The sequence below is a fragment of the Rhodocaloribacter sp. genome (assembly GCF_056451265.1).
This window is the reverse complement of the sequence record NZ_JBWOPL010000075.1, coordinates 1-57,671: the sequence shown is the minus strand read 5'-3', so window position 1 is coordinate 57,671 and position 57,671 is coordinate 1. Positions and strand designations below refer to the sequence as shown.

Sequence of the window (57,671 nt, the reverse complement as noted above, 5' to 3'; positions counted from 1 at the left end):
GATGGGGGCTGTCGCGATGGAGCAGGTGGAGGAGGAAGGCGGGGAGGGAGCCCGGCAGCCCCTTGAGTCGGAGCGCTTCCGGCCGTTCGGCTCCGGCGCTCCGGCGCCACGCGAGGACGTGCTCGAAAAAGCCGGACGCGGACAATCGGTGCGTGACGGATCGGAGAGACAAGAGCGTTCGGATTGGTGTGGGTCCATGTGCGAAAGGCCGCAACCCTGTCTCGAGGGTTCCGGCGCGGGTCGTTTGAAACGTTCGTACGGAGCCGTTGTTCTGGTGTGGCGCGTCCCCGGGAGGTCCTCGGGCGCCGCCCCGTCATCCCGTGAAAAACATCCGTTTCAGGCGGAAAAGGGACGTTGGGTGCGGGGATGTTTCACGTGAAACCACCGGGGCGGCCTCTCGGAAAGGGACGAGAGGCTCGGGGGATGTTTCACGTGAAACCACCGGGGCAGCCTCTCGGAAAGGGACGAGAAGCTCGGGGGATGTTTCACGTGAAACCCTCCGTCGTCAGGCGTCGGGCACGTAGGTTTCGCCGGAGAGGGCCGGGCGCACGAAGCCGCTCGCGCGCGTGAGCCGCTCGCGCGCTTCCTCCGCAGAGACGCCGGCGAGGATCATCACGAGCGCCGTCTTGACGTGCCCGTCCACCTCGGCGAGCACCCGGGAGGCCTCGGCGTAATCGACGCCGGTGACGGCCATGACCGTTCGCTTCGAGCGCTCGACGAGCTTGAGACTGGTCATCTGAAGGTCCACCATCATGTTCTCGTACACCTTGCCGAGCCGTATCATAGAGGCCGTCGTGAGCATGTTGAGCACGAGCTTCTGTGCGGTGCCGCTCTTCATCCGGGTCGAGCCCATGACGACTTCGGGGCCGACCACGGGGCAGATCGCCGCGTCCACGTCGAGGGTGAACTCGGAGCGGGGCGTGCACGTGATGAAGAGCGTGCGGCAGCCGAGGGCCCGCGCGTGCTTCACCGCGCCCACCACGTACGGCGTCCGGCGGCTCGCCGCGATGCCGCACACGACGTCCGGCGGCGCAACGCCAAGCGCGTCGAGGTCGCGCGCGCCGTCCTCCTCCCGGTCCTCGGCGCCCTCCTGAGAGCGGAAGACGGCCGCCCGCCCGCCTGCGATGAGCCCCTGCACCATCTCCGGCGGCGCGCCATACGTGGGAGGAATCTCGGTGGCGTCGAGGATGCCGAGCCGTCCGCTCGTGCCCGCGCCCACATAGATCAGCCGCCCGCCCCGGCGAAAGCCGTCCACGATGAGATGCACGGCGCGTTCCACGTAAGGAAGCTCCCGGCGCACCGCGATCGGCACGAGGTGGTCTTCCGTATTGATGATTTCGAGGATCTCACGCACCGGCGCCGTGTCGATCCGAATGGAATGCGGGTTGCGCTGTTCGGTGGCAAGGGTCTTGAGTTCGGCGAAGAGTTTCGATTCTTGCATGAAAGATCACGAGGCGCGGAGGGCGCGGCGGCGAAGGTGAAAAACGGCGAGGAAGCCGAGAACGGCGAGGGAGAGGACGAGAAGCCCCCACCTCAGGTTTTCGGAGAGGACCGTACGCGGCGTCAGCGGGATTGGATCCGGGTTGCCGTAAAGGACGGGGGCGGCCCAGAAGAACGGACTGTCGGCCCCTTGCGGCGCCTCTTCGAGGTACCGGATTTGCGCTTGCTGCAGCGCCGCGTCCTTCGGCAAGCCGCGCTGCAGGTTTCGGTAGAAGCCCTCCATGACGCGCGCCGTCACCGCGTCGTCGGCCAGCCAGAGCGTGGAGAGCGCGCTGGGGACGCCCATCTCGCGGAAGGCGTACTGAAGGCCCGCCATGCCCTCGCCCGGACGCAGACGGCCCCGCGCCGTGCTGCACCCGCTCAGCGTGACGAGTTGCGCCGTGAGCCGCTTCCGCCCGAGTTCATACAGATACACAATGCCGTCGTACTCCGGCTTATCGGGGTCGGGAGAGAGGACGATGGCATTATAAAGCGGCGCATCCGGATTGACGAGCGCATGAGCGGCGATGTGGAGGATCTTGGTGGAAGACGTCTCTTCGAAAAAAGCGGCCTCGGTCGCATCATCGTCGAGAACCGTACGTTCGTTCCGAAACAGGCGGCGGATGCGCTTGAGTTCTTCCGTGACGGCCGGAAGGTTGGGGAGGCTGCCGGCCCGGAGCGGCGGCGCGCGCAGCCACGAGATCTCCCGGCGATTGTTGTACGACGTCTTGCCGTACGCCAGCAGGTCGAGCGTCGCATCATCCGCGGGCGAGGTCTCACGAAGCCGAAGCGTGGCGGCGACGTCGACGGAGACCGGATGCTTCTTAAAGAGATAGGGCGTATCCCGATAAGAGAACGGCCTGGGCGGCTCCTCGACGAGGATGCCGAACGGAAGCATGAAAAGGAGACCGTCGGGGATGACGAGCAACGGAGCGCCGGGCGTGAGGAAACGGGCGGCGGGCGCGACGAGCCGCTCGTAGAGTTCATGCAACGCCGTGTTTCGGAAGTGAACGGCGTTCATGCTCACCGCTTCGGGGCCTCCGGTGAGCAGGGGACTCACCTCATGCATCAGCGTGCGAAGGGTCTCCCCGGTCATGTCCAGGGGGAGGGCTACGAGGGTGTCCTCGGTGATCACGAAGACGGTGGACGCCGGGGCGCGGTCCAACAGGGAGTCGTGGCTTTCGATAAAATACGAGAGGATGACCTGACCTCTGGCGGCCAACCGGGCGCGGAGGGCGTCGAGCGAGGGAGCGTCGTAGGCGGCGACGCTGCCGAGGAGATGGTCCCGCGCCTGCATGAGCGTGGTCTCGCGGTTCATCAGCGTCGCGCGCTCCGCCGAAGAAAGGGCGTCGCGTCGGAGCATCTCCCGCGTGTCGATGAGCAGGGCCGTCAGACTGTCGTAGCGCGCAAGGAGCCGGGGAGCCGCTTCGGAAAGGCGTCGGTTTTGCTGGTGAAGGTCGAGGAGGTGCCGCGCCCGCGTCTGTTCGAGCGTGAGGAACGCGGCCTCCGGGCGCCCCTGAGCCAGGCGGATGCGCACCAGCCCCCGGTAAGGCTCTTGCCAGGCCGTGAACGCCGTGACGGACAGTTCAGAGGTTCCCAGCGCGGCGCGCAGGCCTTCGGTGATCGAAGCGGCGCGCGCATAGGCCCGTTCCGCTGCGTCGAGGTCGCCGAGCGCCTCGTTTGCGAGGCCGAGCAGGTTGAGGCTGTAGTTCTTGAGCGTGGTGGTCGCGTGCGCGTCGGCCAGGGCCAGGGCCTGCTCCAGCGCGCGCCGGGCCGTCGCAGGTTCACCCGCGATCAGGTAGATCAGGCCGCGCTTATGCGCAAGGAAGACGTCGAGGTCCGGGTCGTCGAGGTCGTTGGCGATCCGTGCGGCGCGGGCGAGGAGGCGTCGGCTCGCTTCGAGGTCGCCAAGGTCGCCGTGTGCCTCGGCGAGTTGCGCGTACACCCGCGCGAGGCGTCCCCGGGGGCCCTCCCGGCGGTAGATTTCGGCAGCGGCTTCATACTGCTGCACGGCTCGCCGCAGATCGTCCGGTCCCACCTCGGCGTCGCCATAGGCGAATTGCTTGAGGACGAGGTCGGCGCGGGAGACGTGGAGATGGGCTTTCAGGGAGTGGACGTCCGCGTCGTCTCCGACAGAGGAGAGCGCTTGCATGAGTGAGTCCGCCTGCCGGAAATAATACCGGGCCGTCTCATAGTCGTACACGTAGGTATACAGGATGCCCAGGTCCAGGGTCAGGCGGGCGCGGCGTGTGGACGGCGCCGTGGCGGCGTACGCGACGGCCTCGGTGTAATCGGCGATGGCCGGGCCGTAGCGCTGGAGCAAGACGTACAGGTAGCCCCGCCGGTGGTGCATGGAGCGGAACCACAGCGAGTCGGGGGCCGCCCGGAAACGCTCGAAAAACGCCTCGAAGCGCTGGAGTGCCGTGTCGGGCCGACGCAGTGCGATGAGGGCGTTGATCTCGGCCAGATACAGATACATCACCTTTTCTCGCTCGTTTTCACCAAAACAATCGATGGCTTTTCGAGCCACGATGAGGCGGCTCCGGAGGGAGTCGGGAATATGGCGATACGCGAACAGCGTCTGCGCGCGTGCATGGAGCGCCTCACACGTGGTAGAGGTCTCCTGCGCAAGGAGCGGCGTTGCGCCGGTAGACGAGACGAGAAGAAGGAAGGGCAGGCAACGCAAAATCTTTTTGCTAAAGCACATCGGTATTCCTATTATTTGAACACAGAAGAGAGGAAATGCAGGTAAGACGATACGCAGACGCCACGAAATCATCAACTTATTCCAACCACGGGGAGCGTTATTATGCGACTTACACGGTATTATCTGTCGATGGCCCCTGAAGACGAGCCGCAGGACGAGGACCTCGCGGGCGAGGCCGGCGGCGACGGGCAAAACGGCGGACCTCCCAATCCGCCCTGTGACGAGACGAATCCGGATTACCCGGATTGTTGACCGCATACCGATGCCGGTTCGAGTGGGCACGAAGCCCGTCGTCAGGGATGGCGACGGGCTTTTGTGGTGCAGGCCAGGGCATGGTCCTTCGCCCGAACGATTGGAGGGAAGGGGCGTTTACAAGCGCAACGCGTTTCCGCATGATCTCCGATCCGCCCCGCACGTCTTCATGATCCTGACCGACCTCCGCCTGCACGATTTCCGCGCGCATGCCGAAACGAGCGTCACGTTTGCTCCGAAGGTGAACCTGCTCGTCGGGCCGAACGGGGCGGGGAAGACCAACCTCCTGGAGGCGATTCATTACCTCTGCCTGTCGAAGAGCTTCATTGCCTCGCAGGATGCATACGTGCTTCGGAAGGGGGCGCGGTTCTTTGAGGTGGAGGGGGCCTTCGCGGGAGAGCAACGGCATCACCTCCGGGTGCGTCTGGTCTACGTTCCGGAGGAGGGGAAGCGCATCTTTGTCAACGGCGCGCCGCTGGAACGACTCGCGCAGGTCGTGGGGCTCTTGCCCGTCGTCGTGTTTTCTCCGCTCGATCAGGCCATCACGGCGGGGGGACCGGAGGAGCGGCGGCGCTTTTTGAACAACGTGCTCAGCCAGGCCCGGCCCGTTTACCTCGACGATCTGCTCAAGTACCGGCGGGCGCTCAAACAACGCAACGTCCTGCTTGCCGAATACCGTCGGCGGGGCGAGGAGCCTCCGGCGGCGCTGATGGACTCGTGGGACGCCGAGCTGGTGACGCTCGGCAGCCGGGTCATCGTCCGGCGGTTGCGTTTCATGGAGGCGTTCGGCGGCTTTCTCGAAGACGCCTACCGGCGCATCGAGGCCGTCTCCGAGCGCCCGTCCATCACGTACGTCACGCTCGACGAGTTGCCCTCGGACGCCGATGAGGAGGCCGTCGCCGCCTGCTTCCGTCGCCGGATGGCGCGTGTGGCGCGGGGCGAGCGACGGCGCGGGCGTACACTCGTCGGTCCACACCTCGACGAACTGGTGTTCCGCCTCGACGACTTCGAGGTGCGCCGCTATGCTTCGCACGGACAGCACCGCACCTTCGGCATGGCGCTCAAGCTGGCGCAGTACTTTTACCTCCGCGACCGCCTCGACGAATCGCCCCTGCTTTTGCTCGACGACGTCTTCGATAACCTCGACGAGAAACGCGCCGCCGGTTTTCTGGAACTGCTTCAGTCCGACGCCGTGGGGCAGAGCATCATCACCGCGCCCCGGCCCGATGCGTTTGCCGACGTCGTGCCGTTCGAGCGCGAGGCGCACCGGGCCACGCACGTCGAGGCGGGGCGCGTGCAGCCCGGGCTTACGGTCTGAGGCGCGCCGGAGCCATCCACCATCAACCCCATGCTCGAAGACCCATGTTTCACGTGAAACATCTCTCGCGGCTGTTCCGGGCGGCCCTCATGGCGGCGGTGCTGCCGGCCTTCCTCTTCGGCTGCGTCGCCACGCGTGACGTCAACCCGATTACGGGAAACACGCGCTTTTATGGCTATTCGTGGGAGCAGGAACTCAAGCTCGGGGCAGAGTCCGACCCGCAGATCGTGGCGCAATACGGGGTGTATGACGACGAGGCGCTGGCCGAATACGTGCGGCGCGTGGGAGAGAAGGTGCTCCAACACAGCCACCTCCGGCGCCCGGACGCGGACCCGCGCTTCCGGACGCTCACGTTTACGTTCCGGGTGCTCGACAGTCCGGTGGTCAATGCGTTCGCGTTGCCCGGCGGCTACGTGTACGTGACGCGCGGGCTGCTGGCGCACCTCGAAAACGAAGCGCAGTTGGCCGTCGTGCTCGGCCACGAGATCGGGCACGTGGCCGGACGACATGCCTCGAAACGGGCCGCGTCGCAATCGTTTCTGCAACTGGGGCTGATCACCGGAGCCCTCGTGGGCCAGGGGGTCTTCGGAGGGCATACGGCGGAAAGCGTGCTCAACCTCGGCAGCACCGGACTCCAGCTCCTGTTCCTCAGCTATGGCCGGGGCGACGAGCGCGAGTCCGACGCCGTGGGCGTCGAGTACGCGGCGCTGGCGGGCTATGAGGCCGGGGAGGCCGCCCGCTTCTTCCGAACGCTGAAACGCCTGGGCGAGCGAAGCGGCCAGAGTCTGCCGGGCTTCCTCTCCACGCACCCGGACCCCGGCGAGCGGGAGCAGACCATCTTGCGCCTCGCCTCCGAGTGGAAACAACGAACCGCCATGACGAACGTGGACGAAGACGCGTACCTGGCCCGCATCGACGGCATCGTCCTCGGCGAAAACCCGCGTCAGGGATTCACGAAAGACGGCATGTTCTATCATCCCGACCTGCGCTTCCGGTTCTCCGTGCCGGCTGGATTTCAGGTGGTCAACCAGCCCACACAGGTGACGATGGTCGCCGACCAACAGCAGGCGGTCATCCTCTTTACGCTCGAAGGAGAGGCCGAGACGGCGAAAGAGGCGGCGGCCCGCTTCGGCGCGCAAAAAGGGCTCGCCGTCGTCGAGCAAGGGACCTCACGGGCCGGCGGCAACCCCGCCTCTTTCGTGGTGGCCGACGCGCAGACCTCGGACGGGCAGCCGATCCGCATCCTCGCGTTCTTTATCGACTACGACGGCAACGTGTATACCTTCCTCGGCTATACCCTTGCCTCGGCCTATTCCGCATACGAAGGCGTCTTCTATCGCACGATGCAGAGTTTCTCGGCGCTCGTGGATCCGGCCATGCTCGCGGTGCAACCGATCCGGGTAGCCGTCCGGCCGGCGCAACGGGAAGCGGCGTTCCGCACCTTCGTGCCCGAGACCATGACGCTCCCGAACGGATGGGATGCCGAACGGATGGCCATCCTCAATCAGGTCGAACTCGACGAGGTCATTCCGCAGGGAAAGAAGCTCAAGCTCACGCGCTGAGCCGCCGCGCCCGATCAAAGGGCGCCGTCGTCGCCGGGCGGGATGATGGTGGCTTCGCCGCCGAGCGCCATCTTCTTCCCGAGGTACACAAAGATGCGCATCCGGATGTGACGGTGCTTTTCGAGTTTCTCGGCCACGCGCACTTCCACCGTCACCTCGGAATCGACCGGGACCGGTCGCAGAAAACGACAGGAGATGCTCACCGCCACACTTCCATGACCGGGAAAGTCGCGCCCGAGCACTTTCGAGACGATGCCCATGAGGTAAACGCCGTGCACGATGGGCTTCCCGAAGCGCGTGCCGCGCGCGTATTGCTCGTCCACGTGTATCGGGTTGTCGTCCCCGGAGAGTTGGGCGAAGGCCTGGACCTCATCCGCCGTGATGAGGCGCTGAATCGAGAAAGAATCGCCGACCTGAAGGGAATCGTAGGTGTGGGGCATGATGAAAAGGCTCGGTGGGAGGCTGCTGTGGGGGGAGAGGCAAAGTACGGAAGAGGAACGAATAAACTAAAGCGCGGCGTTTGAGGAAGCCGTCAAATCGCGCACCATCGCTTCGTGGAGGCGGTCGGCGAGGTGATCCCACGTGAAGCCGCCGAGCACCCGCGCGCGCCCCTGCTCGCCGAGTCGCCGCGCGAGGTCGGGGTCGGCGAGCACGCGGATCATGGCGCGGCCGAGCGCTTCGGCGTCGTCCGGCGCGACGAGCAGGCCGGTCTCCCCCTCGGCTATGGCGTCGGGGATGCCGCCGGTGCGCGCGCCGATGACGGGTTTGCCGCACGCATTGGCTTCGAGAAAGACGAGCCCGAAGCCTTCCACCTGGGGCGGATCGAGGCGGGAGGGCATGACGAAGACATCGCTCGCGCGGAAGTGGTCGGGAAGGTCGGCGTCCGGGATCTTCCCGAGGAAGCGGACGCGTTCGGCGACGCCGACCTCTCGGGCGAGCGCTTCGAGGCGAGGGCGGTCCGGCCCGTCGCCGCCGATGAGGTAGAGGACCTCCGGCACGGCCTCGGCCACGCGCGGCAGCGCCCGGAGGACCGTGTCGAGACCTTTCCGGGGGACGAGGCGGCACACGGAAAGCACCACGCGCCGGCCCGCCACACCGAGCCGCTTGCGCATCGCCGAAGCGTCGCCGGGGGAGAAACGGTCGGGGTCGGCGCCGTTCGGGAGCACCGTCATGCGCTCGGGCGCGACGCTGGCGCGTTCGAGCAGGCCGCCGGTGTACCGGCTCACGGGAAAGAGCCGGTCGACGCGGGTGAGGACGCTCCGCCGCAGGCGCTCATACGGCGCACCGAGCGCCGCGGGCAACGGGTTGAAGAGCAACTCCCGCCCGTGCGCGGCCACGAAGATACGCCGGAGCCGCCCGAGCCGCCGCGCCGGAAGGGTGGACAGCGCCGTGGGCCATTGCACGTGAAAAGCCGCATCGAACGACGCATGCGTACGCGCGAGCACGGGGCGAAGCGCCTTCACCGAGAGCGTATCGTACGACGCCCGCACACGCGCGACCTCGAACGGCAAGGCCCGGTCCGCCTCCGCAGCCCCCGGCACGCGCGGCGCGATCACCACGAACGCCTCACACCGCTGCGCCAGCCGCCGCGCCAGCTCGAAGGCATACGTCTGCGTCCCGCCCACGTCCGGCGGGAAATCTTGCGTGAGAAAAAGAAGCCGCATGCGACGACCGGAGGGGTGGGGAAAAGCCTCGCGCGATTTCATCCGGGCGTCTTCGTGTGCCGGCCGCCCGGATGAAATCGTGGTTATTATAAACTATTGTTAAAAAAGAGTTTAATTGCCTTTCGATCGGATGCGTCTCGCAACCTCGATCAGGACTGCCGGAGGGACAGGCGGGTGCGCCGGGTGTGGAGCGAAGCGTCGAGCGACGCCAGACCCTTGTCGAGCCAGAGCCCCCACGGATAGGCGAGCAATATAAGCAGAACGGTGTTCGCCGGAAAATTGATCTTCATCGTGATCAAAACACCGAGGTGCATCAGGATCAGCAACGTCATGATCCACGGGCGCGTGCGGCGGAACCACATCAGGCATGCAAAAAACTCTGTGAGGAGGCCGAACGTCAGGATCATCGTGGCGACGGGCAAGGAGTCGAGCGCGAGGAGTTGAAGCCAGTTGTGTGCGATGACGCCCGAGAGGGAAAACGTATCGACGGTGCGCTCGGCGATCCACATCCAGAGGTGGCGGCCGTCCACCCAGCCCGGGCCGGTGCCGATGAGCTTGGAAGCGGCCGCCAGCACGTAGCCGAGGCCGAGAAAGAAATAGAGGAAGCCGAACGTGAAGCGCCGCGCATGTTTCCGCTCGACGAAGAAAATCATCCCGAGCGCCAGGGCGAGCAACGCCATCCCCATGACGTTCGAGCCATGCGAAATTTCGCCGAGGCTGTACCGGGCCGCGTACTGGAAGTGAAGCAGAAGGAGCGCCGCCAGGTATCCGAAGCGCCAGAGGCGGAAGAAGCCCGCCGCCATCAGCCCGGTGATCGCCGCCGCATTGAGGAGCGAGAGCTTGTGCGCGAACAGGAACGAAATGTCGAGATGGTTCGCGATGCCGAGCGGCAGAACCACGTCGCCGATTTTGAGGATGTAAAAGCCCCAATCCCACGCAAAGGTCAGGATGAAATAGAGCACCACCCCTTCGAAGATCCGAAAGAACAGGCGCTCGCCGAAGGTGTCCTCTCGCTCAAAATCAAACAGGTTTAGTGAAAAAGGCTTCATGGCAGGGTCACCGTTCTCTGGTTGGAAAAGGGAGGGACGGGTTGAAGAGGGTGGTGTCCGGCGTGAGGAGGATGAAGGGCGTATAGGCGACCGTCACCGTTCGGGCGTCGAGGCGCCCCTCGGCTCGGACGATGAGCAGGGAGCGGTCGTGGAGGGTCTCGCCGAAGACCTTGCGCAGGGCGTGTACCCGCCCGGCGTCCCAGGAGTCGGACTTCGAGACGAAGTTGGCGATGTCGTTTTGATTGATGTCGGCCGGGGCGAGCGGATACGGTCGGCCCGGAAGCGCGTCCGGCGAGGTGCGAGGTTGCCACAGCGCATCGCTCGGCTCGCCCGGGGCCTCGCGCACGACGGAACGCACCCACGGGCGCCCGCCCCGCGAAAACATGGGATAAATGCTGAAGGGCCAGAACTCGCCCAGGTGCGTCGCCACGAGGAGGGCATACACCACGAACACGCCGGCCAGGATGCGCAGAGATTTCTGATAGAGCGTAGGCATGACGGAACGCGGAAAGGGGAGGAGCGAGGAACGATCGGGATGCGCAGAGGAGGGGAGGAAACGCCGGACGGCCAGGAGCGTGGACGAGAGGCTTGAAGGAGCCGATCTCTCTGCGCACATCCTGCCCGGGCGCTGCGCAATCAACTTTTAGCCGCGATTGTCGGGAGAACGTTACAGGCGCCTCCAGAGAAAGCGGACCGCCGGAAAAATGACATTTACACGTGACTACTACCTCGTATATTCGGCGAGAAAGTTACACGCCCGGGCCAAAATCTTTGACAAAAAGATATTTTCTTTGATGGAATCGACGTATTTACCGGAGAAGGATCCTGCCGTCACCCGTGGCGGGGTCGGCTTCATTTTCAGAGGATTGCGCTTCGGTGGATGGCAGCCGGTGATAAGCGTGTGAAGTGCTTCTGAACGCACAAAGGAAGTGAGCATAACGTATGATCTCAGGAGGTGCTTCATGAAAAGGTTGTTTCGAAGTCTGTTGATGGGCTTGATGATGATGGGAATCGCCGCGCCGAGCCTCTACGGGCAACGCCTGGACGAAGAGAGCCGGTATGGTCCGGCCATGGCCGCGTTCGACGGGAAAGTGTTCATGGCGTGGACCGGCACGGACGGCCACATCAACCTCATGCGCTCGCGCGACGGGGTGGACTGGGGCGCGAAGATCCGCCTCGACGAAGAAAGCGACACGGAGCCGGCCCTCGCCTCCATGGATGGCTACCTCTATCTGCTCTGGCGAGGAAAGGGGAACAAGAGGCTCAACGTCATGCGCTCCGAGGAAGGCATCGACTGGGGCGACAAGGTGCGGCTCGAAGACACCTCGCAAGATCGACCGGCCCTCGCCGCGCACAACGGGCGGCTCTTTATCGCCTGGACCGGCGTGGGCAACGGGAAGATCAACCTCATGCGCTCGCGCGACGGGGTGGACTGGGGCGCGAAGATCCGCCTCGACGAAGAAAGTGAGGACGGTCCGACCCTGTGCTCGTTCCGGGATCGCCTCTTCCTCGTATGGGTCGGCAAGGGCAACCGCAACCTCAACGTGATGCGCTCCGAGGACGGCATCGACTGGGGCGCGAAGATCCGTCTCGACGAGACGTCGAGCAAGTCGCCTGCGCTGACAACCCTCGGCGACGAGATGATCCTGGCCTGGATCGGCGAGCGCGACCGGAAAATCAACGTGACGCGCTCGGACGACGGCATCGAATTCTAAGGCGAACCCCTTCCCCGGGTCCTCCTCCAGGCTGTGCTCGGCGCCCGGGCACAGCCTGCTTTATGAGAGGCGCCGGCGTGAGGAGCCGGACCGCGTGCATTTTTGGTATATTCCTCCGCTTTTCGAATCTTTAAGTAACCGTTCCGGTAGGAGGGGCACTAAAATCGGACGTGGAAGGACCGGTCATGCGCCGTATAAATATGCCGATAGTCATGTCTTTATTTTTTGAAAACATAACCGTTTGATGCTGGCGATCGTTTCATACTGGCAACGGTTCTCGGAATCGGAACGCGGGCGTCTGGCGCTCCGGGCGCTTCGGATCTTTTTACTCCTGGGTATTCTGGGATATCTGGGCTACAAGCTGGTCGACATCGGGTGGGAGGCGATCTGGCAGGCAATGCCCACGCGCCCCCTGTTCTATGTGCTGTTTCTGTCGCTCTACTTTCTGTTGCCCTTCACCGAGGTGCTGATCTATCGGGTCACGTGGCCCTTCAACGTCTGGCGAAGCATTCCGGTCTTCATCAAGAAGCGGATCTATAATAAAGAGGTGATGGGCTATTCGGGCGAGGTGTACTTCTTCACGTGGGCGCGAAAACACGTGGACCTCCCCGATGCCGAGCTGGCAAAAACCATCCGGGACAACAACATCATTTCGTCGGCGGCCTCGACGCTCATCGCGCTCGTGCTGCTCGGCATCTTTATGTACGTGGGTCACCTGCGTATCACCGATCTCATCGCAGACGGCAACGCGGGGTACTGGGCCGGCGCGGCGATCCTGGCGGGCCTGATGATACCGGTGGCGCTTCGCTTTCGGAAATACATCTTCTCGATGGCGCTGAAAACGGCGCTCGTCATCTTCGGCATCCAGTGCGCGCGCCTGATTGTCGGGCAGGCGCTTCAGATCGCGCAGTGGTCCGTGGTGATGCCGGACGTGTCGCTCTCGGTGTGGTTCACGTTTGCGGCCGTCTCCATCATCCTCACGCGGATCCCCTTGCTCCCGAGCCAGAACCTCGTCTTCATGGGCGTCGGTGTGGAGCTTGCGGGCAGCCTGGGCATTCCGGAGGCGGCGATGTTCAGCATGCTGGGAGTGCTGGCGGCGCTCGACAAACTCCTCAACTTCGGCTTCTTCCTGCTTTTTTCCGTGCGGAGTTCGGAGGCGGAAACGGAAGCCGATACAGGCGAATCCCGCACGGAGATGCCGAACGCTTGCGCAGCCGAGGCGACGGCACACGAAGCCCCGGAAGCGATGGCCGCGATAAATGCCTGAGCCCGCCCGGACCCTTTTGCAATTCTGTCGTGTACCACGTCAGCCGAGGCGCTCTCCGTCTGCGAAGAGGGCTCATGAAGAGGTCGTCTCCGGCTTTTTCCACCGATGAGAACACCCATGCGACGGAAACTTTGGATCGCGATCTTTTTGCTCGGACTGGCCCTGCCGCCCCGGGTGGTGACCTCTCAAAGTGGGGCCGCGCTTCCTCCCGGCGCCGCCCTGATCGACGACTTCGAGAGCTATGAGGACGGCGGCTTGCCCGTCCGGTGGAAGTACCTCCACGACCGGAAGCTGATGCCGCTCGAACCCCGCTTCATGCGCCCGAAAGAGCGCTTCTACGTCGTGGACGACGGGGGAAACAAGGTGCTCCGCGTCTATACCGAAGGCGAAGCCGTGCATCTGAGCATGGCAAACGAACCGGGCGGTTTCGACTGGGACGTGCGGGAGCATCCGCGCATTCGATGGGATTGGCGGGCGCTCCGCCTGCCCGAAGGCGCGCACGAGGACGACGACAAATACAACGACACCGGCGCGGCCCTCTATGTGTACTTCAAAATCACCGGCTTTGCCATGTTTCGGCGGCCGCAGGGCATCAAATACACGTACAGCAGTTCCTTGCCCGTAGGCACCGTCGTCGATTACGGCAAGCTGAAGGTCATCGTGGTCTCGAGCGGGGCCGACGGCATCGGAGACTGGCACACCATTGATCGGAACGTGGTGGAGGATTACCGGATGGTCTTCGGCAAAGAGCCGCCGGAACGCCCGCTCTCCATCCGCCTGTGGGGCGACACGGACAACACCAAGAGCATCGGCGAGGCGGACTTCGACAACATCATGCTGTTGCCTCCGAAATAGGCGTCGGGCGCGCCGGAGAGGAGCGGGTCCGTCGGGGCAGTTCATCGGTCAATCCTTGAATCCATGAATCGTTTCTTTCAGTCGCTTCGGCCCTTCATTCGCTTCGTAGTTCGGCACGCGGGGGTGGTGCTCGTGGTGGCGACGATGCTTTCGGCGCTCGGCCTCTACTTCGCCCGCAACCTGAGCATCGACACGAACCTCGCCAACCTCGTCCCTTCGGATTATCCAAGTGTACAGGCGCTCGAACGGCTGAAGGAGACCGTCGGGGCGGAGAGCGAGGTGGCAGTGGCCATCGAAAGCCCGTCCTTCGAAGCTAACAAAGCCTTCGCCGAGGCCCTCATCCCGCGCGCACTGGCGCTCCGGGGCGAGGGGCGCGATGAGCCGTACTTCAGCCGCGTCGAATACCGGAACGACGTCACCTTCCTCGAAAACAACGCCCTCTACTTCGCCACCCCCGAAGAACTCGACCAGCTCGAAGCCTATCTAAAGGACAAGATCGAGCAGGCGAAGCTGGAGGCCAACCCGTTCTATTTCGACCTCGAAGACGAGGATGAGACGGCGGAGCCGGACTCGGTGGGGGAGGAACTGAAGGCCGTCTACGATCAGATCGTCACGAAGGAATATCCCATCTCCGACGACAGCACCACGATGGTGCTCCGCTTCTATCCCACCGGCGCGCAGACGAACATCGGCTTCCTCGAAGACCTGTACCGCGACCTCGGTCGGCTCATCGAGGAGATGAACCCGCACGCCTATCATCCACAGATGAAGGTCACGCTCGCGGGGCGGCTCCTCCGGCAGCTCACCGAAGTCAAGGCCATCGAGGACGACGTGACGAAATCGTTCGGCGCGGGCGTGACGGCGGTGCTTTTGCTCGTCGTCTTATACTTCCTTTATAAGGGCTACCGGGCGCGGGCGGGCAAGACCTTCTCCGGGCGCATCCTGCTCTCCGAGCTGGCGCGCATGCCCGTGATGGCGCTCGTCATCGGGCTCCCGCTCCTGATGAGCCTTTCGTGGACGTTCGGCGTGGCCTACCTTGCCTTCGCCGAGCTCAACCTGATGACCTCGACGCTTGGGCTCGTCCTCTTCGGCCTCGGCATCGACTACGGCATCCATTTCTATGCGCGATACACCGAGGAGCGGGCGCAGGGGCACGGCGTGAGCGAAGCCGCCGAGATCACCTTCACGAGCACCGGGCAGGCCATCACCGTGGGCGCGCTGACGACGTCGCTGGGCTTGTACGTGCTCGTCATGGCCGACTTCAAGGGCTTCAGCGAGTTCGGCTTCATTGCCGGCACGGGCATCCTCCTGGCGCTCGTGGCCATGCTCGTGGTGATGCCGGCCCTCATCGCCGTGTTCGAGCGTGGGCGGCTGTTGCATCTCGACACGACCGTCGGCGGCGCGGGGGCGCTCGAGGCGTCGGGACGGCGTTTCCCGGCGGCGCGCCCCATCGTGCTGGCGAGTCTGGCGGCGGTCGTCGCGGCCGTCATGCTCCTTCCGCGCGTCGACTTCGAATATCAGTTCGGCAAGCTCGAACCCGTTTACACCGAGTACAATGCCCGCCGGGACATCGTGCGGCGCGTGTTCAAGCCCGGCAAATACCGCAACCCGGCGTACATCGTCCTCGATTCCCCCGAGGAAGCCCCGGCGGTGGTGGCGGCGCTCCGAAAGAAGATGGCGCAGGATACGCTCTCGCCCACCATCGGGCGCGTCGAGAGCCTGCAGGATCGCTTCCCGATGACGCCCGAGGAACAGCAGAAAAAGCTCGCCCGCATCGCCGAGATCCGAAAGCTCCTCGACGACCCCTTTCTCCGCGCCGAAGACTCGCCGGACCTCGAACGCTTGCGTCGGGCCGCGCAGACCCGCGCCCCCATCCGCATCGATCAGGTGCCCGACTTCCTCAAGAAACGCTTCAGTTCGAAGACAGGCGAGATCGGCAACTTCGTCATCATTTACCCCTCGGTGGGTCTCTCCGACGGGCGCATGTCGATGGCGTTCTCAGAGGACGTGGGGACGGTGGTGACGGACGACGGCAAGGTGTATCACGCCGGTTCCACGTCGCTCGTGGCGGCCGACATGCTCCGGCTCATGCAGGCGGAAGCGCCCGTGATGGTGGCGGCGACGTTCTTCATCGTGGTGTTGCTGATGCTGCTCAACTTCGGCTCGGTGCGGTGGGCGGCGCTCGCCATTCTCCCGCTCATCGTCGGCGTGCTGTGGATGCTTCTTTTGATGGAAGTCTTTGGCATGAAGCTCAATTTTTACAACATCATCGTCCTTCCCGCCATTCTCGGCATCGGCAACGACGCGGGGGTGCATATCGTGCATCGGTACCGCGAGGAGGGGCCGGGCTCGATCTGGCACGTGCTCCGCTCGAGCGGCGAACACGTGGCGATGGCGTCGATCACGACGATGATGGGCTTTGCCGGACTGCTGCTGAGTTTTCACCCCGGCCTTCGGAGCATCGGCGAACTGGCCGTGGTCGGCATCGGCGCGACGCTCGCGGCGGCGCTGGTTTTTCTTCCGGCGCTCCTTCAGTGGCTCGAAGACCGGAACGTCGCCGCGCATTCGGAGACCGCCGCGACGCCCGCCCCGTGAGGCGCTTCGGCGAACGAGACGGGAACCGCGTTCACGCCGCCAGCTCTTCTTCGACCTCCGAAAAGGAGGGGACGCCCGAGGTGAGGGTCCGGAGCACGTGCACGTGCCGGTCGGCGATGGCGGACCAGCAGAAGGTGTCGGCGGTGTATGCGGCGGCGCGGCGCGCGGCGTCTTCGAGGGCCGCCCGGTTGTGATAATACGCCATGATCGCTTCGGAGAACGCCCACGCGTTCCCGCTTTCGACGAGGTGTCCGTTGACGCCCTCCGCGATCACGTCGCGGATGCCTTCGAGGTTGGAGGCGATGGTGGGGAGGCCGCCGCCGAGGCCGGCTTCGAGCATCACCACGCCGAAGCCTTCGAGGTCGTCGCGGACGGGCACGTTGGGCATGACGAAGAGGTCTGCGCCGCGATAGAGCGTTTCCAGGGCTTCTTCCGAGACGCGCCCGAGCAGGCGCACCCGGTGTTCGAGGCCCCGCCGGGTGATGGCGGCCCGGATGTTTTCGGCTTCGGGCCCGTTCCCGGCGATCCAATAGTGCACGTCTTCGGGCAGGAGCGGCATCACCTCGTCGATGAACCAGGCGAAGCCTTTGCGCGGCACGTGGCGGCCGACACTGCACAGGAGCAGCCCGTCGGCGTCGAAGGGCGGGGTGAGGTCGGGAAAGGCCGTGCGGAGCTCCCGGCGCATCGCGTCGCGGTCGGCGAGGGGGCGAAAGCGCCGCATGTTGATGCCGTTCGGGATGACGTGGATTTTCTCCTCCGGCACGCCCCGCTCGCGGCACACCCCCGCGCTCGCGTGGCTGACGGGATGCACGGCGTCGAGCATCCCGAAGGCGCGGCGAACGGCCCGCTGATAGGGCAGAATCGGCGTGGTGACGTCGCGCCCGTGCACGATGGCGGCGGTGACGATGCCGTTCGCCTGAAGCAGACGCTTCGGGAGAAACATGAGGGCGGGCGTCACGATGGAAGAAAAAAGGATGGCGTCAATCTCGCGGCGCTCGGCGAGACGGCGGATGAGACGATGTCCCTTCGCCAGATAGCCGGGCCCCTCGATCCAGTGGCGCGTCCACGTTTTCTGGAGCAAATGCGCGGAGAGCTCGAGGTCGGTGCGTTTCTTGAGCGCTTCATAAAGCTCCGTCGCGACGCGCTGCATACCGCCCATGTTGGACAGCGGGCGGTCGGTGGGAGGGAACGAGTGGGAAACGAAGAGAAGGCGCAAGTGATTTCGATGGGTTGCGTTCGAAAAGGGTCAGAGGGCGCCGTGGAGGCGTTTGATTTGCCGGCGGACGGCGCGCGGCGAACGGTCTTCGGGCGACGCCGGGCGGAGGATCTCGTCATAATAGGCAAGCATGCGGCCCATGACGGCGTCCCAGTCGAACGACTGCGCGCGCGTCAGAGCGGCCTGCCCCATCTGACGCCGGAGCTCCGGGTCTTCCACGAGGTTGGTCACGTATTCGAGGAAAATGTCGGCGCGGTCCGTTTCGGCGAGGTAGCCCGTCTCGCCGTGGCGCACGAGGCTGTTCGAGCCGGGCGCGTCGGCGCACACGGCCGGCAGCCCCGAGGCCATCGCTTCGAGGGTCACGTTGCCGAACGTTTCGGTCGCACTCGGGAAGACGAACACGTCCGAGGAGGCATAGGCCCGCGCGAGGCTTTCGCCGGAGAGGTAGCCGGTGAAGAGGGTCTCGGGCAGCCGGGCTTCGAGCTCGGCCCGCGCCGGCCCGTCGCCGACGATCAGGCTGCGATGCCGGATCCCGCGCGCCTTCAGCCCTTCGATCACGCGGGCGAAGACGTCCGGACCTTTCTCCCAGACGAGCCGGCTGATGAAGCTGACCACCACCTCGTCGTCGGCGATGCCGAGCGACCGGCGCCACTCGAACGAACGGCGCGACGGATGAAAGAGCGCCGTGTCGACGCCGCGCGGCCACAGGCGGAAGTTGGCATGGATGCCCTGCGCCTTCAGCACATCGACCATCGCGGGCGTGGGGACGTACAGGTGGGCGCACCGGCGGTAATACCAGCGCAGCCAGACCCAGATGGGCCCGTCGAGCCACTCGATGTTGTAAAACTTGAGGTACGAGCTGAAGTGGGTGTGGTACGAAGAAACGATGGGCGTCTTCCAGAGCATGGCCATGCGCATGGCGTGCAGGCCGAGAAAGTCGGGGGTGGCGACGTGGAAGAGGGTGGGATTGAAGAGGCGAAGGGCCCGCCGCGCCGTCCGCGAAAGACCGAGCGAGACGCGGTATTCGCTTCGACCCGGCAGGGCGAACGAAGGAATCGGGATGAGCGTGCCGTGGTGCTGGATGGGCGGATGGTCGACGGTCGGAGCGAAGACTTCCACCTCGGCGCCGTGGTCTTCGAGATAGCGCACGAGCCGGTTCAGCGTCAGCGAGACGCCGTCGGCGATGTGGTTGTACGCGCCCGAGAAAAGCGCGATGCGCCTCGGCGTCTCGGAGGCGTCTCCGTGGTGATATGTCTCCGGCTTTTTGAACATGGTGGATCCAGACGTCACGGCGCGGTCGTCGGCAGGTCCCTCTGAACGAGCGATGGCAGGGAAGGTTTGGGGGCGCGGCCTGCCTCGGGCCCTTTTCGGGCACGGCTTAAGAGGGAATTCATGGGAACCTCGGGGAAAGCGGACGCCCGGCAATCCCTCATAGGTTTAGCATAGCCGCCGGGTATTACGAGAAAGTAACGGCGGCATCGGGAATTCTGCGAGGGGACGGACGTGGCGGGCAGGCTCACAGCACCTTCCGGAGGAACCGCCCGGTGTGGCTTTCCGGGTGTGCGGCGAGGGCCTCCGGCGTGCCCGCCGCCACCACGAAGCCGCCGCGCCGCCCGCCCTCGGGGCCGAGGTCGATCACGTAGTCGGCGGATCGGATCACGTCGAGGTTGTGTTCGACGATGAGGACCGAGTGCCCCGCCTCCACGAGCCGGTTGAAGGCGGCGAGGAGCTTGCGAATGTCGTCGAAGTGGAGGCCGGTCGTGGGCTCGTCGAAGATATAGAGCGTGTGCTCCTTCGTGCTTTTACCCAGGTGCGCGGCGAGTTTGATGCGCTGTGCCTCGCCGCCGGAGAGCGTGTTCGAGGGCTGCCCGAGCGTCAGATAGCCGAGGCCGATGTCCTGAAGCACCTTGAGTTTTTTCGAGAGGGCCGCCTCGTCCGCGAAAAACTCGACCGCCTCGTCTACGGTCATCTTGAGGATGTCGTCGATGTTTTTGCCCCGGAGCCGGATTTCGAGGATGTCCTGCTTGTACCGTTTGCCTTTGCACGCCTCGCACTCGAGGAAGAGGTCGGCCAGGAACTGCATCTCGATGCGCACGACGCCCTCGCCCTGGCACACCTCGCACCGTCCGCCGGGCACGTTGAACGAGAAGTACCCCGGCTTGTATCCCCGGATGCGCGCCTGATAGGTGTTCGCGAGGAGCGCGCGGACGGCGTCGAAAGCCTTGATGTACGTGACCGGGTTTGAACGGGGCGAGCGGCCAATGGGGCTCTGATCGACCATCTCCACCTGATCGACGAGCATGTGCCCGCGCAGGGCGTCGTGCGCGCCCACCTTCTGTCCGTCGGACTGGCCCTTGAGGCGGCGCAACGCCCGGTAGAGCGTGTCGTGCACGAGCGTCGACTTGCCGGAGCCGCTCACGCCGGTGACGCACGTGATGAGGCCGAGCGGGAAGTCGACGTCGAGCCGCTTGAGGTTGTGCTGGCGTGCGCCTTCGAGTCGGAGGACGAAGGCCTCATCGACGGGGCGGCGCCTCGTCGGTGTCTCGATTTTTTTTCGGCCGCTCAGGTACGCGCCCGTGAGCGAGGCTTCGTCCCGCATCAGCTCATCGTACGTGCCCTGAAAGACGAGCGCCCCGCCGAGCCGCCCGGCGCCGGGGCCGAGGTCCACGATCTGGTCGGCGCGGCGCATCATCTCGGCCTCGTGCTCGACGACGAGCACGGTGTTGCCGATGTCCCGGAGGTGTTCGAGGATGCGTATGAGCCGGTCCGTGTCGCGCGGGTGGAGCCCGATCGACGGCTCGTCGAGCACGTAGAGCGAGCCGACGAGCGAGGAGCCGAGCGATGTGGCCAGGTTGATGCGCTGGCTCTCTCCGCCGGAGAGCGTCTGCGAGAGCCGGTCGAGCGAGAGGTAGTCGAGACCGACTTCGACGAGGTACCGGAGGCGCTTTCGAATCTCTTCGAGCACGCGCCCGGCGACGGCTTCCTCGTGCGGCGTGAGCGTGAGCTCCTCGAAGAACGCGCGGGCATCCTGGGACGTCAATTCGCTTATCTCGCCGATGTGGAGCCCGCCCACCTTCACGTAAAGCGCCTCTTTCCGCAGCCGGTAGCCGTGGCACTCCGGGCAGCGCGTATAGCCCCGGAAGCGGGCGTGATAGATGCGGTAATGCATCTTGTAGGCGTGCCGCGCCAGAAAACGGAAGAACCCGTGGATGCCGGCATAGTCGCCTTTCCCTTCCCACACGAGCTCTTTCTCCCGCTCCGAGAGCCGACGGTACGGCGCGTCGATGTCGATGCGTTCCTCGGCGGCTACCCGGATGAGGTCGCGGAAGTATGCGTTCCACTGTTCGGTGCGGAAAGGGGCGATGGCGCCCTGCCGGATGGAGAGGTCGGGGTTCGGGATGATGAGGTCCGGATCGAGACCGGGCACGCGCCCGAAGCCCTGACATGCCGGGCACGCGCCGACGGGGCTGTTGAAAGAGAAGAGATGGGGCGTCGGCGCTTCGAAACGCATCCCGTCGCGCTCGAAGAACTCGCTGAAGTCAAGGCGGGGGCCGCCTCCGGCCACGAGCGCGACGCACCGCCCGCCGCCTTCGCGGAAGGCTTGCTCCACCGAGTCGGCGATGCGGGTAAGGGCGGCCTCGTCGCCTTTCTTCATCGCGAGGCGATCCACGAGCACGAACAGCCGCTCCCGCGCGATGCGCACCTTCTCCGGCGGCGTCTCATTCAGGTCGATGACCGTTTCGGTCTGTCCCGCCTCGGCTTTCTTCTCCGTCGGAAGCGCCACGAGGCGGAAGAAGCCGCGCTGCCGGAGCACTTCGAGTTCCTTTTTGACGGAGCTTTTCTTGTGGGCGGGGAAGGGGAAGCACAGGTAAAAGCGGGCTCGGTCGTCGAGCGTGGCGGCGAGCGTCTCAGCCGCGGAACGGGGCGAGTCCTTCGTCACCGGCTCCCCGCTCACGGGCGAGATCGTCGTGCCGATGCGGGCGAAGAGCAGGCGGAGGTGATCGTAGATCTCAGTCTGCGTGGCGACGGTCGAGCGCGGGTTCTTCGAGGTGGTCTTTTGCTCGATGGCGATGGCCGGGGCGAGCCCCGTGATGAGGTCCACGTCCGGTTTGTCCATCCGTTCGAGGAACTGCCGGGCATAGGCGCTCAGGCTCTCGACGTACCGCCGCTGCCCCTCGGCATAAATGGTGTCGAACGCGAGCGAGCTTTTGCCCGAGCCGGAAGGACCGGTGAAGACGATGAGCGTGCCCTTCGGAAGGTCGAGGTTGAGGTTTTTGAGGTTGTGCTGGCGCGCGCCCCGGATGACGATGTGGCGGCGGGGTGCAGGGCGCGGGGCCGCGCCGTTGGCGGCGGCGGGCGCGGCAGCGGAGGGGGGATGGGGCATCGGCGCGAAGAGCTGGTGCGTGCGAGAAAAGACCGTCGCACGTATACGTCCATGTGCGAAGCATGTGCCCGGCGCGCGCGGGAAAAATCGGGGGGCGAAGAGGACGGCTAAAGTGTCCGGCATATTGGACGATGTCAGGCTCAGATGCCTTGAAAAAACTTGAAAAGAGGCCTCATTGCCGGACGCCGTTTCTGGATAACTCTGGTCGTCCCCGCTGATTCTTCCGGTGGTCTGTCCGTTCCTCGCTTCGGGTGTTAACGCATGCGTTCGCGCTTCGGAGCCGGGGCGGACCCTGTCTGTGCCGGATGAGCAACGCGGGTGCGCCGGGAGACCGGAAAGGACACAACCCGGCATTTCATCAGGAAAAGACAGGGTCAAAATCATGCATATACGGATACGAATGGCGGCGCTTCTGCTCGCCGCAAGTGTGTTTCATACCGCATACGGACAGTTGGGGGCCGCCACGACGGAAGCCGTTTACGGCGGGCGCGTCAACTGGGTCGACGCGGTGGACCTGGGGAGCGTCACCCGGATTTTCATCTCCACCGAGAGCGCCAATTCCATGTTCTGGACGGACGTGACGCCGACCGACGCCACGACGATTTCGGGCTCGTACGGCTTTCAACCCGTGCTCGCCTTCGATGCGAACGACGGCTTCGGGTCGGGAATCAGCCGCTTTGCCGGACACGGGACCTCCGGGTGGGTCTACGTGATCGACGCCGCCGGGGCGCTCTATGGCACGGACCCCGCCGACGTCTCGCGCACGACGCTGGCTTCCGTCGGCGTATCGACCGTGGCCGTGGAAGGGGATCAGATCTTCTTCGTGGCGCAGGGCGGCAGCGGCGGCTTCACGCTGGAGGGCGGCACGCTCGATGCCTCCGGCGCCTACACGTCGTCCGGGCCGGGGCTCGACCTCGCTGCCTGCGGCTTCACCACGGCGCCGACCCGCCTGGTCGTCAGCCCCGCCGATAGCACGCTGTACTTTTTCGCCGAGGGGGTGCCCGGCGGCGCGCCCGCCCTGTGCAAATCCTCCGACGCCTATAACCTCATCTCCGGTACGACCACCTTCAGCGCCCTTTCCGTGACCGGCGTCACCACCGAGAGCGGACAGACCTATTCGGCCTTCGGAATGGGACCCGACGGGCGAATCTTCGTGGGGCGCACCACGGGCTCGGCTCCCGGCACGAAATACATCGCCTATTCCGACGATGACGGGGGCTCGTGGACCAACTTCGACACGGGCGTGACGGGCGTGGCCGGGTCGAACATCGCGGCCTCCGGCCCCGGCCCGTACACCGTGTACTTCGGCACGGCCGTGAGCACGGGAAGCGGCGCTTCCGGCACCTGGTCGGGCATGCCCACGGTCGGCTCTCCGACGCAGCCGCATCCCAACGACGGCGTCACGGTCATCGACCCGAACAACGGCTCGGTCGCCTATCTGACCACCGACGTCGCCTTCGGCATGACCCCGGACGACGGGCAGAACCTGATGGATCTGATCGACGGCATCGTGGCCGTACAGGTGAACGACTTCGACATGGACGCGGGGAAGACGTACGGATGGCTGGCCGCGAAGGCGGGCATCTTCCACGTCGCAGACTATGCGACGGCCTCCGAGACGTGGTCGCATGCGTTCCCCAACAGCGACGGCTCGCCGTACTACGCCATCGCCATGGATCCGTCCGACGCCGCCGGACAGACGGCCTATGCGGGGAACACCCGCGTCTATAAGACCTCCGACGGAGGGAGCACGTGGACGCGCCTCTTTGCCATCGAAGACAGCGGGTATCAGGGCGGGCAGTTCTCCTTCAGCTCGTTCATCGACGCCGTCGCCGTGCATCCGAACGATCCGAGCGTCGTCTTCGTCGGGATCCACTCGCCCGACAGCGGCGTCCGGGGCGGCATCTATTACACCGAAGACGGCGGCGCGACGTGGACGCAGGTGTCCACGGACGTCGGCGGCACGACGTACAACGTAGAGGTGACGGACCTGCTGCTCGTCCCCGGTACGGGCAGTGACGCGACGGTCTACGCGGCCAGCGAATACGTCAGCGACGGCACGACGTCGGGCTACGGCGTCAAGGTCGTCGACTACGCGGCGGGCTCGGGCGTCACGTTTACCAACGACATGAACGGCGCCTCGGGCGTCATCACGAACTTCGGCGGGGCCGACCTCGCGGTCAACGATGCGGACGGATCCGTGTGGACCTGCGGGCAGAACAGCGCCGGGGAGCCGCGCGTGTACCGCCTCGCCTCGGGGAGCGCCACGTGGGAAATGATGCCCACGGCGGGATTGCCGACGTCCCCCGGATGCACGGCGCTGACCATCGGCCTGGACGCCGGCGGCAACAAGGCTCCATACATCGCCGTCGGGGAGCAGGTGTATTACAACCCCGTCGAGGGCTCCGGCGACGATGAGACCACCGGAAGCTGGATGGCCGACCCGGCGCTGACCTATCCGGCGGGCATGGAGATCAACGTGCTCTTCTGGGACGAGCTGCTCGTGGGCACGGGCGCGGGGCTGTACGGGCACGACGAGAGCGCGCCGCTGCCCGTCGAGCTGGCATCGTTCGAGGCCGCGGCCGACGGAGACGACGTCGCGCTCACGTGGACCACCGCCTCCGAGACGAACAATGCGGGCTTCGAGGTGCAACGCCGAGACGACGGCTGGCGGACGCTCGCCTTCGTCGAGGGCTACGGCTCCACCGCCGGGCCGCACACCTACCGCTACCGCGTCACGGCGCTGGACCCCGGCACGCATCGCTTCCGCCTCAAACAGGTCGACTTCGACGGACGCTTCCGTCTGAGCCCGGAGGTCGAGGTGCGCGTGGCTCTGCCCGACGCCTTCTTCCTGGCGGCGTACCCGAACCCGTTCAATCCGGAGACGACGCTTCGGCTGGCCGTGCCCGAGACGCAGCGGGTGCGCGTGGCGGTCTACGATCTGCTGGGCCGCCGCGTGGCGCTGTTGTATGCGGGCCGTCTCCCCGGCGGAGAAACGCAGACGTTCCGCTTCGACGGCGAGGGCTTCCCGAGCGGGCTCTACGTGATCCGTGTGGACGGCGAGCACTTCCACACCGCGCGCACCGTCACACTCGTGAAGTGAGCCCGCCCGACACGGCCCTTGCGGCCTCTTCGCGGCCCGCGTTCCGGTGTGAGCGCGGGCCGCACGCCGTTCGGAAAAACGGATAGATCGCCCCGTTTGTTGAAAACCTGGATTTTGATCCCTGAATCGACTATTGTGTTTTGTGATAAATAGAGGACGCTGAGTTCGCGCGACGTGCCTCTTCCGATGGTTTTCCTCCCCACCAAAACCTTACGGACATGTGTGAACTCAGCATCACCGGCGTGGTCGGCATGCACCTTCCGCCGGACGAGCACCCGATACGCATCGAGGTCACGGGAACGGCCACGGATTGCGAGGCGGTTCAGGTTACGATCAACGATGCCGGGCCGGTAACGGTCGACGTGCCCGGTGGTAACGGCGCGTGGACGGCGGTTTTCACGGAGGGCGCCGAATACCCGGTTCAGGGCTTTCGATGCGGCGAAGCGCTCAAGGTGCGGGCTTCGTGCAAAGAAGGCGACTGCCCGGCGGCCGAATGGAACGAGGCGCTCGTATGCCGTCCCGAAGACGCGCCGTGCCCGTCGGTGACGCTGGAGATGACGGACGTCGCGACGGAGTGTGGGCCGGAGGGCGCGTATGCCGTCACGCTCCAGGCCACCGTCACGGGTGCGCCGCCCGATACGGTCTATGACTGGGACTTCGGCAACGGGGAGGACGAGGCGGAGCTGCTCACCACGCCCGTGATGTCGCGCACGGTGCCTTATGCGCCCGGCGGCCCCTATACCTCCACGTTCGGCTTCATCCTCCCGCAGGGATGCGCCTCCGCGAGCCTCGAGGTCGGACCGTTCGACCCGTGTCCGCTCGAATGTCCTGCGGCGACCGTCGAGGTGCTCGACGTGGCCGAAGCCTGTGTGGACGGCGCCCGCGCGGTCACGCTTCGCTTCACCGTCACCGGCGGGAACGAGACGACGGTGGCGTACCTCGACTTCGGCGACGGGACGAACAGCCCGCCCGTGGTCGCCGCGCCGGGCGAGACGGTTGCCTCCGAGGAGGGGCTCGACGACCCGATCACGCACGCGTACGAGGCGCCCGCCGAAGGGCTGCCCCCGGCGACGTACACGCCGCAGGTCGTCTTTTCGCCGCCGTTCGACGATTGCCCGCCCGTCCCCCTCGATCCGCCCCTTTCCATCGAGCCGTGCGCGCCGGAGTGCGAGCGGCATCGTGTGGAGCGCCTGCGCGTGGAGGTGGGCGCGTGTGAAGGCGAACGCCGCCCGGTCACGGCGACGGTTGCGGTCTCGGGAGACGAAGCCCCGGCGTCGTTTCAATGGACGTTCTCCGACGGCGCGGAGGAGACGACGACGGAGGACCACGCGACCCACACCATGGACGCCGCGGAGACGACCGGGGCGTCGGTGGCGGTGCTCGTGACGTGGCCCAACGGCTGCACCGACCTCGCTACGGAAGCGTTCACCCTCGAAGCATGCGCGCCCGCTCCTGATGAGAACGGCGACGGTGGCGATGGCGACGACAGTGACAGTGGCGGCGATGGCGACGGTGATGGAGGAGATGGGCCTCCTCCGCCGGGGCCGATGCCTCCGTGGTGCGAGTTTTTGCGCATCCTGGGGCTGATCCTGCTGATCGTCGGGCTGGTGCTGATCTTCGGAGGCGCGTGTTCCTCGAACGTTCCGGTGGCCGTGCTGGGCGGTGTGCTGGCCGTGGCGGGAGCCGCGCTCCTCATTGCCTGGGCGATCCTGTGCGCGGGCTTCGCGGGCGGCTGCCGGCTGCTTCAGCAGCTCCTCGAACTGCTGAGCTTCGTCGAGATCGGGCTCACCATCGTCGCCATCATTTTCGGCATTCTATCCATCTTTGAGATCGGCCTCCCATGCCTGATCGGTACGGTCATCGACTGGGGCATCGTCGGGGCGCTCATTGCCGTGCTGACACTGATCTTTGCCCAGCTCCGGTGCCGGTTTCGCCCACCCACGCTGCTCGATCGTCTCCTCGCGATGATCGGCCTCGGGGGAGGTTGAGCGTCCGGGTCGGGATTCGTCAGCGGGCCCAGATGAAACGGTCGTCGAGGCCGTCTTTCTGCCAGTAGAACGGCTTGCGTGCGCGCGGGTGGTTGCCGATCTCGTTCATCGTCTCGGCTTCGAAGAGGCGCCCGTTCGCCATCACGTACCGGATGTTCTCGGTCTGCCGGATGTCTTCGAGCGGGTTGCCGTCGAGGACGATGAGGTCGGCGAGTTTGCCCGGTTCGAGCGTGCCGAGGTCGGCGTCGAGGCCGAGGTATTCCGCGCCGGAGAGGGTGGCCGCGCGGAGCGCCTCGTGGTTGGTCATGCCGCCCTGGACGAACGTCCACAGCTCCCAGTGCGCCGCGAGGCCCTGAAGCTGCCCGTGCGCGCCGAGTTGCACCTTGCCGCCCCGGTCGATGAGCGCCTTCGCGCTCCGGGCCACGGTGAGGTGTGCATACTCTTCTTCGGGGACCATCGTCGGGCGGCGGGCGCGGGCGTCGAGCGCCGGGCGCGGATAAAAATTGAGCAGGCGCGGCCGGTCCCACACCTTCGTGTGCTCGTACCAGTAATACTCGCCCGAGGGGCCGCCATAGTTCACCACGAGCGTCGGCGTATAGCCCACCGTGGTGGCGGCCCACAGCGACAGCGCGTCGTGGTATAACGGCGCGACGGGGAGGTTGTGCTCGATGCCCGTGTGGCCGTCGAGGATCATGGTCAGGTTCGTGAAGAACGTCGAGCCGCCTTCGGGCACGACGAGCATCTCGTATTCGCGGGCCGCCTTCAAAATCTGCTGGCGCTGTTCGCGGCGGGGCTGGTTATAGCTTTTGACCGAGAATGCGCCGACGGCCTTCATCCGGCGGAGGTGCGAGCGCGCATCGTCGAGGCTGTTGATGACGGCCTTGAAGTCGCCGTCCGCGCCGTAGAGGATCGTGCCGGTGGAGAAGATGCGCGGTCCCACGATCTCGCCCGCTTTGACGAGTTCGGACTGGCTGAAGACGAACGCGGTGTTCGCCGAGGGGTCGTGTGAGGTGGTCACGCCATAGGCGAGGTTGGCATAATACGTCCAGTTTTGCCGGGGCGAGGGGCCGGAGAAGAAGTGGTTCGCGTGGGCATGCACGTCGATGAGGCCGGGCATGATGGTCTTGCCCGCCGCGTCGATGACGGCGGCTCCGGCGGGCACGGCGACGGCGTCCACCGGGCCGACGGCGGTGATGCGATTGCCCTCGACGACGACCGTGCCGCGCGCGATGACCTCGTCCCCGTTCATCGTGATGAGGCGCGCGCCCACGAGCGCCACCGCGCCCGAAGGCGCGTCCGTGGGCGCCGTGAGGCCGATCTTCACGCCCGTCGTGTCGATGGGGGGCAACGCCTCCGGCGCGCCTTCGACGAACGTGAAGCTGTCCTTCAGATCACGCGTGAAGTATTCGGGGCCGAGCACCCAGTGGAGCCGCCGGCTGTCGGCGGACCAGTGGAGGTACAGCCCGGCGTCCCGCGTGACCCGGGTGAGGGGGATGGCCTTCGTATCTTTGTTCAGGTCGATGGCCTTGCCCGTCTTCGGTAGCGGGGCGATGTACGCGTTGAAGAGCTCGGTGAAAGCCACCCATTGCCCGTCCGGGCTCGGCACGACGCGGGTGACGTACTTGAGGTTGAAGAGCGTGCGCTCGTCGCCGCCGTCGAGGCGGACGCTCTTGTAGTGCTTGTCGAGGCCGCCGCCTTCCATGAAGAAGATGCGCGTGCCGTCGGTGTTGAAACGGGCGTCATAGCCGCGCTCGCGGATGCGCGTGCCCGCGCCGCCGGAAGCATCCATCCAGTACAGCCCCGGCTCGACGCCGTACACGTAGCCGAGGAGCGCATTGCCCGTACCGCGCCGGTAGACGATCTTTGCGCCGTCGGGTGAGAAACGCGGTTCGTGGTAGTAACCGGGGCGTGTGGTCAACGTCTGCCGCTCGCGCCCGTCGAGGCGCACCTTGCGGATCGCGCCGAGGGCGTCGTCGTCCCACGTGGTATACACGACCCACTGCCCGTCGGGGCTGAAGTCGGGCGCGTATTCGAAGACGTCGTCGTTCGTGAGGCGTTCGGGCGCGCCGCCGGGGAGGGCCTTTTTCCACAGATGGCCGACGGCGTGAAAGACGAGCGTCCGGCCGTCGGGTGAGGTGGCGGCGTCGCGGATCATCTTCGCCTCGAACACCGGCGGGGCGACCTCGTGCGAGAAGTGCACGGCCTCGGTGAGGGTCTGTTCCACCTCGGCCTCGAACGGGATCTCCGTCGCGGCCCTCGCGGCCAGGTTCACGTTCCAGAGTTTCCCCTGTGCCCAGAGGATCACGTTCCGGCTGTCGGGCGTCCAGTCGAAGGCGGGATAGACGCCGAAGATGGCCCACGCCTCCTGCTGATCGTGGCTGAGCCCGTCGAAGATCGGACGCTGAGCGCCGGTTTCGAGGTCATACACGTAGAGCACGCTCTTGCCGCGCACGCGCCGCACGAAGGCGACGTGCTTGCCGTCGGGTGAGGGCTGTGGACGCACGGAGCCGCCGTTGCCGGTGATGAGGTTCTTGATCTCGCCCGTCTCCCGGTCGAGGCGGCGGATGACGTAGATCTGTCCGTTCGGGTCCTTGTTATACTGAAAGAACGGGCCGGGGCTCACGTCCTCGCTGAAGTACACGTACCGTCCGTCGGGGCTGAGGGCGATCTCGTTGCCCTGATCCTGCTGGTCGTTCTTGCGCTGGGTGAGCTGAAGGCCGGCGCCGCCGGTGACGTGATACATCCATACCTCGCCCGCGCCGAGCGAGCGCGTGGAGGTGAAGTGTTTCCGGCCGAGGAGATATTCGCCGTCGGGCGTCCATGCGGGACCGTTGACGAGGCGGAACGTCTCCTTCGTCACCGCATGGGCGTCGGAGCCGTCGGCGTTCATGACCCACAGGTTGTCGGCGCCGCCGCGGTCGCTCGTGAAGGCGATGCGCGCGCCGTCGGGGCTGAAGCGCGGCTGCACGTCGAAGGCCGGGCCGCTCGTCAGCCGCGTGGCTTTGCCGCCGGAGACGGGGAGCGTATAGAGGTCGCCGAGCAGGTCGAAGACGAGGGTCCGCCCGTCGGGGCTGACGTCGAGGTTCATCCATGTGCCCTCGGTGGTGGTGAAGGCGACGGTCTTCGTCGGGCCGTGGGCGGCGGCGACGTCCCACGCCTCGTCGGCGTCCTGCGCGAGGGCGGGGGCAAGGAGCAACAGGAATGGGAAAAGGAGGAGAAGGAGGCGGTTGCGCATGACGGTCGGATCGGATGGCGAGGGAGGCGTGTGCGGCGCAAACTACGGCGGCTTCGCCGGAGGAGCAATCGCCCGTGCGTCGCGTTGGTACGTTTGTGAGGTTGCGCGTTAAAACCGTTGAAGATCCCTTCGTATTCCGCAGCCCGTATCCCGTCCGCATCATGAAACACGCAAGCATTCCCATCCCTGCATGCTCATGACCCGACGACCCAAAGCCCGAACGTTTCCCCGCCTCTTCGCTCCGGCGTTCGTCGTCCTCGCGATGACGGCTTTCGGGTGCGGGTCGTCGCCGGAGGAGGAGATCGTGGAGGGCGGGCCGCCGTCGGAGGAGGAGATCTTCGAGGGTGAGACGCCGGGGGCGTTGACGCTCGAAGCGGCGTTCCCGAACCTGCGCTTCACGCGCCCCGTCGATCTTCAGCACGCGGGCGACGGCTCCGGGCGGCTCTTCGTCGTCGAGCAGGCGGGCGTCATCCGGGTCATCCGCCTCTTCGAGGACGGGGACGGCGTCGCCGTCGCGGAGGTCTTCCTCGACATCCGCGCGCGGGTCAACGACCGGAGCAATGAGAAAGGGCTCCTCGGCCTCGCCTTCCACCCGAACTTCGCCGAGAACGGGTTCTTCTTCGTCGATTATACGGCGTCCGAGCCGGAGCGGACGGTGGTGGCGCGGTACACGGTCGATCCCGCCGACCCGTCGCGCGCCGACCCCGCGAGTGAGACGGTGATCCTCGAAGTGGCGCAGCCGTTCAATAACCACAACGGCGGGCAGATCGCCTTCGGGCCGGACGGCTACCTCTACGTCGCCCTCGGCGACGGCGGCAGCGGCGGCGATCCGCAGGGCAACGGGCAGAACCGCGGTACGCTCCTCGGTGCGCTCCTCCGCATCGACGTGGATGCGCCCGATCCGGGGCGCGCCTACGGCATTCCGCCGGACAACCCGTTCGTCGGCGCGCTGTGCGGCCCGCTCGGATGCCGGGAGGAGATCTTTGCTTACGGGTTCCGCAACCCCTGGCGCTTCAGTTTCGACCCCGAAACCGGCCGGCTGTGGGCCGGCGACGTGGGGCAAGGCGACTGGGAGGAGATCGACCTCGTGGAGAAGGGGCGGAACTATGGGTGGAACGTGATGGAGGGCGACCACTGCTTCAACCCGCCCGACGGATGCGACCCGTCCGGACTGACGCCGCCCGTGTGGGAATACGGGCACGACGTGGGCGCGGCCGTCACCGGCGGCTACGTCTATCGCGGGACGAGCGCGCCCGGGCTTGCGGGCAAATACGTGTATGCGGACTTCGGCTCCGGCCGCATCTGGGCGCTCACGTACGACGGCGAGAAGGCTTCGAATGAAGAGCTTTTCGACACCACGCTCGCCATTGCCTCTTTCGGCGTGGGGGAAGACGGCGAGCTGTACCTGTGCGCCTTCGACGGCCGTATCTATCGCTTCGCCGAGCGGTGACCGCCCCGTCGGTTTGCCTGTGGAACAGTGGCGCGGTGCTTCCGTAGCACGCTATCCGCCTCATCCGCCCCTATCCGGTTCAAAGTTCGAAGGTTGAGCACTGCGGGCGTTGAACCATGAAAAGCAAAACTTTATGACGTTTCTCAACCCGCTGCTTCTGTTCGGTCTGGCGGCGGCGGCGATCCCGCTGATCATCCACCTGTTCAACTTCCGTCGTCCGAAGAAGGTGGATTTCAGTTCGCTCGCCTTTTTGAAAGAGCTGCAGAAGACGACGATGCAGCGTGTGCGGATCAAGCAGTGGCTGCTGCTGGCGCTTCGCACGCTGGCGATTGCGTGCCTCGTGCTCGCCTTTGCGCGTCCGACGCTCACCGGCGGTCTGGCCGGAACGCTTGGCGGGCGGGCGCCCGCCTCGGCCGCCGTCGTGCTCGACAATTCACTCTCGATGACCCTCCGCGACGCGCAGGGCGGCTATCTCGATCAGGCGAAGGCCCTTGCCACGGGCATCATCGACCAGATGGAGCCGGGCGATGCGACGACGATCCTCACGACGGCGGATCACACGCTCGCCGACCCCGTTGCCTATCAGAACCGGGGCCCCGCCCGCGACGCCGTCGAAGCGGTGACGGCGGCTTCCGGCGCTTCCACCGTTTCCCGGACGCTGGCCCGGGCGGCGGCGCTCCTCGCCTCCGCGCCGAACCTCAACCGGGAGGTGTACGTCCTCTCCGACCTTCAGGCGAGCACCCTGGTCGACTCGGGCGCGACGGCCGTGCCCGAGGGCGTCCGCGTGGCGCTTCTGCCGGTGGGCGCCCGCGCCTACGATAACGTGGCCGTCACCGACGTGCGGGTGGTCAGCCGCATCGTCGAGGCGGGGCAGCCGGTGCGTATCGAGGCGATCCTGGTGAACTACGGCGCCGCGCCCGTCGAGGGGTACGTGGCGAGCGTCTACCTCGAAGGCGAGCGCGTGGCGCAGGCGTCCGCCGACCTCGCGCCCGGCGCGTCCGCGAAGGTGTCGTTCGCCGCCACGCCGAAGCGGCACGGCTGGCTGGCCGGCCTCGTGCAGATCGAGGACGACGGCTTCGAATATGACAACGTGCGCTATTTCACACTGAACGTGCCGGAGCGGCGGCACGTGCTCATCGTGCGAGGCGAGGGACAGCGCACCGACTTCATCGAACTGGCCCTCTCGCCCGAACTGGCCCGCAACCGTGTGATCTTCGAGGCCGACACGGTCCCGGAAAATGCCCTGGCAGCGACGGGGCTGGGCGCGTACGACGCCGTCGTGCTGGTGGGCCCGCGCACGCTCTCGAGCGGCGAGGTCGCTTCGCTGGCGCGCTACGTGGCGGAAGGCGGCGGGCTGATGCTCTTCCCGGGCGCGGGCGCGCAGGCGGCAGACTACAACGCCCTTTTCGCCGCTCTTGGAGGAGGGCGATTCACCGGCTTCAGCGGCACGCTCGGGCCCGGACAGGCCATCGCCGCTTTCGACCGCGTGGACCTCGAACATCCGCTCTTCGAGGGCGTCTTCGAGCCGTCCGCCGCGCGCCGGGAACAGACCGTGGAAAGCCCCGAGATCTACTTCGCGATGGATTATGCGCCCGGCAGCGCCGGAGAACAGACGCTCATCCAGCTCTCGAACGGCAAACCCTTTCTGGAAGAGCTCCGGCACGGGCGCGGCGCGGCGTTCCTCCTGACGGTCGCCCCCGACCCGCGATGGAGCGACCTGCCGGTGCGGGGACTCTTCATCCCGCTCCTCTACCGGTCGATGTACTATCTCTCCGCCGGAGAGACCACCGCGGGCGAGCAGTTGACGGTGGGGACGGCGGGAACGCTGCGGCTGGCGGGGGCGCCGGAGAACGAGCCGCTCCACCTCGTCGCGCCCGACGGAGAGGCCTTCACGCCCGAGCAACGCACCCTCTTCGGCGCGGTGCTGCTTCAGACCGACGCCACGATCCGCCTGCCCGGCGTATATGACGTGAAAGCGGGCGAAACGCTGGTCCGACGCGTCGCGTTCAATGTGGACAACCGGGAGTCGGACCTCCGTCGTCTCGACCCCGCGGCCGCCGCCGGGCGTCTCTCGGAGGCAACCGGCGTGCGCGTACGCGTGCTCGACGTGGCCGATGCCGCCGGCGTGGCCGATGCCCTCGTAGAGGAGCGAACGGGCGTCGAACTGTGGAACGTCTTTTTGCTGCTCGCGTTGGTATTTTTAGTCGCCGAGATGCTTGTCGCCAAACAATGGCGGCCGGAGACCGTATCCGCCTGAGAATCCGTCTGCGCAGGGCGATCATCCGCCCGCGCAGGCCCGCTCACCTACCCGGAGCCCTGTCGCACGGTGTTTGACACTCTCCATATGATCTTGTTGATCGGCTTCATCGGGGTGACCTCCCTGCTGATGCTCATCACGGTGGCGAACCGTTTGCGGATGCGGCGGGTGCTCCTTTCCTGGCGCACGGGATACTTCTTCGGCCTGCCCCTCTGGCCGATGGCGTTCCTCGCGGTGGTGGCGCTCTTGTGGGGCTATTCGCTGGCCTCCGGGCAGCCCACTCCCTCGGGCGTCTTCGCCGGATACCTGGCGGGCGGCGTGTTCTGGTTCATCGCCATCCTGCTCGCCAATGCGCTCGTCGTGACGGAGGTCGGCATCGTCCAATCGATGAAGCGACCCCGGCGGATGCTTGCCTGGGGACAGGTGGTCGACTATTTCGAGGTCCCGCGTGGCGACGGCCACCACTACGTCTTTTTTTTCGAAGACGGAGCCGGGGTGCGTCGGCGCTTCGAACTGAAAGTGCCCGCAAGCCGGCGCGACCGGTTTCACCGGATCGTCCGCGCCAAGATCGACGCCCGCATGGACTTCGGCGTACAGCAAGCCTACGGCAAAAAGGCGCTTGAAGGCTGAGCGTACGTAAGCTTTTGTTTCACGAGAACCCATCACGATTGAATTCGAACCGACAACGCATCCAGGAATCGGCCATCCTCGTCGGCGTCACCCGGGCAGGTGAGGAGCCGTGGGAAACCCGGGACGCTCTCAATGAACTTGAATTGCTGGCCGACACGGCCGGCGCACACGTCACCGACCGCGTCACGCAGGCGCTTCCGAAACTCAACGCGGCCACGTACATCGGCAAGGGGAAGGTAGAGGATCTCCGGCGTCTGGTGGCCGCCCGAAAGAGCGATCTCGTCATTTTCGACGACGACCTCTCACCCGTACAGGCGCGCAATCTGGAGCGGGCGCTCAAGTGCAAGCTCGTCGACCGCTCGGCGCTCATCCTCGACATCTTCGCGAGTCGGGCCAAGACGGCCGTAGCCAAGACGCAGGTCGAACTGGCTCAGCTCGATTACCTTCGCACCCGCCTCACGCGTCAGTGGACGCACCTCTCGCGGCAAAAGGGCGGCATCGGCACGAAAGGGCCGGGCGAGACGCAGATCGAGACGGACCGCCGCATGATCGGCCATCGCATCGCCACGCTCAAACGCCGCCTCGAACAGATCGACCGGCAGCGGACGACCCAGCGCAAGAGCCGCGCCGCCTTCACGCGCGTTTCCCTCGTCGGCTATACGAACGCCGGAAAATCGACCCTGATGAATGCGCTGGCCGACACCGACGTGCTCGCCGAGGATCGCCTCTTCGCCACACTCGACGCCACCACGCGGATGATCCGCATCGCCGCGAACAAGCAGATGCTCCTCTCCGACACCGTCGGCTTCATCCGCAAGCTTCCCCACAAGCTCATCGAGAGCTTCAAGAGCACGCTCGACGAAGTGCGCGAGAGCGACGTGCTCCTTCACGTCGTCGACGCCACGCACCCGCGCTTCGAGGATCAGATCCGCGTGGTCCACGAAACGCTCAAAGAACTGGGCGCGCTCGACAAGCCGATGCTCATGGTGTTCAACAAGATAGACGCGCTCGAAGAACACGGCCTCCTCGGCGCGCTGCGCGAGGAATATCCGGATACGGCTTTCGTCTCGGCGCTTCGGGGCATCGGCCTCGGCGAACTCCGGCGCAAGCTCATCGACGTGGTCGAGCGCGACTTCGAGGAGCACCTCGCGTACGTGCCGCTGGCCGAAGGCGGCGCCGTCGCCTACATCCGCCGCGTCGCCGACGTGATCTCGGAAGAGTATATGTATGCGCAAAACGGCGATGCGGCTGCGCAACCGGAGGCCGTGGCGCGCCTGCACTTCCGCGTGGCGCCCCGCCACTATCGCGACCTGAGACCCACCCTGGAAAAATTCGCACACCTCAAGCCGATCCCGGAGGATAACGCGCATGGGCAACGGTCCCAAACGGCATAAATATTTGTAATTTCCGGCCGGGGTGAGGCGAGGGCGCTAAAAATAGCTTGCGCTTCGCCGATGCATTTTGTAAATCCCGCGATGAGGTTTGAATCGTGCACGAAGCGGAGGGGAGCGGGACCGCCGACCTCTGCCGGTTTCGCAGTCTCCGGGAAACGGCACGGTGCTTGAGGTAACTAAAGAAGCGACCAGGTCGGGCATCTCGCCCGGTGCTTGTATCGCGCTTGACGGTTACATCGTTATGAATATTGAATCACTGATAAGCCATTCCACGCCGCCGCTGAAGCCGACCGATACGGTCGAGTTCGCGCTGGGGCTGCTGATGGAATTTCGCGTCGGCCACCTGCCGGTGGTCGACCGTGAGCGAAAACTGATCGGGGTGGTTTCGGAAGAACATTTGCTGAACGCCGCCGAGCCGGATATCCCGATCGAAAAACTGCTTGGCGGCGAGCCGATCTTCGCCACGCCCGATACCCACGTTTTCGACGTGACGAAAGTCATGATCGAGCACGACATGACGGCGTTGCCCGTGGCCGATGCCGAGGGACGCTACCTCGGCCTCGTTCGTCGGCACGACATCTTCGAGCAGTTTGCCCGGATGCTCTCCACGCACGAAGCCGGCGCGATCCTCGCCCTCGACATCGAAGCGCGCGACTACTCCCTCTCCCAGCTCGTCTATACGATCGAGCAAAGCGACGTGCGGGTGCTCTCGCTCGCCACGGAGACCGAGCCGCAGGCGGAAGGCCGGATTCGCGTCACGCTCAAGCTCAACGCCACCGACGTGGCGCGGGTGCGCCACATGCTCGAACATCACGGCTATCACATCGTGGCGACCTTCGGCGAAGATGAGGACGATGAAGACCTGCTCTATCGGATTCAGGAATTCATGCGGTACCTCGAAGTCTGACGCTGCCCGCCATCGCCGGTGCGCCGTCGTCTCTCGCACGCTTGTGTGCCCGGGATGCGCCGCACCGTTTTTTTTATCTCTCCAGCGGTGCCTTTCATGCCTTTCGACCCCGAACCCCAGTCGGACGCCGTCGTGTTGCGGGCCATGGTGCTGCTCGCCTCTTTCTCGACGGCGACGGAGGTGTGGAAAACGGTGGCCGAGCGGCGCGCCGGGCGGGATCCCTCGGCGCAGGAGGCGGAGGCCGTCGTGCGGCCGTACCTGTGGGAGGCTCGCCGCGCCCTCGATGAAGGGCTCATGCGGCTCCAGGGCAACCTCGCCTATCTTCACACGGGCGAAGAGGAACGCGCCCCCGGCCTCGTGCGCCGCTTCGAAAACCTGATGACGCTCAGCCGCGTGGCGCGCCGCCTGCACGTCGTGCACCAGCGCCTGCTCAGTCTCTACCCCGGCGTCTCCGACGCGCTCGTCGAGGCGGCCCGACGGCTTCAGTCCGAGGCCGCCGCGCTCCTCGAAATCGAGGAAGAGCGCTTTCCCGACGCCCTCGGTCCCTTCCTGGAACGCGCGCTCGCCTTTACCGCATGGATGGAGCGGGAACTCGCCGTCGGCGGATGAGCCGCACCCGTTCGGGTTTTTCCACCGAAGCGCGTCGTTTTTCGGGGAAAAGGACTCTTTTGAAGAACAGAAAGCCCCTCTCGCGCGTACTATCTTGAATTGTTACGGCGCGTCTGTTCCGAGGGGAGCAGGCCGCCTTCGCCGCCGGTTCGGCGAGTGACCGCCGCATGATCAAAAGGAGTGCTATGAGGAAGGAAGCAACCCCGGGCAACGGGTACAGCGCATCGAACATTCAGGTGCTCGAAGGGCTTGAGGCCGTTCGGAAACGCCCTGCCATGTACATCGGCGACGTAGGCATCCGCGGCCTGCATCATCTCGTTTACGAGGTCGTGGACAACTCCATCGACGAGGCGCTGGCCGGTTATTGCGACCGCATCGACGTGTCGATCAACGAGGACGGCTCCGTCACCGTGCGCGACAATGGGCGCGGCATTCCCGTCGGCATCCACCCGGTCGAGGGGCGCTCGGCGCTGGAGGTGGTGATGACCACGTTGCACGCGGGCGGGAAGTTCGACAAGAACACGTACAAGGTCTCCGGCGGTCTTCACGGCGTCGGCGTCTCGTGTGTGAATGCCCTCTCGGTTCGGCTCATCGCCACGGTGCGGCGCGAGGGCTACGTGTGGCAGCAGCGCTACGAGAAGGGGCGCCCGGTGACGCCCGTCGAGAAGGTCCGCCCGCTCGAGCCCGGCGAGGAGAGCGGCACCGAGGTGCAGTTCTGGCCCGACGCTTCCATCTTTCAGACCACCGAGTTTCGCTTCGACACCCTGGCCGACCGGCTCCGGGAACTGGCGTATCTGAACCGGAACGTATACATCTCCATCGAGGATCGCCGGGAGGAAGACGAGGCGCTTCGCCGCGAAGAATACCACTTCGAGGGCGGCATCGTCGAGTTCGTCGCCTACCTCGACGAGACGCGCACGCCGATCATGGAGGAGACCATCTACATCGCCGACGAGGACGCCCCCGTGCCGGTGGAACTGGCGATGCGGTATAATACGAGCTATACCGAGAACGTGCTCTCCTTCGTCAACAACATCAACACGCACGAGGGCGGCACGCACATTTCCGGCTTCCGACGCGCGCTCACACGGACGCTGAAGCAGTATGCCGAGCAAAATAATCTGCTCAAAAACGTCAAAACCGACCTTTCCGGGGATGATTTCCGCGAGGGGCTGACGGCGGTGCTCTCGGTGAAGGTGGCCGAGCCGCAGTTCGAGGGGCAGACGAAGACGAAGCTCGGCAACTCGGAAGTGCAGGGGGCCGTCGAGTCGCTGGTGGGCGAGCGGCTGAAGATCTGGCTCGAGGATCACCCGCGCGCGGCGAAGAAGATCATCGACAAGGTGGTGCTGGCGGCTCAGGCGCGCGCCGCCGCCCGCAAGGCGCGCGAACTCGTGCAGCGCAAGAGCGCTTTCGGCAGCGGCGGCCTCCCCGGCAAACTGGCCGACTGCGCTTCGAAGGACCCCGCCGAAAGCGAACTCTTCCTCGTCGAGGGAGACTCCGCCGGCGGCTCGGCCAAACAGGCCCGCGACCGGCATTTTCAGGCCATCCTTCCGCTTCGGGGCAAAATCCTCAACGTCGAGAAAGCGCGGCTGGACAAGGTGCTTGCCAACGAGGAGATCAAAAACATCGTCACGGCGCTCGGCACCGGCATCGCCACGGCGACCGACGACTTCAACTTCGACGGGCTCCGGTATCACAAGATCATCCTCATGACGGACGCCGATGTGGACGGCGCGCACATTCGGACCCTGCTGCTGACGTTCTTCTACCGGCAACTGCGCCCGCTCTTCGAGCACGGCTACATTTACGTGGCGCTGCCGCCGCTCTATAAGGTCAAGCAGGGCAAAGACGAGCGCTATGCGTGGAACGATAACGAACTGCAGGCCTTCGTCGATGAGATGAATACGCGGGGACGCGGGAAGATTACGATCCAGCGATACAAAGGGCTCGGCGAGATGAACCCGGAACAGCTCTGGGAGACGACGATGAACCCGGCCACGCGCATGCTTCAGCGGGTCACCATCGAAGACGCCGCCACGGCGGACCGGATCTTCTCCACCCTCATGGGCGATGCCGTCGAGCCCCGCCGCAAGTTCATCGAGCGCAACGCCAAGTACGCGACGATCGATGTGTGATCGGCGGGTTGAAACGGGCGGCTCATGGGCGGCCCGGCCGTGCCCGGGCGCCGCGCGCGAGAGGAGCAACCACCATACCGTATGACGCCCCATCCCGACCTGAGCATCATTGTGCCCGTCCTCGACGAGGAGGAGTCGTTGCCGGAGCTGGCGCGGCGCATCCGTGAAGCATGTGAGGACGCAGGGTACAGCTTCGAGGTGTGGCTCGTCGACGACGGCTCGCGGGACGGCTCGTGGGCGGTGATCGAGCGGCTCCACGCCGAGGACCCACGCTTCGCCGGGCTTCGCTTCCGGCGCAATTACGGAAAGTCGGCGGCGCTGGCGGTGGGCTTCGAGCACGCGCGCGGGCAATACGTCATCACGATGGACGCCGACCTTCAGGACGACCCGGCCGAGATCCCGGAACTCGTCGCGCTCCTCGAAGAGGGATACGACCTCGTGAGCGGATGGAAGAAGAAACGCCACGATCCCCTGAGCAAAACCATCCCGAGCCGCTTCTTCAACCTCATCACCCGGCTGCTCTCCGGCATCCCGCTCCATGATTTCAATTGCGGGCTGAAGGCGTACCGGTGCGAGGTGGTCAAGAGTGTGCGCGTCTATGGCGAACTGCATCGGTACATCCCGATGCTGGCGAAGTGGGAGGGTTACGAGCGCATCACCGAGAAGCCCGTGCGGCATCACGCCCGGAAGTTCGGCCGCACGAAGTTCGGCTTCGAGCGCTTCATCCGGGGCTTTCTGGACCTCCTCACGGTGCTTTTCCTCACCCGTTTCGCCGCGCGCCCGATGCACTTTTTCGGCACGCTCGGCACGCTTGCCTTCTTCGGCGGCTTCGTCGTCAGCCTGTGGTTGAGCATAGACAAGATCGTCTACGGCAATCCCATCGGCGACCGCCCGCTTTTGCTGCTCGGCGTTTTGCTCATCCTTGTCGGCGTGCAGATGTTCACCACGGGGCTCATCGGGGAAATGGTGGTCCGCCCCCGCATGGAGCGCACGGAGACGTACGACGTCGTCGCGGCCCTTGCGCCGGCGGCGGCGCACGAGGCGGCGTGATGGAGCCGCGAAAGAAACGGCTGGCGCTCGTCGGACCGGTCTATCCGTATCGGGGCGGCATCGCGCATTTCCTCGAAAAGATGGCCCGCGACCTCCGCGCACGCGGCCACACCGTCGAAGTCGTCACGTTCACGCGGCAGTACCCGGAGCGTCTCTTCCCCGGCGCGACGCAGTACGAGGCCGCTCCCCCCGCCGACCCCGTCGCCGCCGTTCGCCTCATCGACACGCTCAACCCGGCAAGCTGGATGCGGGCGGTCCGGCACGTTGAACGCTTCGCGCCGGACGCCGTCGTGTTCAAATACTGGATGCCCTTCTTCGCCCCGGCTTTTGGCGCCATCGCCCGACTTCTCCGGCGGCGAGGCATCCCGTCGATCGCCCTGGTGCACAACGCGCTTCCGCACGAACCCCGTCCCGGCGACGCGGCGTTGAGCAAATATTTTCTCCGGGCCTGTGCGGGCTTCGTCACCCTGTCCGAAGCCGTCACGCGCGACCTCGGCGTGCTCGGCGTGCGCGGGCCCGTGCGGCAGGTGGCGCATCCGGTGTACGACGTCTTCGGCGAGGCGCTCCCGAAGGCGGAAGCGCGGGCGAAGCTCGGTCTCCCGCCCGATGCGCCGGTGCTCCTTTTCTTCGGTTTCGTGCGGAAATACAAGGGGCTTCACGTGCTGCTCGAGGCGATGCCGCGCCTCGTGGAGGCGCTGCCCGGCGTGCGCCTCGTGGTGGCGGGCGAGTTTTACGAAGACGAGGCGCCGTACCGCGAGCGGATCGCGCGGCTCGGCCTGTCGGAGCACGTCGCGCTGCACGACCGGTACGTCCCGAACGACGCCGTGGCGACGTATTTCTCTGCCGCCGACCTCGTCGTGCAGCCGTACCTCTCGGCCACGCAAAGCGGGGTGGCGCAGATCGCGTTTCACTTCGAGAAGCCCGTCCTCGTCACCGACGTGGGCGGGCTGGCGGAGATCGTGCCGGACGGGCGGGCGGGGCTCGTGACGCCGCCCGGTGATCCGGAGGCGCTCGCCCGCGCCGTCATCCGCTTCTTCCGCGAAGACCTCGCCGAACGCCTGGCGGTGGGAGTGCGGGAGGAGAAAAAGAAATACGGATGGGAGCCGCTGTGCGAGGCGATTGAATCGCTGGTTGATGCGTTGAACGTTGGAGCGTTAAAACGTTGATTCGTCGGCGTGCCCCGGGGCGTCGTAGGTCACCCTCACCCCCAAAAAACACCTCCCCCATGCCGCGACGCTCGTCGAAATATCCCGTGGTGATCCTGTGCGGCGGTTCCGGCACGCGGCTTCGGAGTGGGGTCGCGGACTCTCCGAAGGCGCTCGCGCCGGTGGCGGGCGAGCCGTTTCTCGGGCATCTGCTTCGGCGCCTCCGGCGCGCCGGGTTCACGGACGTGATTCTGAGCACGGGCCCTCTCGGGGAGCAGGTCGAAGCCTTCGTGGGCGACGGGACGGCGTGGGGCGTGCGCATTCGGTGCGTGCGGGAGCCGGAGCCGCTCGGCACGGGCGGGGCGCTCCGCCATGCCGCCGGGCGCGCGGGCATCAAAGGGGTCTTCCTCGCCATGAACGGCGACACGTTCTTTTCCGGGGCGCTCGAATGGCTCGTCGCCTGCCATCATCTCCGGAAGGCCAGAGCCACCCTCGCGCTCGTCGAGAGGCCGCGTGCGGAACGGTGCGGCGAGGTGCGCATGGGCGAGCAAGGGGCGGTGACGGCGTTCGTCGAGAAGCCGGAAGGGGCGGGCGCGGCATGGATCAACGCGGGCGTCTACGTGTTGGAGCCGGACCTCGTGGCGAGCATCCCGCCGGGCCGAAAGGTTTCCCTCGAACGCGACGTGTTTCCGAAGTGGATCTCGAAGGGGCTGTACGGCTGCCGCTTTCCCGACGCCGTCTTCCTCGACATCGGCGCGCCGACGGACGATGCCCGCGCCGAAGACGTGCTTCGGGCCTTCGGGCGATGAGCGGTCACTCGACGAGCAGACCATCCGAGAAAAAATATCGGTACGGCGACGGACCTTATCTTGAGTTTATGCAATACGACCCCATCAAAGACCGGCTCGGCGCGTTTTTCAGCCGGAGGCCTTTTCTCCAGAAAATTTTCTACCGTCTTCTCGACCTCTTTTTTCTCCGGTCGTGGTACGTGCGGCGCGAGGTGAAGCGGCTCCTGGGGGCGTATCCCCCGGATCGCGTCGTCGACGTGCTCGACGCCGGGACGGGCTTCGGGCAGTACGCATACTTCATCGCGCGCACCTTCCCCAACGCCCGCGTGCTCGCCGTCGACGTGAAGCGCGACTACCTCGAGAATGCCCGTCGCTTCTTCGCCCGTACGCCGTACGCGGAGCGCGTGCGGCTCGCCTGCGAGGACCTCACCGATCTGAAAGCCGAGGGGCCGTTCGACTTCATCCTCTCCGTGGACGTGATGGAGCACATCGAGGACGACCGGGCCGTCTTCCGTCACTTTGCCCGGGTGCTGCGGCCCGGCGGGCACGTGCTCATCAACACCCCCTCCGACCTCGGCGGCTCGGACGTGCACGGCGACGAGGCGAGCTTCATCGAGGAGCACGTCCGCGACGGATACAACCGCGACGATCTCGAGGGCAAGCTCCGCGAGGCGGGGCTGGAGCCGGTGCGCACCCTGTACACGTACGGCCCGTACGGCTCGCTCGCGTGGCGGCTGATGATCAAATACCCGATGCTCCTGCTTGACAAAGGCCGGCTCTTCATCTTCGTCCTGCCCCTCTATTATCTGCCCGTGCTCCCGTTCGGCCTCCTCCTCCATGCGCTCGACCTTCGCCGCGAGAACGCCGCGGGCACCGGGCTGCTCGTCGTCGCGCGGAAGCCGGAAGGAAGGTGAGACGTTTTGTGAGGGAGGGGGCAAGCCCCGGTAAAACAAGGCGTTTCATTCAAACTTTCACGCGCCGATCCGCGAACCTTCACGCGCGCGCTTCCATACAATGACGGAGCGCCGTATTTTGAAAAGGCGTCTCTGAAAGTTTCCGTGCCCGCGATGCCGCGTTTTCCCTGAAGCACTGCCGGGGATACGTACGTCATCGGCGTTTCGTACCAAACAAACCGGATGTGATCGTGCAGACCAAGTACATTTTCGTGACGGGCGGGGTGACGTCCTCTCTGGGCAAAGGGATCATTTGCGCCTCGCTCGGGCGGTTGCTCGAAGCGCGCGGGCTGCGGGTCACCATCCAGAAGTTCGATCCGTACATCAACGTCGATCCCGGGACGATGAACCCGTACGAGCACGGCGAGGTCTTCGTCACCGACGACGGGGCGGAGACGGACCTCGACCTCGGGCACTACGAACGCTTCCTCGGCGAGCCGACGAGCCAGGCGAACAACGTCACGACCGGGCGCATCTACCTCGAGGTCATCACGAAGGAGCGCGCCGGGGCATACCTCGGTAAGACCGTGCAGGTGGTCCCCCACATCATCGACGAGATCAAGGCATGGATGCTCAAACTCGGCGAGACCGGCGACTACGACGTGGTCATCACCGAGATCGGGGGCACCGTGGGCGACATCGAGGGGCAGCCCTACCTCGAAGCCATCCGGCAGCTCCGGTACGAACTCGGCGTGCGGAACACGCTCAACGTGCACCTCACCCTCGTGCCCTACCTCGAAGCTGCCGGTGAGCTGAAAACCAAACCCACCCAGCACTCGGTCAAGACCCTGCTCTCGTTCGGGCTTCAGCCGGACGTGCTCGTGTGCCGCGCCGACCGCCCGCTCGAAGACGGCCTCCGCCGGAAGATCGCGCTCTTTTGCAACGTCGAGCCGCGCGCCGTCATCACCTCGCGCGACGCCGAGTCGATCTACGAGGTGCCGCTTCTGGTGGAAGAAGAGGGGCTGGACGACATCGTGATCGAGCGTCTGCACATCGTCGAGGACCTCGACGCCGACCGGCTGATCACCGAGCCGCAGATGGGCGACTGGATCGAGTTTCTGAAAAAGCTCAAGACCCCGAAGGAGACCGTGCACATCGCGCTCGTGGGGAAATACGTGGAGCATCAGGATGCGTACAAGTCCATCAGCGAGAGCTTCACGCTGGCGGGCGCGGCGAACGAGGTGCATGTGGAGGTGAAGTACATCCTTTCGGATGAACTGACCTCGGAGAACGTGGCGGAAGCGCTCTCCGACGTGGCGGGCGTGCTCGTGGCGCCGGGCTTCGGCGAGCGTGGCATCGAGGGGAAGATCGAGGCCGTCCGGTATGCCCGCGAGAACGACCTGCCGTTCTTCGGCATCTGCCTCGGCATGCAATGCGCCGTCATCGAGTTTGCGCGGCACGTGTGTCACTGGGAAAACGCGCATTCGACCGAGTTCGACCCGGACACGCCGTATCCCGTCATCGACCTGATGGAAGAGCAGAAACGCATTGCCGACAAGGGCGGCACGATGCGTCTCGGAGCGTACGAATGTTATCTCATCGAAGGCTCCCGCGCGCGTGAGATCTATGGGGAGTCCGACGTGTGGGAACGTCACCGGCACCGCTTCGAACTCAACAACGTGCTCCGGTACAAGCTCCTCGAACACGGCATGCACTTCACCGGCGTCAACCCCACGCGCGACCTCGTCGAGATCGTCGAATTGCCGGAGAAGCGCTGGTTCATCGGCGTGCAGTTTCACCCCGAGTACAAGAGCACCGTGGGGCGTCCGCATCCGCTCTTCCGCTCGTTCGTGGCGGCGTGCGCGGCGTATGCGCGGGAGAAAGACCTGGCGGCGCCCCCCCGCCGCACCCGCCGAGAGAAAGTGCTTCAGCTCGCCTCGGCGAAAGTGTGAGGCGGGAGGTCCGGCGACGCGTCAGAGCCGCCGCATGATGCTGAGGACGCGCCCGACGACGTAGCATCCGGGATCTTCGGGGGCAAACGTTTCCTCGGTATAGTGCCGGTCCGCCGGGCGCAGGTGAAGGCGGTCGTTCAGAAAGAAAATGCGCCGCGCATAGAGCATCTCTCCGACGAGGCAGGCGGCGATCTCCCCGTTCTGCAGGTCTTTCCACGACGTCTCTTCGATCACCAGCAGATCTCCTTTGTGGATGCCGTCTCCGTTCATGCCGTCGTCCCCGGCGCGGGCAATGAGGCAGCGGTCCGGATGGCGGACGCCGGGCAGGAGGCGCGGGTCCACGGTGAGGTATCCGCCCGGGCGTTCGCGCAGTCGTTCCGGCTCGCGGCTGTTCGTCCGGCTGATGATGAGGAGGTTGGGCGGGGCGTCGTCGAGGCGGAAGGGGTCCTCATCGGCGGCGGCGAGGCGGAGGCCGCGCGCCGCGTTCGGCTCCCGTTCGAGGTAGCCTTTCCGCACGAGCGCCTCCACGAGCTTCGAGACGGCGTTGCCCGAGCGGATGCCGAGCCCCTCGCCGATCTCTCTGAGCGTGGGCGGCTTGCGGTGCATCCGCATGTAGCTGCGGATGAACTCGAAGGTGTCGTTCTGACGCGGGGTGAGCCGTTTTTTCTCGCGGGGAGCGGGCCTTTTTTGCATGGCCAAAGGGCGTCGCCGCCGGTATATGTGCAGCCGAGATTCCCGGGTAAGATACGGCGGGGTGAAAGAATATTCACTTTATATTTTGAACATATGTAATACCTGTCTTGAACATGTGAAATAATTTTCACCTCTTTCAAAATCAGGGGTTCGAGGAAGATCGAGATTGGTATGTGTGGAAAACTTTTTGGGGAGAATCGGCAGGGAAAAATGCCCATTTCGGGCCAAAAAAGCAAATTTTTGAAAATGAGGTTGTACATTGACGAGGTGGTGGGGAAAAGTGGGGGAAAATGCTTTATCTTGTTTCACCCGCAAAGGATCTGTGGGGCGACGAAAAAAGTCTTGACGCATGGCCGGGTTCAAAGGAAGAGCCGAGTACTCCGTTGATTCGAAGGGACGCGTGGCGATCCCGGCGAAGATGCGGAATGCCATGAACCCGGAGGCCAACGGGGCCTTCACCATCACGCGGGGCACCAAGCGGAACATCTACCTTTATCCGCAAGACCGGTGGCGGGAGATGGAGGAGAAGCTTAAAGAGAAGAAAATGTATCAGCGCGAGACGGAGGATGCCGTCCGGCTCCTGTACATGTGGGCCGATGACGTGTCGCTCGACTCGCAGGGGCGCGTGCGCATTCCGGAGTCGCTCAAGGAATTTGCCGACATTACGGATCGGGCCGTGATCATTGGCACCTATGATAAAATCGAGATCTGGAATCCGGAAACGCTGGAGGCGCACCTGAACGCGCAGTCGGAACGCTACGAAACCCTCGCCGAGCGCGTCTTCGGGATGTAAGATGTCCGGCGACGAACATACACACGAACCGCAGGAGTCCGGGAGCGATCCCCTTCGATACGCGACCGGTTATCATGCGCCTGTTCTTTGCAAGGCTGTTGTAGAGGGACTCGTGACCGTTCCGGACGGCGTCTACGTAGACGCCACGCTGGGCGGCGGGGGGCACAGTGCGGCGCTGCTCGAAGCGCTCGCGCCGGGAGGCCGGGTCATCGGCATCGACCAGGACCCGGCGGCGCTGGCGGCGGCCCGCGAGCGGCTCGCCGGGGAGGTTGCGCGCGGGCGCTTCCTCGCGCTCGAAGGCAACTTCGCCGACCTGGAGACGCTTCTGGCCGAGGTCGGCGTCTCGTCCGTGGACGGCCTCCTGCTCGACCTCGGCGTCTCGTCCCGGCAGATCGATGCGCCGGAGCGGGGCTTTAGCTATCGGGCCGAGGGGCCGCTCGACATGCGCATGAACCCGGACACCGGGCTCTCGGCGGACACGGTGGTCAATGCGTGGGAGGAGCGCGAGCTTCGGCGGGTGCTCCGGGCCTACGGCGAAGAGCCGCGCGCCGCGAAGATCGCCCGGGCCATCGTGGCGGCCCGCCCCCTGGCGACGACGACGGAGCTGGCCGGGGTCGTCCGACGCGCGGTTCGGGAGCGCGAGGCCGTGAAGACCCTCGCCCGCGTCTTTCAGGCGATCCGCATCGCCGTCAACGGCGAGCTCGAAGCGCTGGAGCGCGCGCTCGCTGCGGCGGCGCGGCTGATGCGCCCCGGCGGGCGGATCGCCGTGATCAGCTATCACTCGCTCGAAGATCGTCGCGTCAAGCGCATCCTGCGCTATGGCAACCTCGAGGGCCGGGCGGTCCGCGACCTCTACGGCAACCTGATCGCACCCTGGCGCGAGATCCACCGGCGGCCCGTGACGGCGGACGAGGCCGAACTTGCCGTCAACCCTCGCGCCCGAAGCGCCCGCCTGCGCATCGCCGAACGCCGGGCCGATGCCGACGACGCCGTTTGACCTGATGACGACATGTTTACGACCGATTCCGAAATACGAGATTGGCTCCGCAGCCTCGGCTATGCCGTGGCGGGGCGGCCGCGCCCGAGCGTGGAGGCGATGTTTCTTCGGGAGGCGCGTCAGTGGGGCCTTGCGCCGAACGCGCTGGCAGCGCTGATCCGGGACGAGAATCTGTCGCCGGCCGAGATCGGAGCCGGGGTTGCCGACCGCCGACCGGCGGCGCCGCGGATGGCCGCCTGAGCCTGGAGAAAACAATCATGCCGACACCACACGCGAAAAGATCGACCAAACGTCGGAAGCCGCGCTTCAAGAAAGTGCGGCCCGCCGCGCCGAAAAAGAAAGTGCCGGCTCCGTCGCGGGAGGCCGTGGCCAAACGGCGGACGGCGGCGCACGCGCAGCCGGGGCGGAAGACGCCGACGCGGAAGACGCCGGGCGGCGCGCGGCGCGTCCGACTGCCGGGATGGAACGAGCTGGCCGGAGCGGAGAACGTCCGTGCCCCGAAGCGCACGAAGACGCAGACGGTGCTCGACGCCGTTCCCACGGTGCGCTTTGCCGCCTTCATCCTCGCGCTGGCGGCGGCCTTCACCCTCTATGTGGGCCACGTCCACGCCTCGCAGGAACTCCTGACCGACATTCAGCGGCTCCAGCGCGAGAACCTGAACCTTCACCTGAAACACAACCGACTCAAAGGTGCTTTCGACGAGATCACGTCGCCGGGGCAGATTTACCGGCGCGCCCGCGCCCTCGGCCTCACGGAAGCGACGACCTATGGACCCACGATTGAGATGGAACGATGATTGGCCCGTTTCGCCTTTGCGGCGCGGCGGCAAGCAAGGAGCTGGCGCGTGAAACCGAGAGATCAAATACTGGCGCGGATGTACGTGGTGCTGACGTTGCTCAGCATCGTGCCGGTGCTCGTGGCCGGGCAGGCATTGCGCATCTACCTCGTGGACGGAACCGCCTTGCGCGAACAGGGACGGAAACAGGCCGCTTCGTACGTGTCCATTCCGGCCATGCGCGGCGCCATCCTCGACCGCGCCGGGCGCACGCTCGCCGTCAACACCGCGCGATACGACGTTGCCCTTGACCCGACGGCGCCGGGCTTCGACAAGGCTGCGCCGACGTTCTTTGAAAAATTGTCCAGGCTGACGGGGCGCTCCGCTTCCGCTTTTCGAAGAAAAGTGCGGCGGCGAAGCAGTCCCCAGTACGTGCTCTTGCTCCGGGGCGTGTCCGAGGCGCAGAAAGAGGCGATCGCTTCCTGGGAAACGCCGGGGCTGATGCTCAAGCCGCGCTTCGGACGGCGGTATAATTACGGCGCCACGGCGGCCCACGTCCTCGGGCACGTCGATCCCGATCTGCGGGGGCTGGCGGGGCTGGAGCTTCGGTACGACGCCCGTCTGACGGGCACGCCGGGCCGCCGCATCGTCAAGCGCGACCGTCGGGGTGTGCTCAAGGCCGTCCCCTCCGGCGTCGTCGCCGAGCCCAGGCACGGCGAGACGCTCGTGCTCACCATCGACCTCGTGCGGCAGACGATCCTCGAAGAGGAACTGGCGCGAGGCGTGGCCGAGAGCGGCGCAACGTGGGGCACGGCCATCGCGATGGACCCGAATACGGGCGCGATCCTGGCCCTGGCCAACGTGCCGACGTACGACCCGAACCGCCCCGACGCGAGCGCCACCGAGGCCCGCCGCAACCACGCCGTCACCGACCGCATGGAACCCGGATCGACGTTTAAGCTCGTCACCGCCGTCGCGGCAGTCGAGCAGGGGGTCGTCTCGCTCGAAGACTCCATCGACACCGGCAAGGGGTGGGTGGTCCTTCACGGGCGCACGCTCAAAGACACGCACGCCTACGGGACGATCACCTTTGCCGACGTGATCGCCCATTCGAGCAATGTGGGCACGGCGAAGGTGGCGATGAAGATGAAACCGGGCGTCTTTTATCAGTATGCGCGGAACCTCGGCTTCGGCCAGAATACATGGATCGACCTGCCGGGAGAGATTCCGGGATTGCTGAAAAAGCCCGCCGAGTGGAGCGGCGCCACGCTCACGGCGATGAGCCGGGGCTATGAAGTGGACGTGACGCCGCTTCAGGTGCTGACGGCCTACAGCGCGCTCGCCAACGGCGGCCTGCTCGTGCAGCCCTACGTCGTCGCCGAACGGCGCGACGTGACGGGGCGGACGCTCTGGCGGGCCCGGCAGGATTCGATCCGGCGAGCCTTCAAACGCGCGACGGCGCGCAAGCTTTTGCCCGCCTTCGAGCGCGTCGTGGAAGCGGGGACGGCCACGAAGGCGAAAGTGGCCGGCCTCCGCATCGCGGGAAAAACCGGCACGGCCATCAAGGCCCGCGACGGGGGCTACGACCGAAGCGCCTACCGCGCCTCGTTCGTCGGCTTCTTCCCGGCGGACGATCCGGCGGTGGCGATGATCGTCGTGCTCGACGAACCGAAGACGAGCATCTATGGCGGCTCGGTGGCCGCGCCCGTGTTCCGGAACGTGGCCAGGCGATGGCTCGGCACCTTCCCGGAGATCGCCGCGCGGATGCATCCGGTGGAGGAAGCGCCCGCGCTGCCGGAGGCCGAGATGCCCGACGTGACGGCCCGGCCCGCCGCCGTGGCGGCCAACCTTCTGCTGGCCCGCGGCTATCGCGCCGAGCGTCCCGGCGAGGACGAGGCGGCGGCCCCGGTCCGGCGACAACGACCCGCTCCGGGCGAAGCCGCTCCGCCCCGCACCCGCGTGCGTCTGACCGTTGCGGCGGCGGACACCACCGAAAGCACGATGCCGGACCTGACCGGCCTCAGCGCCCGCGAAGCCACGTTCTGGCTCGCTTCGCTCGGGGTGAACGTCAGGATCGAAGGCCGGGGCCTCGTGGCCGCGCAGGCGCCGCGCGCGGGCGCGCCGTTGCCCGAACGCGCGGTGCTCCGATGCCGGGCAAAAGAACGATGACCCGCATCAGGAAACGAGGCAGGAGGGGCGACACGGCGCGCGAAAGACCGGGCCGCCCCCGGCGCCGCGACATACGGAAGAAGGACGCGATATGAAAGCGCTCACTACCCTGCGTCGACGGCTCGAAGCGGCCGGCCTGATGCTCAAAAAGCAGGGACGATTTCAAAATATTAGAGTTGACCACCTGGCCTACGACAGTCGCAAAGTCGGGCCGGGCGGCCTGTTCGTCGCCGTGCGCGGAGAACGGGCCGACGGTCATCTGTTCATTGAAAAGGCTGTTCAAAATGGAGCTGTCGCCATCGTATGCGAGGCGATGCCGGAGGAGGTGCGCACGCGCTTCCCCGGCATCGCCTTCATGCGGGTGAGCGACAGCCGGGCGGCGCTGGCCGAGCTGGCCGCCGCTTTTTACGACGATCCCTCCCGCGAGCTCAAAATGGTGGGCATCACGGGAACGAACGGGAAGACGACCACCGCCTTCCTCATCCGCCGGGTGCTGGAGGCGCAGGGCGTGAAGACCGGGCTGATCGGCACGATCGCCTATCACGCCGGATCGCAACCCGTCGAAGCCACCCACACCACGCCGGACGCGCTCGCGCTGCAGCAGATGCTCCGGCAGATGGTCGAGGCCGGGCTCTCGGCGTGCGTCATGGAGGTCTCCTCGCACGCGCTGGCGCAACAACGCGTCCGCGCCATCGACTATGACGCGGCCGTCTTCACCAACCTGACGCGGGATCATCTCGACTATCACCGCTCCTTTGAAGAATATCTGGCGGCGAAAAAGAAACTCTTCGACGCGCTCTCCGCCGAAGCGACGGCGCTGTACAACCGCGACGACGAAGCCGGCCCGGAGATCGTGGCCGAGACGGCGGCGCGCGCCGTCTCGTACGGGCAGGCGGCCGACGCAGACCTTCGCCTCGAGGTGTTGTCGAACCGAATCGACGGGTTGCGCCTGCGCATCGAAGGCCGTGAGCGTGCGTTTCGTCTGGTGGGACTGTTCAATGCCTACAACCTGACGGCGGCCTACGGCGCCGGGCGCGCCCTCGGCTTGCCCGCGGACGCCGTGCTCGATGCGCTGGCCGACGCGCCGCCGGTGCCCGGGCGCTTCGAGCAGATCCGCTTCGCCGACGGCACGACGGTCATCGTCGATTACGCGCACACCCCCGACGCGCTCGAAAACGTGCTTCGGACGATCCGCGTCACGAAGTCGCCCTCGGCCCGGCTGTGGTGCGTCTTCGGATGCGGCGGCGACCGCGACCCCGTCAAGCGACGGTTCATGGGCGGCATCGCCGAGCGCTATGCCGACCGCGTCATCGTCACGAGCGACAACCCGCGCACGGAGGATCCCGAAAGCATCCTGAACGACATCCGGCGGGGCATGGACCGGCCCGCCGAGGCGCTGTGGATCGTGGACCGCCGCGAGGCCATCGGCGAGGCCGCCGCGTGCGCCGCGCCCGGAGACGTGGTGCTCGTGGCGGGCAAAGGGCACGAGACGTATCAGGTCGTGGGTGTGGAGAAGCTCCCGTTCGACGACCGGGAAGAGGTCCGCAAAAGTTTTGCCTCACGAGGCCTGCCCGCTCCCGGCTGATGCCCACAGGCGCATCGATCGGCGTCGCGTGCGCCGCCATTCATCACCGCTTATGCTGTATTACCTCATCGAATATCTGGAGCGTCTCTACGAGCCGCCCGGTTTTCAGATCATCCAGTTCATCACCGTGCGGGCGGCGCTGGCGGCCATCACGTCGCTGATCATCGCGCTCTTCGCGGGGCGGAGCATCATCAACTGGCTGAGCCGCAAGCAGGTGGGCGAGCAGGTGCGGGAAGGCGAGGACGCCGGCGCCATCGACCACGCGCACAAGCGCGGCACGCCCACCATGGGCGGCATCATCATCCTGCTGGCCGTGCTCGGCTCGACGTTGCTCTGGGGCGCCATCGGCGAGGTCTACGTCTGGCTCATCATGCTCTCGACGGCGTGGATGGGCGTCTTCGGCTTCGCGGACGACTACATCAAAGTGGTGAAGCGCAACAAGAGCGGCTTGCCCGCCCGCATCAAGCTCTTCGGACAAATCTCGCTCGGCCTGCTCGTCGGGTGCGTGCTCTACTTCCACCCGCAGTTCGCCGACATCAACACCATCACGTACGTCCCCTTCATCAAGGACGAATCGCTCGACTACAACTTTCTGGGGCGGCTCTTCGATCACGGGACGGATCTGGGCTGGATCGTGTACATCCCCGTCGTCGTCTTCATCATCACGGCGCTCTCGAATGCGGTGAACCTGACCGACGGCCTCGACGGGCTGGCCGCCGGCGTGACGGCCATCGTGGCGATGGGGCTGACGGCGCTCTGCTACATTGCCGGGAACGCGGTCTTCTCCGAATTTCTGAACGAGATGCTCATACCGGGCGCGGGCGAGTTGACCATCTTCGCGGCGGCGCTGGCAGCGGGGTGCCTCGGCTTTCTCTGGTTCAACGGCTACCCCGCCACGGTCTTTATGGGCGACACCGGCTCGCTCGCGCTCGGCGCCGCGGTCGGAGCGCTGGCGCTGATGATCAAGAAAGAGTTGCTCCTTCCGGTGCTGTGCGCCGTCTTCTTCATGGAATCGCTCTCGGTCATCATTCAGACGACCTATTTCAAATATACGCGACGCAAGTACGGCGCGGGAAAGCGCGTCTTTCGCATGGCCCCGCTGCATCACCACTTTGAAGTCAAAGGCACCCCCGAACCGAAGATCGTGCTTCGATTCTGGATCGTGACCGTCGTCACGGTCATCGCCACGTTGCTCGTGCTTCGGATCCGATAGCCCGGCGCAGACCTCCCACGCATCATGAACCCGGAAACAGTGCAAGGCAAGGCGGTGACCGTCGTCGGAGGCGGGCGGAGCGGGCTGTCCGTGGCGCGTCTGCTGGCGCAGGCGGGCGCTTCGGTCTTTCTCACCGAACGCGGCGCGCCCACCTCCGGGCTCCGGGAAGCGCTCGACGCCCTCGGCGTGCGAAGCGAGTTCGGCGGGCACACCTCACGCGCGCTCGACGCCGACTTCTTCGTCGTCAGCCCCGGCGTGCCCTCGACGGTGAACCTGGTCCGACAGGCGCAAAGCATGCGGATCCCGGTCTATTCCGAGATCGAGGCGGCCTCGTGGTTCTGCCGCGCGCCCATCGTGGCCATCACCGGATCGAACGGGAAGACGACGACTACGAGCCTCATCGCTCACATCTTCCGGCGCTCGGGCCGCCCGACCATCGTGGCGGGCAACATCGGATACCCGTTCTCCGACTACGTGCGCGAGGCGCCGCCGGAGGCCGTGGTCGCGCTCGAAGTGTCCAGCTTTCAGCTCGACCACATCGATGCGTTTCGCCCCCGCGTGGCCGTGCTTTTGAACATCACGCCGGATCATCTCGACCGGTACGACAACGACTTCGAGGCGTACGCGCGGAGCAAGTTTCGCATCCTCGAAAACCTGGGCGCGGGGGATACGCTGGTCTATAACGAAGATGACGACCTCATACGCGAATACGTCCGGCGGGAACGCGGAACGCGGGCCTTCCGGGCGCTGGGGTTCAGTATTGAAAGAGCATGCGAAGCGGGTGCATTCGTCCGTGACGGAGCGCTCGTCCTTCGGATCAACCAACACGAGGAGGTTCTCATGCAAGCCGAACAACTGGCCCTTCGGGGCCGACACAACCTGTACAATTCGTTGGCGGCGGCGGTGGCGGCGCGGGTGATGGAGGTCCGAAATGACGTGGTGCGCGAGAGTATGGCCGGCTTCGAAGGCGTGCCGCACCGGCTCGAGTTCGTCCGGGAGATCGAGGGCGTCCGCTATGTGAACGACTCGAAAGCGACCAACGTGAACTCGGTCTGGTATGCCCTCGAAACGTTCGAGGAGCCGATCGTGCTGATCGCGGGGGGGCGCGACAAGGGCAACGACTACACGTCGCTCAAGCCGCTCGTGCGGAGCAAGGTGCGCGCGCTGATCGCCCTCGGGGAGAGCGCCGGGAAGGTGCTCGACGCGCTCGGGCCGTATGCCGGAGCCGCCGCATCGGCCCGGTCGATGGAGGAAGCCCTGCGGCGCGCGCAGGAATATGCGAAGCCCGGCGACATCGTTTTGCTGAGCCCTGCCTGCGCTTCGTTCGACATGTTTGAGAACTACGAGGACCGGGGCGACACTTTCAAACGGCTCGTGGCCAGCCTCTGACCGGCGGCTTCGCGCACGAACACCGGCGACGGAAAGGGAGGGATCAGAGATCAGAGATGAAATGAGTACGCTGCATCTGAAAATATCGAATCTGAAGAAACTGGCGCGGACGCCGGCGGACAAATACGTGGTGTGGGGCGTGTGGACGCTGGCGGCGGTCGGCGTGGTGGCGGTCTACAGCGCCGTCTCGTTTCTGGCGGCCACGAAGTCGGGAGGCGACACGGAGCGGTTTCTGCTCAAGCACGTGGCGCGGCTGTCGCTGGCGCTGGTCATGGTCGGCGTCTTCAGCGTGATCGACTATCGGTGGCTGGCGCGGAAGAGCCGCGGAATACTGATCGTAGCCATGCTTTTTCTGGCCGCTGCGTTGCTGCTGGGCGAAACGCTGGGCGGGGCAAAGCGATGGTTTCTGGGCTTTCAGCCGTCCGACGTGGCGCGTGTGGCCCTCGTGCTGCACGTCGCGTTTCTGCTGAGCCGGAAACAAACCTACATCCGGGATTTCAAGCGCGCCTTCGTGCCGGTGGCGCTGTGGATCGGAGCGGTCGTCCTGCTCATCGGAACCGCGGACCTCTCGACGGCGGCGGTGGTGCTCACGGTGATGCTGCTCATGTGCTTCATCGGGCGGATGCGGGTGCTTCACCTCGGCATCGCCCCGGTGCTCGGTCTTCTGGGGGTCTACGTCATGCTGTTGGCTTCGCCGCAGCGGGCGGCGCGTGTGGAAGCCTACCTCGGCATGAAGCTCTTTCCGAACACCCGGGCCGAACAGGTCTTTTCCAGCCGGGACGAAGGGTATCAGGCCGAGCAGGCGCGCATCGCCTTTGCCATGGGCGGGCTGACCGGTCTGGGGCCGGGCAAGAGCGTGCAGCGAGACTTCCTCCCGGCTCCGTACAACGACTTTATCTTCGCCATCATTGCCGAGGAGTACGGCATCGCGGGGGCGCTGGCGTTGCTGGCGGTGTTCATCATGATCCTGTATCGCGGCTTTCTCCGCATCGCACGGGACGCCCCCGATCCGCTCGGCCTGTTGCTGGGCGTGGGGCTGGCGACGATGCTCGTGCTCTACGGCTTCATCCACGCGGGCGTAGCTTCCGGGCTGCTGCCCGTAACGGGCCTGCCGATGCCCTTCGTCTCGTACGGCGGCACCTCGATGCTTGCCAACGGAGTGATGGCGGGCATCCTGCTCAACGTGTCGCGGCAAGCCCGGTGATGCGTTTTACCCCTTAACCTTAACCTTTGACCCTTGACTTTGCGTGATGCGTCGTGCGTCGTCTGCTCATCCGGCGTTGCTCTGCGGTCCCCTTTGCGCTTCGGGTTTGATTTTCCCGGCGGCGCGCATCACGCTCCTTTTTCTCATGAGGAGCCCGCTTGAATGCGGACACCGCGGCGCCCGAAGGGGAGCCGCAAGCCGGATACGGTCTATGCAGCGCGCGCCCCGAATATTGTTTGCCGGAGGAGGCACCGGCGGTCACGTCTACCCGGCCATCGCCGTGGCGGACGCGATCCGGTCGCTCGAGCCGGAGGCCGCCCTCGCCTTTGCCGGGACGCAGGAGCGGATGGAGTGGGAGGCCGTGCCGAAGGCGGGGTATCCGATCTATCCGATCACGGTGGTCGGGCTTCAGCGCAAGCTCACGGCGCGGAATCTGGCGTTTCCGTTCAAGCTCGTCCGGGGTTTTGCGCAGAGCTGGGATCTCGTCGGCGCGTTCGATCCGGACGTGGTGGTGGGCACGGGCGGCTTCGTGGCGGGGCCCGTGCTCCTGGCGGCGAGCCTGCGCGGGCGGCCCATCGTGCTTCAGGAGCAAAACGCTTATGCAGGCATGACGAACCGGCTGCTGGCCCGCCGCGCAGCGGAGATCCACGTCGCCTTCCCCGAGGCCGAGCACGCTTTCCCGAAGGGATCATGCGTGCTCAGCGGCAACCCGACGCGTCCCGAGCTTCGGACGGCGAGCCGCGCCGAGGCCCGTCGCTTCTTCGACGTGCCGGCCGACGCTCCGGTGCTGCTCGTCTTCGGCGGATCGCTCGGGAGCCAGGCCCTCAATGCGGCGATGGAAGCGCATCTCGAAGCGCTCCTCGCCGACGGGCAAACGCACGTGCTCTGGCAGACGGGCGCGCGGTACTTCGAGCGGCTCCGGGGGCGGGTGGCGGCGCACCCCCGGCTTCGGCTCCTGAAGTACATCGATCGGATGGACCTGGCCTATGCCGCCGCCGATGCGGCGTTGTGCCGGGCCGGAGCCCTCACGTGCAGCGAGCTGATGGTCACCGGGACCCCCGCCATCCTCGTGCCCTCGCCCAATGTGGCGGAGGATCATCAGACGAAAAACGCGCAGAGCCTGGCCGAAGCGGGGGCCGCCGTGCTGGCGCCGGAGCGCGAACTCGACCGGGTGCTCGTCCGCGAGGCGCAGGCGCTCCTCGGCGACGCCGGGCGCCAGGCTGCGATGGCCGCCGCCGCACGCGCCCTGGCCC

General features: G+C 65.8%; 44 protein-coding genes (1 of these 44 running past the window's edge). 31 read left to right on the top strand and 13 right to left on the bottom strand.

Annotation, left to right across the window (positions count from 1 at the left end; genetic code table 11):
- The 3 genes from mfd to AC1HIY_RS13810 all read right to left on the bottom strand — a co-directional run.
- On the bottom strand, positions 1-172 hold the start of the coding sequence (gene mfd / locus AC1HIY_RS13820) for a transcription-repair coupling factor (RefSeq protein ID WP_479577331.1). 3,200 nt of this gene lie to the left of the window's left edge; the window shows 172 of its 3,372 coding nt (coding positions 1-172); it begins with the start codon at positions 170-172; its stop codon lies beyond the left edge, outside the window.
- A gap of 333 nt (positions 173-505) precedes the next feature.
- Positions 506-1,441 carry an N-acetylmuramic acid 6-phosphate etherase gene (gene murQ / locus AC1HIY_RS13815; protein WP_479577330.1) on the bottom strand — a complete coding sequence of 312 codons (936 nt, stop codon included), beginning with the start codon at positions 1,439-1,441 and terminating at the stop codon, positions 506-508.
- Positions 1,442-1,447: 6 nt separating this feature from the next.
- Positions 1,448-4,186, bottom strand: a complete 2,739-nt coding sequence (locus AC1HIY_RS13810) for a CHAT domain-containing protein (RefSeq protein WP_479577329.1) — start codon at positions 4,184-4,186, stop codon at positions 1,448-1,450.
- Positions 4,187-4,288: 102 nt separating this feature from the next.
- Between AC1HIY_RS13810 and AC1HIY_RS13805 the strand changes: the two genes are divergently transcribed.
- The 3 genes from AC1HIY_RS13805 (at position 4,289) to AC1HIY_RS13795 (ending at position 7,318) form a co-directional block, all read left to right on the top strand.
- Positions 4,289-4,438, top strand: a complete 150-nt coding sequence (locus AC1HIY_RS13805) for a hypothetical protein (protein ID WP_479577328.1) — start codon at positions 4,289-4,291, stop codon at positions 4,436-4,438.
- A 169-nt stretch (positions 4,439-4,607) separates the two neighbouring features.
- A complete protein-coding gene (recF, locus tag AC1HIY_RS13800) occupies positions 4,608-5,756 on the top strand; it encodes a DNA replication/repair protein RecF (protein WP_479577327.1) in 1,149 nt (382 codons plus the stop codon).
- A 44-nt stretch (positions 5,757-5,800) separates the two neighbouring features.
- On the top strand, positions 5,801-7,318 hold the full coding sequence (locus tag AC1HIY_RS13795) for a M48 family metalloprotease (protein ID WP_479577326.1): 1,518 nt from the start codon (positions 5,801-5,803) through the stop codon (positions 7,316-7,318).
- Positions 7,319-7,332: 14 nt separating this feature from the next.
- Here the strand turns inward: AC1HIY_RS13795 and AC1HIY_RS13790 are convergent, their stop codons facing one another.
- The 4 genes from AC1HIY_RS13790 to AC1HIY_RS13775 form a co-directional block, all read right to left on the bottom strand.
- Entirely contained in the window at positions 7,333-7,758 is a 426-nt protein-coding gene (locus AC1HIY_RS13790; protein ID WP_479577325.1) for a MaoC family dehydratase, read from the bottom strand.
- A 66-nt stretch (positions 7,759-7,824) separates the two neighbouring features.
- A complete protein-coding gene (locus tag AC1HIY_RS13785; protein ID WP_479577324.1) occupies positions 7,825-8,982 on the bottom strand; it encodes a glycosyltransferase family 4 protein in 1,158 nt (385 codons plus the stop codon).
- 149 nt (positions 8,983-9,131) lie between these two features.
- Positions 9,132-10,031, bottom strand: coding sequence for a hypothetical protein (locus AC1HIY_RS13780; RefSeq protein ID WP_479577323.1), 900 nt, complete (start codon positions 10,029-10,031; stop codon positions 9,132-9,134).
- Between the two features lie 7 nt (positions 10,032-10,038).
- Positions 10,039-10,527 (bottom strand): hypothetical protein, encoded by a 489-nt coding sequence (locus tag AC1HIY_RS13775; protein WP_479577322.1) that lies wholly within the window; start codon positions 10,525-10,527, stop codon positions 10,039-10,041.
- Between the two features lie 466 nt (positions 10,528-10,993).
- On the opposite strand from AC1HIY_RS13775, the gene AC1HIY_RS13770 reads away from it, so the two are divergent.
- The 4 genes from AC1HIY_RS13770 to AC1HIY_RS13755 all read left to right on the top strand — a co-directional run bounded on the left by AC1HIY_RS13770 (position 10,994) and on the right by AC1HIY_RS13755 (position 16,463).
- A complete protein-coding gene (locus tag AC1HIY_RS13770) occupies positions 10,994-11,746 on the top strand; it encodes a hypothetical protein (protein WP_479577321.1) in 753 nt (250 codons plus the stop codon).
- A 244-nt stretch (positions 11,747-11,990) separates the two neighbouring features.
- A complete protein-coding gene (locus AC1HIY_RS13765; RefSeq protein ID WP_479577320.1) occupies positions 11,991-13,013 on the top strand; it encodes a hypothetical protein in 1,023 nt (340 codons plus the stop codon).
- A 117-nt stretch (positions 13,014-13,130) separates the two neighbouring features.
- Entirely contained in the window at positions 13,131-13,868 is a 738-nt protein-coding gene (locus AC1HIY_RS13760) for a DUF3047 domain-containing protein (protein ID WP_479577319.1), read from the top strand.
- 63 nt (positions 13,869-13,931) lie between these two features.
- On the top strand, positions 13,932-16,463 hold the full coding sequence (locus AC1HIY_RS13755; RefSeq protein ID WP_479577318.1) for an efflux RND transporter permease subunit: 2,532 nt from the start codon (positions 13,932-13,934) through the stop codon (positions 16,461-16,463).
- 31 nt (positions 16,464-16,494) lie between these two features.
- Here the strand turns inward: AC1HIY_RS13755 and AC1HIY_RS13750 are convergent, their stop codons facing one another.
- The 3 genes from AC1HIY_RS13750 to uvrA all read right to left on the bottom strand — a co-directional run bounded on the left by AC1HIY_RS13750 (position 16,495) and on the right by uvrA (position 22,063).
- Positions 16,495-17,679, bottom strand: coding sequence for a glycosyltransferase family 4 protein (locus AC1HIY_RS13750; protein ID WP_479577317.1), 1,185 nt, complete (start codon positions 17,677-17,679; stop codon positions 16,495-16,497).
- Positions 17,680-17,709: 30 nt separating this feature from the next.
- Positions 17,710-18,969: a glycosyltransferase family 4 protein gene (locus AC1HIY_RS13745; protein ID WP_479577316.1), complete on the bottom strand. Its 1,260-nt coding sequence runs from the start codon at positions 18,967-18,969 to the stop codon at positions 17,710-17,712.
- A gap of 226 nt (positions 18,970-19,195) precedes the next feature.
- Positions 19,196-22,063 (bottom strand): excinuclease ABC subunit UvrA, encoded by a 2,868-nt coding sequence (gene uvrA, locus AC1HIY_RS13740; RefSeq protein ID WP_479577315.1) that lies wholly within the window; start codon positions 22,061-22,063, stop codon positions 19,196-19,198.
- A gap of 382 nt (positions 22,064-22,445) precedes the next feature.
- Here uvrA and AC1HIY_RS13735 point away from each other — a divergent pair, with 382 nt between their 5' ends.
- Together AC1HIY_RS13735 and AC1HIY_RS13730 are read left to right on the top strand one after the other, a co-directional pair.
- Complete coding sequence (locus AC1HIY_RS13735) at positions 22,446-25,166, top strand: T9SS type A sorting domain-containing protein (protein ID WP_479577314.1); 2,721 nt, start codon at positions 22,446-22,448, stop codon at positions 25,164-25,166.
- A 218-nt stretch (positions 25,167-25,384) separates the two neighbouring features.
- Positions 25,385-27,154, top strand: coding sequence for a hypothetical protein (locus tag AC1HIY_RS13730; RefSeq protein ID WP_479577313.1), 1,770 nt, complete (start codon positions 25,385-25,387; stop codon positions 27,152-27,154).
- 19 nt (positions 27,155-27,173) lie between these two features.
- Here the strand turns inward: AC1HIY_RS13730 and AC1HIY_RS13725 are convergent, their stop codons facing one another.
- Positions 27,174-30,389 carry an amidohydrolase family protein gene (locus AC1HIY_RS13725; protein ID WP_479577312.1) on the bottom strand — a complete coding sequence of 1,072 codons (3,216 nt, stop codon included), beginning with the start codon at positions 30,387-30,389 and terminating at the stop codon, positions 27,174-27,176.
- Positions 30,390-30,585: 196 nt separating this feature from the next.
- On the opposite strand from AC1HIY_RS13725, the gene AC1HIY_RS13720 reads away from it, so the two are divergent.
- From AC1HIY_RS13720 to AC1HIY_RS13665, 12 genes are all read left to right on the top strand, one after another.
- Positions 30,586-31,839, top strand: coding sequence for a PQQ-dependent sugar dehydrogenase (locus tag AC1HIY_RS13720; protein ID WP_479577311.1), 1,254 nt, complete (start codon positions 30,586-30,588; stop codon positions 31,837-31,839).
- A 133-nt stretch (positions 31,840-31,972) separates the two neighbouring features.
- Positions 31,973-34,096 carry a BatA domain-containing protein gene (locus AC1HIY_RS13715; protein ID WP_479577310.1) on the top strand — a complete coding sequence of 708 codons (2,124 nt, stop codon included), beginning with the start codon at positions 31,973-31,975 and terminating at the stop codon, positions 34,094-34,096.
- A gap of 87 nt (positions 34,097-34,183) precedes the next feature.
- Positions 34,184-34,726 (top strand): hypothetical protein, encoded by a 543-nt coding sequence (locus AC1HIY_RS13710; protein ID WP_479577309.1) that lies wholly within the window; start codon positions 34,184-34,186, stop codon positions 34,724-34,726.
- Between the two features lie 38 nt (positions 34,727-34,764).
- Positions 34,765-36,120 (top strand): GTPase HflX, encoded by a 1,356-nt coding sequence (gene hflX, locus AC1HIY_RS13705; RefSeq protein ID WP_479577308.1) that lies wholly within the window; start codon positions 34,765-34,767, stop codon positions 36,118-36,120.
- 241 nt (positions 36,121-36,361) lie between these two features.
- The gene (locus AC1HIY_RS13700) at positions 36,362-37,027 is read left to right on the top strand and encodes a CBS domain-containing protein (protein WP_479577307.1); all 666 of its coding nucleotides are present in this window, start codon (positions 36,362-36,364) and stop codon (positions 37,025-37,027) included.
- A gap of 96 nt (positions 37,028-37,123) precedes the next feature.
- A complete protein-coding gene (locus AC1HIY_RS13695; protein WP_479577306.1) occupies positions 37,124-37,636 on the top strand; it encodes a hypothetical protein in 513 nt (170 codons plus the stop codon).
- Positions 37,637-37,821: 185 nt separating this feature from the next.
- A complete protein-coding gene (gyrB, locus tag AC1HIY_RS13690) occupies positions 37,822-39,771 on the top strand; it encodes a DNA topoisomerase (ATP-hydrolyzing) subunit B (RefSeq protein WP_479577305.1) in 1,950 nt (649 codons plus the stop codon).
- 81 nt (positions 39,772-39,852) lie between these two features.
- Positions 39,853-40,821 carry a glycosyltransferase family 2 protein gene (locus tag AC1HIY_RS13685; protein WP_479577304.1) on the top strand — a complete coding sequence of 323 codons (969 nt, stop codon included), beginning with the start codon at positions 39,853-39,855 and terminating at the stop codon, positions 40,819-40,821.
- Entirely contained in the window at positions 40,821-41,987 is a 1,167-nt protein-coding gene (locus AC1HIY_RS13680) for a glycosyltransferase (RefSeq protein ID WP_479577303.1), read from the top strand. Before AC1HIY_RS13685 ends, AC1HIY_RS13680 begins: the two co-directional genes overlap by 1 nt.
- A gap of 59 nt (positions 41,988-42,046) precedes the next feature.
- Positions 42,047-42,775 carry a sugar phosphate nucleotidyltransferase gene (locus tag AC1HIY_RS13675; protein ID WP_479577302.1) on the top strand — a complete coding sequence of 243 codons (729 nt, stop codon included), beginning with the start codon at positions 42,047-42,049 and terminating at the stop codon, positions 42,773-42,775.
- A 68-nt stretch (positions 42,776-42,843) separates the two neighbouring features.
- Positions 42,844-43,668 carry a class I SAM-dependent methyltransferase gene (locus tag AC1HIY_RS13670; protein ID WP_479577301.1) on the top strand — a complete coding sequence of 275 codons (825 nt, stop codon included), beginning with the start codon at positions 42,844-42,846 and terminating at the stop codon, positions 43,666-43,668.
- 230 nt (positions 43,669-43,898) lie between these two features.
- Positions 43,899-45,599 carry a CTP synthase gene (locus AC1HIY_RS13665; RefSeq protein WP_479577300.1) on the top strand — a complete coding sequence of 567 codons (1,701 nt, stop codon included), beginning with the start codon at positions 43,899-43,901 and terminating at the stop codon, positions 45,597-45,599.
- Positions 45,600-45,620: 21 nt separating this feature from the next.
- Here AC1HIY_RS13665 and AC1HIY_RS13660 read toward each other — a convergent pair whose 3' ends face one another.
- Together AC1HIY_RS13660 and AC1HIY_RS13655 are read right to left on the bottom strand one after the other, a co-directional pair.
- On the bottom strand, positions 45,621-46,292 hold the full coding sequence (locus AC1HIY_RS13660; RefSeq protein ID WP_479577299.1) for a LexA family protein: 672 nt from the start codon (positions 46,290-46,292) through the stop codon (positions 45,621-45,623).
- A gap of 78 nt (positions 46,293-46,370) precedes the next feature.
- Positions 46,371-46,724, bottom strand: a complete 354-nt coding sequence (locus AC1HIY_RS13655; RefSeq protein WP_479577298.1) for a hypothetical protein — start codon at positions 46,722-46,724, stop codon at positions 46,371-46,373.
- Here AC1HIY_RS13655 and AC1HIY_RS13650 point away from each other — a divergent pair.
- From AC1HIY_RS13650 to murG, 10 genes are all read left to right on the top strand, one after another.
- The gene (locus tag AC1HIY_RS13650; protein ID WP_479577297.1) at positions 46,711-47,085 is read left to right on the top strand and encodes a division/cell wall cluster transcriptional repressor MraZ; all 375 of its coding nucleotides are present in this window, start codon (positions 46,711-46,713) and stop codon (positions 47,083-47,085) included. The genes AC1HIY_RS13655 and AC1HIY_RS13650 overlap by 14 nt on opposite strands.
- Position 47,086: 1 nt before the next feature.
- On the top strand, positions 47,087-48,082 hold the full coding sequence (gene rsmH, locus AC1HIY_RS13645; protein WP_479577296.1) for a 16S rRNA (cytosine(1402)-N(4))-methyltransferase RsmH: 996 nt from the start codon (positions 47,087-47,089) through the stop codon (positions 48,080-48,082).
- Positions 48,083-48,094: 12 nt separating this feature from the next.
- On the top strand, positions 48,095-48,322 hold the full coding sequence (locus AC1HIY_RS13640; RefSeq protein ID WP_479577295.1) for a hypothetical protein: 228 nt from the start codon (positions 48,095-48,097) through the stop codon (positions 48,320-48,322).
- A 17-nt stretch (positions 48,323-48,339) separates the two neighbouring features.
- Positions 48,340-48,879 carry a hypothetical protein gene (locus tag AC1HIY_RS13635; RefSeq protein ID WP_479577294.1) on the top strand — a complete coding sequence of 180 codons (540 nt, stop codon included), beginning with the start codon at positions 48,340-48,342 and terminating at the stop codon, positions 48,877-48,879.
- A gap of 48 nt (positions 48,880-48,927) precedes the next feature.
- Positions 48,928-51,027: a penicillin-binding transpeptidase domain-containing protein gene (locus tag AC1HIY_RS13630; protein WP_479577293.1), complete on the top strand. Its 2,100-nt coding sequence runs from the start codon at positions 48,928-48,930 to the stop codon at positions 51,025-51,027.
- A gap of 91 nt (positions 51,028-51,118) precedes the next feature.
- On the top strand, positions 51,119-52,612 hold the full coding sequence (locus tag AC1HIY_RS13625; protein ID WP_479577292.1) for a UDP-N-acetylmuramoyl-L-alanyl-D-glutamate--2,6-diaminopimelate ligase: 1,494 nt from the start codon (positions 51,119-51,121) through the stop codon (positions 52,610-52,612).
- Between the two features lie 52 nt (positions 52,613-52,664).
- Complete coding sequence (gene mraY / locus AC1HIY_RS13620) at positions 52,665-53,825, top strand: phospho-N-acetylmuramoyl-pentapeptide-transferase (RefSeq protein WP_479577291.1); 1,161 nt, start codon at positions 52,665-52,667, stop codon at positions 53,823-53,825.
- 24 nt (positions 53,826-53,849) lie between these two features.
- Positions 53,850-55,214 (top strand): UDP-N-acetylmuramoyl-L-alanine--D-glutamate ligase, encoded by a 1,365-nt coding sequence (gene murD, locus AC1HIY_RS13615; RefSeq protein WP_479577290.1) that lies wholly within the window; start codon positions 53,850-53,852, stop codon positions 55,212-55,214.
- A 61-nt stretch (positions 55,215-55,275) separates the two neighbouring features.
- Positions 55,276-56,418: an FtsW/RodA/SpoVE family cell cycle protein gene (locus AC1HIY_RS13610; RefSeq protein ID WP_479577289.1), complete on the top strand. Its 1,143-nt coding sequence runs from the start codon at positions 55,276-55,278 to the stop codon at positions 56,416-56,418.
- A gap of 211 nt (positions 56,419-56,629) precedes the next feature.
- On the top strand, positions 56,630-57,671 hold a 1,042-nt coding region (gene murG / locus AC1HIY_RS13605; RefSeq protein ID WP_479577288.1), incomplete at its 3' end, for an undecaprenyldiphospho-muramoylpentapeptide beta-N-acetylglucosaminyltransferase.

Coding starts and splice junctions, on each gene's coding strand:
- AC1HIY_RS13625 (WP_479577292.1), top strand. CDS start 51,119: ATGAAAGCGCTCACTACCCTGCGTCGACGGCTCGAAGCGGCCGGCCTG.
- AC1HIY_RS13765 (WP_479577320.1), top strand. CDS start 11,991: ATGCTGGCGATCGTTTCATACTGGCAACGGTTCTCGGAATCGGAACGC.
- AC1HIY_RS13685 (WP_479577304.1), top strand. CDS start 39,853: ATGACGCCCCATCCCGACCTGAGCATCATTGTGCCCGTCCTCGACGAG.
- AC1HIY_RS13675 (WP_479577302.1), top strand. CDS start 42,047: ATGCCGCGACGCTCGTCGAAATATCCCGTGGTGATCCTGTGCGGCGGT.
- AC1HIY_RS13785 (WP_479577324.1), bottom strand. CDS start 8,982: ATGCGGCTTCTTTTTCTCACGCAAGATTTCCCGCCGGACGTGGGCGGG.
- murD (WP_479577290.1), top strand. CDS start 53,850: ATGAACCCGGAAACAGTGCAAGGCAAGGCGGTGACCGTCGTCGGAGGC.
- rsmH (WP_479577296.1), top strand. CDS start 47,087: ATGTCCGGCGACGAACATACACACGAACCGCAGGAGTCCGGGAGCGAT.
- AC1HIY_RS13795 (WP_479577326.1), top strand. CDS start 5,801: ATGTTTCACGTGAAACATCTCTCGCGGCTGTTCCGGGCGGCCCTCATG.
- recF (WP_479577327.1), top strand. CDS start 4,608: ATGATCCTGACCGACCTCCGCCTGCACGATTTCCGCGCGCATGCCGAA.
- mraY (WP_479577291.1), top strand. CDS start 52,665: ATGCTGTATTACCTCATCGAATATCTGGAGCGTCTCTACGAGCCGCCC.
- AC1HIY_RS13710 (WP_479577309.1), top strand. CDS start 34,184: ATGATCTTGTTGATCGGCTTCATCGGGGTGACCTCCCTGCTGATGCTC.
- AC1HIY_RS13655 (WP_479577298.1), bottom strand. CDS start 46,724: ATGGCATTCCGCATCTTCGCCGGGATCGCCACGCGTCCCTTCGAATCA.
- AC1HIY_RS13700 (WP_479577307.1), top strand. CDS start 36,362: ATGAATATTGAATCACTGATAAGCCATTCCACGCCGCCGCTGAAGCCG.
- AC1HIY_RS13610 (WP_479577289.1), top strand. CDS start 55,276: ATGAGTACGCTGCATCTGAAAATATCGAATCTGAAGAAACTGGCGCGG.
- AC1HIY_RS13775 (WP_479577322.1), bottom strand. CDS start 10,527: ATGCCTACGCTCTATCAGAAATCTCTGCGCATCCTGGCCGGCGTGTTC.
- AC1HIY_RS13640 (WP_479577295.1), top strand. CDS start 48,095: ATGTTTACGACCGATTCCGAAATACGAGATTGGCTCCGCAGCCTCGGC.
- AC1HIY_RS13780 (WP_479577323.1), bottom strand. CDS start 10,031: ATGAAGCCTTTTTCACTAAACCTGTTTGATTTTGAGCGAGAGGACACC.
- uvrA (WP_479577315.1), bottom strand. CDS start 22,063: ATGCCCCATCCCCCCTCCGCTGCCGCGCCCGCCGCCGCCAACGGCGCG.
- AC1HIY_RS13725 (WP_479577312.1), bottom strand. CDS start 30,389: ATGCGCAACCGCCTCCTTCTCCTCCTTTTCCCATTCCTGTTGCTCCTT.
- AC1HIY_RS13660 (WP_479577299.1), bottom strand. CDS start 46,292: ATGCAAAAAAGGCCCGCTCCCCGCGAGAAAAAACGGCTCACCCCGCGT.
- AC1HIY_RS13790 (WP_479577325.1), bottom strand. CDS start 7,758: ATGCCCCACACCTACGATTCCCTTCAGGTCGGCGATTCTTTCTCGATT.
- AC1HIY_RS13635 (WP_479577294.1), top strand. CDS start 48,340: ATGCCGACACCACACGCGAAAAGATCGACCAAACGTCGGAAGCCGCGC.
- murQ (WP_479577330.1), bottom strand. CDS start 1,441: ATGCAAGAATCGAAACTCTTCGCCGAACTCAAGACCCTTGCCACCGAA.
- AC1HIY_RS13670 (WP_479577301.1), top strand. CDS start 42,844: ATGCAATACGACCCCATCAAAGACCGGCTCGGCGCGTTTTTCAGCCGG.
- AC1HIY_RS13650 (WP_479577297.1), top strand. CDS start 46,711: ATGCGGAATGCCATGAACCCGGAGGCCAACGGGGCCTTCACCATCACG.
- AC1HIY_RS13770 (WP_479577321.1), top strand. CDS start 10,994: ATGAAAAGGTTGTTTCGAAGTCTGTTGATGGGCTTGATGATGATGGGA.
- AC1HIY_RS13760 (WP_479577319.1), top strand. CDS start 13,131: ATGCGACGGAAACTTTGGATCGCGATCTTTTTGCTCGGACTGGCCCTG.
- AC1HIY_RS13805 (WP_479577328.1), top strand. CDS start 4,289: ATGCGACTTACACGGTATTATCTGTCGATGGCCCCTGAAGACGAGCCG.
- AC1HIY_RS13810 (WP_479577329.1), bottom strand. CDS start 4,186: ATGTGCTTTAGCAAAAAGATTTTGCGTTGCCTGCCCTTCCTTCTTCTC.
- gyrB (WP_479577305.1), top strand. CDS start 37,822: ATGAGGAAGGAAGCAACCCCGGGCAACGGGTACAGCGCATCGAACATT.
- AC1HIY_RS13695 (WP_479577306.1), top strand. CDS start 37,124: ATGCCTTTCGACCCCGAACCCCAGTCGGACGCCGTCGTGTTGCGGGCC.
- AC1HIY_RS13755 (WP_479577318.1), top strand. CDS start 13,932: ATGAATCGTTTCTTTCAGTCGCTTCGGCCCTTCATTCGCTTCGTAGTT.
- AC1HIY_RS13715 (WP_479577310.1), top strand. CDS start 31,973: ATGACGTTTCTCAACCCGCTGCTTCTGTTCGGTCTGGCGGCGGCGGCG.
- AC1HIY_RS13720 (WP_479577311.1), top strand. CDS start 30,586: ATGACCCGACGACCCAAAGCCCGAACGTTTCCCCGCCTCTTCGCTCCG.
- AC1HIY_RS13735 (WP_479577314.1), top strand. CDS start 22,446: ATGCATATACGGATACGAATGGCGGCGCTTCTGCTCGCCGCAAGTGTG.
- AC1HIY_RS13680 (WP_479577303.1), top strand. CDS start 40,821: ATGGAGCCGCGAAAGAAACGGCTGGCGCTCGTCGGACCGGTCTATCCG.
- AC1HIY_RS13730 (WP_479577313.1), top strand. CDS start 25,385: ATGTGTGAACTCAGCATCACCGGCGTGGTCGGCATGCACCTTCCGCCG.